General features: G+C 50.5%; 45 protein-coding genes and 3 pseudogenes. 7 read left to right on the top strand and 41 right to left on the bottom strand.

Annotated elements, in window-relative coordinates:
- The 16 genes and pseudogenes from ACTVDO_RS14320 to ACTVDO_RS14245 all read right to left on the bottom strand — a co-directional run.
- Positions 1-150: pseudogene (locus ACTVDO_RS14320) on the bottom strand (DUF6431 domain-containing protein); the annotation flags it as partial.
- 152 nt (positions 151-302) lie between these two features.
- A pseudogene (locus ACTVDO_RS14315) lies at positions 303-596 on the bottom strand (substrate-binding domain-containing protein); the annotation flags it as partial.
- Positions 593-1,486 (bottom strand): ribokinase, encoded by an 894-nt coding sequence (gene rbsK / locus ACTVDO_RS14310; protein ID WP_442901749.1) that lies wholly within the window; start codon positions 1,484-1,486, stop codon positions 593-595. The gene rbsK and the pseudogene ACTVDO_RS14315, both read right to left, overlap by 4 nt.
- A complete protein-coding gene (locus ACTVDO_RS14305; RefSeq protein ID WP_442901748.1) occupies positions 1,483-2,472 on the bottom strand; it encodes a LacI family DNA-binding transcriptional regulator in 990 nt (329 codons plus the stop codon). Before ACTVDO_RS14305 ends, rbsK begins: the two co-directional genes overlap by 4 nt.
- Positions 2,473-2,769: 297 nt before the next feature.
- The gene (locus tag ACTVDO_RS14300; protein WP_245629374.1) at positions 2,770-2,826 is read right to left on the bottom strand and encodes a hypothetical protein; all 57 of its coding nucleotides are present in this window, start codon (positions 2,824-2,826) and stop codon (positions 2,770-2,772) included.
- Between the two features lie 181 nt (positions 2,827-3,007).
- Positions 3,008-3,124, bottom strand: a complete 117-nt coding sequence (locus ACTVDO_RS14295; protein ID WP_020961378.1) for a DUF3789 domain-containing protein — start codon at positions 3,122-3,124, stop codon at positions 3,008-3,010.
- Between the two features lie 85 nt (positions 3,125-3,209).
- Positions 3,210-3,662 (bottom strand): VanZ family protein, encoded by a 453-nt coding sequence (locus tag ACTVDO_RS14290; protein WP_442901747.1) that lies wholly within the window; start codon positions 3,660-3,662, stop codon positions 3,210-3,212.
- 398 nt (positions 3,663-4,060) lie between these two features.
- Complete coding sequence (locus ACTVDO_RS14285; RefSeq protein WP_442901746.1) at positions 4,061-5,533, bottom strand: sodium:solute symporter family protein; 1,473 nt, start codon at positions 5,531-5,533, stop codon at positions 4,061-4,063.
- Positions 5,530-5,730, bottom strand: a complete 201-nt coding sequence (locus tag ACTVDO_RS14280) for a DUF3311 domain-containing protein (protein WP_020961381.1) — start codon at positions 5,728-5,730, stop codon at positions 5,530-5,532. Before ACTVDO_RS14280 ends, ACTVDO_RS14285 begins: the two co-directional genes overlap by 4 nt.
- A 53-nt stretch (positions 5,731-5,783) precedes the next feature.
- Positions 5,784-6,968 carry a M20 family metallopeptidase gene (locus ACTVDO_RS14275; RefSeq protein WP_020961382.1) on the bottom strand — a complete coding sequence of 395 codons (1,185 nt, stop codon included), beginning with the start codon at positions 6,966-6,968 and terminating at the stop codon, positions 5,784-5,786.
- A gap of 26 nt (positions 6,969-6,994) precedes the next feature.
- Positions 6,995-8,224: a hydantoinase/carbamoylase family amidase gene (locus tag ACTVDO_RS14270; RefSeq protein ID WP_442901745.1), complete on the bottom strand. Its 1,230-nt coding sequence runs from the start codon at positions 8,222-8,224 to the stop codon at positions 6,995-6,997.
- Between the two features lie 274 nt (positions 8,225-8,498).
- Positions 8,499-9,806 carry an ArsR family transcriptional regulator gene (locus ACTVDO_RS14265; RefSeq protein WP_442901751.1) on the bottom strand — a complete coding sequence of 436 codons (1,308 nt, stop codon included), beginning with the start codon at positions 9,804-9,806 and terminating at the stop codon, positions 8,499-8,501.
- A 214-nt stretch (positions 9,807-10,020) separates the two neighbouring features.
- On the bottom strand, positions 10,021-11,376 hold the full coding sequence (locus tag ACTVDO_RS14260) for a UDP-glucose dehydrogenase family protein (protein WP_442901744.1): 1,356 nt from the start codon (positions 11,374-11,376) through the stop codon (positions 10,021-10,023).
- 237 nt (positions 11,377-11,613) lie between these two features.
- Positions 11,614-12,924: a branched-chain amino acid transport system II carrier protein gene (gene brnQ, locus ACTVDO_RS14255; RefSeq protein ID WP_442901750.1), complete on the bottom strand. Its 1,311-nt coding sequence runs from the start codon at positions 12,922-12,924 to the stop codon at positions 11,614-11,616.
- A 230-nt stretch (positions 12,925-13,154) separates the two neighbouring features.
- Positions 13,155-14,504 (bottom strand): N-acetylmuramoyl-L-alanine amidase, encoded by a 1,350-nt coding sequence (locus tag ACTVDO_RS14250; protein WP_442901743.1) that lies wholly within the window; start codon positions 14,502-14,504, stop codon positions 13,155-13,157.
- A gap of 335 nt (positions 14,505-14,839) precedes the next feature.
- Positions 14,840-16,960 carry a YecA family protein gene (locus ACTVDO_RS14245; RefSeq protein ID WP_442901742.1) on the bottom strand — a complete coding sequence of 707 codons (2,121 nt, stop codon included), beginning with the start codon at positions 16,958-16,960 and terminating at the stop codon, positions 14,840-14,842.
- 122 nt (positions 16,961-17,082) lie between these two features.
- Here ACTVDO_RS14245 and ACTVDO_RS14240 point away from each other — a divergent pair, with 122 nt between their 5' ends.
- Positions 17,083-17,799 carry a plasmid pRiA4b ORF-3 family protein gene (locus ACTVDO_RS14240; protein ID WP_020961392.1) on the top strand — a complete coding sequence of 239 codons (717 nt, stop codon included), beginning with the start codon at positions 17,083-17,085 and terminating at the stop codon, positions 17,797-17,799.
- Positions 17,800-17,866: 67 nt separating this feature from the next.
- On the opposite strand, the gene ACTVDO_RS14235 is transcribed toward ACTVDO_RS14240, so the two are convergent.
- Positions 17,867-19,183 (bottom strand): SEC-C domain-containing protein, encoded by a 1,317-nt coding sequence (locus ACTVDO_RS14235; RefSeq protein WP_020961393.1) that lies wholly within the window; start codon positions 19,181-19,183, stop codon positions 17,867-17,869.
- A gap of 207 nt (positions 19,184-19,390) precedes the next feature.
- Between ACTVDO_RS14235 and ACTVDO_RS14230 the strand changes: the two genes are divergently transcribed.
- Both ACTVDO_RS14230 and ACTVDO_RS14225 read left to right on the top strand, forming a co-directional pair.
- Positions 19,391-21,010, top strand: coding sequence for a hypothetical protein (locus ACTVDO_RS14230; protein ID WP_020961394.1), 1,620 nt, complete (start codon positions 19,391-19,393; stop codon positions 21,008-21,010).
- Entirely contained in the window at positions 21,007-23,787 is a 2,781-nt protein-coding gene (locus ACTVDO_RS14225; protein ID WP_442901741.1) for a DEAD/DEAH box helicase, read from the top strand. Before ACTVDO_RS14230 ends, ACTVDO_RS14225 begins: the two co-directional genes overlap by 4 nt.
- Before the next feature lie 604 nt (positions 23,788-24,391).
- Here the strand turns inward: ACTVDO_RS14225 and ACTVDO_RS14220 are convergent.
- The 12 genes from ACTVDO_RS14220 to ACTVDO_RS14165 all read right to left on the bottom strand — a co-directional run bounded on the left by ACTVDO_RS14220 (position 24,392) and on the right by ACTVDO_RS14165 (position 36,363).
- A complete protein-coding gene (locus tag ACTVDO_RS14220) occupies positions 24,392-25,363 on the bottom strand; it encodes an MTP-1 family protein (protein WP_020961398.1) in 972 nt (323 codons plus the stop codon).
- Between the two features lie 277 nt (positions 25,364-25,640).
- On the bottom strand, positions 25,641-26,129 hold the full coding sequence (locus ACTVDO_RS14215) for a macro domain-containing protein (protein WP_020961399.1): 489 nt from the start codon (positions 26,127-26,129) through the stop codon (positions 25,641-25,643).
- On the bottom strand, positions 26,126-26,491 hold the full coding sequence (locus ACTVDO_RS14210; RefSeq protein WP_442901740.1) for a DUF488 domain-containing protein: 366 nt from the start codon (positions 26,489-26,491) through the stop codon (positions 26,126-26,128). The genes ACTVDO_RS14215 and ACTVDO_RS14210 overlap by 4 nt, the downstream gene beginning before the upstream one ends.
- Before the next feature lie 22 nt (positions 26,492-26,513).
- A complete protein-coding gene (locus tag ACTVDO_RS14205; RefSeq protein WP_442901739.1) occupies positions 26,514-26,945 on the bottom strand; it encodes a hypothetical protein in 432 nt (143 codons plus the stop codon).
- A 2-nt stretch (positions 26,946-26,947) separates the two neighbouring features.
- Entirely contained in the window at positions 26,948-28,261 is a 1,314-nt protein-coding gene (locus ACTVDO_RS14200; RefSeq protein WP_033009135.1) for an AAA family ATPase, read from the bottom strand.
- 539 nt (positions 28,262-28,800) lie between these two features.
- Positions 28,801-29,676 (bottom strand): UTP--glucose-1-phosphate uridylyltransferase GalU, encoded by an 876-nt coding sequence (gene galU, locus ACTVDO_RS14195; protein ID WP_044744104.1) that lies wholly within the window; start codon positions 29,674-29,676, stop codon positions 28,801-28,803.
- A 17-nt stretch (positions 29,677-29,693) separates the two neighbouring features.
- The gene (locus tag ACTVDO_RS14190; RefSeq protein WP_442901738.1) at positions 29,694-31,046 is read right to left on the bottom strand and encodes a TrkH family potassium uptake protein; all 1,353 of its coding nucleotides are present in this window, start codon (positions 31,044-31,046) and stop codon (positions 29,694-29,696) included.
- Between the two features lie 246 nt (positions 31,047-31,292).
- Complete coding sequence (locus ACTVDO_RS14185; RefSeq protein ID WP_322310607.1) at positions 31,293-32,351, bottom strand: BtaManbiosPhlase; 1,059 nt, start codon at positions 32,349-32,351, stop codon at positions 31,293-31,295.
- A 2-nt stretch (positions 32,352-32,353) separates the two neighbouring features.
- On the bottom strand, positions 32,354-33,301 hold the full coding sequence (locus ACTVDO_RS14180) for an MTP-1 family protein (RefSeq protein ID WP_442901737.1): 948 nt from the start codon (positions 33,299-33,301) through the stop codon (positions 32,354-32,356).
- Positions 33,302-33,340: 39 nt separating this feature from the next.
- Positions 33,341-34,171 (bottom strand): carbohydrate ABC transporter permease, encoded by an 831-nt coding sequence (locus tag ACTVDO_RS14175; RefSeq protein ID WP_442901736.1) that lies wholly within the window; start codon positions 34,169-34,171, stop codon positions 33,341-33,343.
- The gene (locus tag ACTVDO_RS14170) at positions 34,158-35,036 is read right to left on the bottom strand and encodes a carbohydrate ABC transporter permease (RefSeq protein ID WP_442901735.1); all 879 of its coding nucleotides are present in this window, start codon (positions 35,034-35,036) and stop codon (positions 34,158-34,160) included. Before ACTVDO_RS14170 ends, ACTVDO_RS14175 begins: the two co-directional genes overlap by 14 nt.
- Position 35,037: 1 nt before the next feature.
- Positions 35,038-36,363 (bottom strand): extracellular solute-binding protein, encoded by a 1,326-nt coding sequence (locus tag ACTVDO_RS14165; RefSeq protein ID WP_442901734.1) that lies wholly within the window; start codon positions 36,361-36,363, stop codon positions 35,038-35,040.
- A gap of 461 nt (positions 36,364-36,824) precedes the next feature.
- Here ACTVDO_RS14165 and ACTVDO_RS14160 point away from each other — a divergent pair, with 461 nt between their 5' ends.
- Positions 36,825-37,838 (top strand): LacI family DNA-binding transcriptional regulator, encoded by a 1,014-nt coding sequence (locus tag ACTVDO_RS14160; protein ID WP_442901733.1) that lies wholly within the window; start codon positions 36,825-36,827, stop codon positions 37,836-37,838.
- Positions 37,839-37,898: 60 nt separating this feature from the next.
- Here ACTVDO_RS14160 and ACTVDO_RS14155 read toward each other — a convergent pair whose 3' ends face one another.
- The gene (locus ACTVDO_RS14155; RefSeq protein WP_442901732.1) at positions 37,899-38,792 is read right to left on the bottom strand and encodes an Rpn family recombination-promoting nuclease/putative transposase; all 894 of its coding nucleotides are present in this window, start codon (positions 38,790-38,792) and stop codon (positions 37,899-37,901) included.
- 185 nt (positions 38,793-38,977) lie between these two features.
- Entirely contained in the window at positions 38,978-39,913 is a 936-nt protein-coding gene (locus ACTVDO_RS14150) for a DMT family transporter (protein WP_168368987.1), read from the bottom strand.
- A 258-nt stretch (positions 39,914-40,171) separates the two neighbouring features.
- On the opposite strand from ACTVDO_RS14150, the gene ACTVDO_RS14145 reads away from it, so the two are divergent.
- On the top strand, positions 40,172-40,648 hold the full coding sequence (locus ACTVDO_RS14145) for a hypothetical protein (protein WP_168367896.1): 477 nt from the start codon (positions 40,172-40,174) through the stop codon (positions 40,646-40,648).
- Between the two features lie 352 nt (positions 40,649-41,000).
- Entirely contained in the window at positions 41,001-41,498 is a 498-nt protein-coding gene (locus ACTVDO_RS14140) for a L,D-transpeptidase family protein (protein ID WP_168367897.1), read from the top strand.
- 884 nt (positions 41,499-42,382) lie between these two features.
- Here the strand turns inward: ACTVDO_RS14140 and ACTVDO_RS14135 are convergent.
- Positions 42,383-43,720, bottom strand: a complete 1,338-nt coding sequence (locus tag ACTVDO_RS14135; protein ID WP_442901731.1) for a radical SAM protein — start codon at positions 43,718-43,720, stop codon at positions 42,383-42,385.
- 167 nt (positions 43,721-43,887) lie between these two features.
- Here ACTVDO_RS14135 and ACTVDO_RS14130 point away from each other — a divergent pair.
- Positions 43,888-44,076, top strand: a pseudogene (locus ACTVDO_RS14130) (GntT/GntP/DsdX family permease); the annotation flags it as partial.
- Positions 44,077-44,212: 136 nt separating this feature from the next.
- On the opposite strand, the gene ACTVDO_RS14125 reads toward ACTVDO_RS14130, so the two are convergent.
- The 9 genes from ACTVDO_RS14125 to ACTVDO_RS14085 form a co-directional block, all read right to left on the bottom strand.
- Entirely contained in the window at positions 44,213-45,286 is a 1,074-nt protein-coding gene (locus ACTVDO_RS14125; RefSeq protein WP_015375977.1) for an NAD(P)/FAD-dependent oxidoreductase, read from the bottom strand.
- Between the two features lie 5 nt (positions 45,287-45,291).
- A complete protein-coding gene (locus ACTVDO_RS14120; protein ID WP_223812943.1) occupies positions 45,292-45,624 on the bottom strand; it encodes a (2Fe-2S)-binding protein in 333 nt (110 codons plus the stop codon).
- An 18-nt stretch (positions 45,625-45,642) separates the two neighbouring features.
- On the bottom strand, positions 45,643-46,731 hold the full coding sequence (locus ACTVDO_RS14115) for an NAD(P)/FAD-dependent oxidoreductase (protein ID WP_442901730.1): 1,089 nt from the start codon (positions 46,729-46,731) through the stop codon (positions 45,643-45,645).
- A 1-nt stretch (position 46,732) separates the two neighbouring features.
- Positions 46,733-47,044 carry a (2Fe-2S)-binding protein gene (locus ACTVDO_RS14110; RefSeq protein ID WP_015375979.1) on the bottom strand — a complete coding sequence of 104 codons (312 nt, stop codon included), beginning with the start codon at positions 47,042-47,044 and terminating at the stop codon, positions 46,733-46,735.
- Between the two features lie 15 nt (positions 47,045-47,059).
- Positions 47,060-47,860: an ABC transporter permease gene (locus ACTVDO_RS14105; RefSeq protein ID WP_015375980.1), complete on the bottom strand. Its 801-nt coding sequence runs from the start codon at positions 47,858-47,860 to the stop codon at positions 47,060-47,062.
- Positions 47,857-48,777, bottom strand: a complete 921-nt coding sequence (locus tag ACTVDO_RS14100; RefSeq protein ID WP_015375981.1) for an ABC transporter permease — start codon at positions 48,775-48,777, stop codon at positions 47,857-47,859. The genes ACTVDO_RS14105 and ACTVDO_RS14100 overlap by 4 nt, the downstream gene beginning before the upstream one ends.
- Positions 48,778-48,791: 14 nt before the next feature.
- Positions 48,792-49,865, bottom strand: a complete 1,074-nt coding sequence (locus tag ACTVDO_RS14095) for an ABC transporter ATP-binding protein (RefSeq protein ID WP_015375982.1) — start codon at positions 49,863-49,865, stop codon at positions 48,792-48,794.
- 17 nt (positions 49,866-49,882) lie between these two features.
- Positions 49,883-50,974 carry an ABC transporter substrate-binding protein gene (locus tag ACTVDO_RS14090; protein WP_442901729.1) on the bottom strand — a complete coding sequence of 364 codons (1,092 nt, stop codon included), beginning with the start codon at positions 50,972-50,974 and terminating at the stop codon, positions 49,883-49,885.
- A gap of 390 nt (positions 50,975-51,364) precedes the next feature.
- Entirely contained in the window at positions 51,365-52,081 is a 717-nt protein-coding gene (locus ACTVDO_RS14085) for a GntR family transcriptional regulator (protein ID WP_442901728.1), read from the bottom strand.
- Between the last annotated feature and the right edge of the window lie 506 nt (positions 52,082-52,587).

The following is a 52,587-nucleotide window of genomic DNA, read 5'->3' as shown; positions in this document are numbered from 1 at the left end:
GGTCAATGCGTTTCGCTCATAGTAACCGTGGCGGTGCAACGGGCGCTTGGCCCGGCAATGCGGACACTGTGTCAGAAGAGGGAAGTCGTTTTCTTTTCCACGCTCTGCATACGTTTGGACGTCAATGTCAAAGTCATGAAATTGAATCACGTCCTCCTCCCCCTCCTCTGAATCGATGGATTTTCTCTTCCGAAATAATTCACAAAAAATTTAGCACATTCTTTCAGAAAAGGGGAGAGGGCTTTCTGAAGGAATGTGCAAAAAAATGGCTCTTTTGTTCCGAAATAAAGTGATAATTTACATTTGTCGATCACTTGGTGGAATCCTTCTCCCCGTTCACGTGCGGCCGAGGAGCCCGGAATCCCTTCCAATTCCACAATGTTTCCGCCGTTTTTCAAGTGGTCGACGATCAATTGCGCCGCCATTTTTCCTCCTGCCACATTGTCAGAAGCGATATGGGTGACCACTTTCCCGCCGTCCGCGCTGCGGTCGACGGGAATGACCGGGATGTTGGCGCTGTTGGCGGATTCAATCGCAGACGTGACAGCGCTTGAGTCCGTCGGGTTGACCAGCAGCACATCAACTTTTTGCCTCATTGACTTCGTTCCTGTTCGGCCAAAAATGATTCCACCTCCTCTCGTCTCGGCATCCCAGCCTGCGCCCCGAGTTTTGTCACGGATAGAGCCGCAGCCGCATTGGCAAATCGGCACGTTTCATGAAGCGGCTTCCCTTCCGCGAGCGCCACGGCAAGCGCCCCGTTAAACGTATCGCCCGCGCCCGTCGTATCCACGACGGGAACGTGGAAACTTGGAATGAGCCGTTCTTGTCCATCTTGCCAAATGCGCACCCCTTTGGCCCCTTCGGTGACAATGAGCTGATCGACAAACGATTCTTCATCCATCTTGTCAAACAAAATGCCCCGTTCATGTTCATTCGGCGTCAAGAAACTCGCCTGCTCGAGCACCACGAGCGGCAGCGGCTCGGCTGGAGCTGGGTTCACGATGACGCGCACGCCGTGGCGATGCGCGATCGAAACGGCCCGCTCCACAACGGGAAGCGGGATTTCCAGCTGCAGTAAGCACACATCGCTTTCGGCGATCACGGATTCATATGGATCCAGATCCTCCGGCGTCAGCGCGTGATTCGCCCCCGGGACGACAATGATCCGGTTGTCCCGCTCAGAAATCGTAATGGAAGCAATGCCGGTATGTTCATGTGTAACCGGTTTCACACTATTGACGGAAACGCCTTCATTTTGCAACGAACGGATGAGCTCTTGACCAAACGCATCATCCCCCACCGCGCCAATCATCCGTACATCGGCGCCGAGGCGGGCGGCGGCCACCGCCTGGTTCGCCCCTTTGCCGCCGGGAGTGGTGAGAAACCGTTCGCCTAAAATCGTCTCTCCTTGGTTTGGAAACCGCGCCGCCACGGTGACCAAGTCCATGTTGATGCTGCCGATCACGGTAATGGTTGGTTTGTTCATGTCAATCCCCTCCTTGATGTCGACTGTCGCACGACCAGTTGAACCGGAAGTTGATAATGGAGTTTCTCAAGCGGCTTTCTCTCAATTTGTTTAATTAAAATTCTAGCCGCCATGGCGCCCATTTCGTAAATGGGCTGGGATACAGTCGATAGTTCCGGTGTCGTCATTTCCGTCAGCGGGATGCCGTCATAACCGATAATCGCAATATCTTCAGGAACGCGCAGGCCAGACTGCTGAACCGCTTTCAAAGCACCGACCGCCATCGCATCGTTGCCGGCAAAAATGCCGTCGATCTCCTGCTTGGCCAACGCATCCATCACCGCTTCTTTCGCCTGCTTCAGCTGGTAATTCCCTTGGATGACGAACTGCCGGTCCCCTAGCCCTAATGCCATCATTTCATCATGATAACCACGAAAACGCTCTATGGCGTTAATGACGTGGGTCGGCCCTTGAATATGGGCAATCCGCCGGCAGCCTATTTCATACAAATGACGCGTCGCTAAACGAGCTCCCCCGTAATTATCCGCAACCACCGATGGGTAACGTTCATGGAGCGGACGGTCGAGCACGACAATCGGAACATCCCATTCCTCGACTTCTTCCGGCGCGAACTGGTTCGTGGTCAAAATGATGCCATCTACGTATTTTTGCTTCAACACCTCGATATATTCCCGTTCTTTTTCTGCTTTCTCATCAGAATTGCATAGAATGACCGTATAGTCATAAATATTCATCACATCTTCCACCGCGCGAACGAGCTCGGGAAAGAACGGGTTCGTAATATCCGGGACAATCAATCCGACCGTTTTGGACGTTTTTTTGAACAACGCCCGCGCTACTTCATTCGGCTTATAATTGAGCTCTTTCATCGCCTGTCTGACCCGTCTTTCCGTTTCCTCATTCACGTATCCATTTTGATTCAACACCCGCGAAACGGTGGCGACGGATACACCTGCTCGCTTTGCTACATCACGAATCGTTGCCATGTTCGATTCCTTCTTTTCTATCTATGTGTAACCGGTTACACATAGTATATCTTATTTTTTGCACGCCATCAAGTTTTTTTGCCTCGATCTTCCACCATGTATCCGCTCTTTTCCATAGGGGCCATGTTGTGATTTCCCTAGATCACGGTTATAATAAGATATAGGAAAGCATAGGATAAAAAACAGGACATTGACAACTGTCAATGCCCTAACCAACACGCACGGCTGCTGCAAGAAGTGCAGTGGCCCGGAAGCAGGCAGAAGTAACCCACCCTCACCTAGGCCGAGCAGGGTGGGTTACTTTTCTTTTGATACCGCAATGACTGCTACGATCAGCGACGCAAACGAAATCATTAACGACAACGCCTCCGCAACAGTCATCATCCAGCAGCACCCCCTTTCATCAAGGGAGTTGCCACTGCCCACCCTGCATGAAACCGTGCATCTTTATTCTATCATTTCTGTTCCTAGCAACCAATACATCTTGGAAAATTTAGGACGACCGGTCATGGCCCAACGTCCCTCTGCAAACTTCTTACTTTTCCCTCCACCGTTCGCCCGCTTCATCCGCCCGTTTCGCCGCCACCATCATGCTCATGATGACAAGCATGACGAACGAGCCGACAAACATCCCGGCGATAAACGCGACTATGGCCTTCTCTCCCTTTTCTCGTAAACTCATTTTCTATTCTTTCCTTCTGCCCCTCGGCCTATACGTCGGGAGAGCTTGTGTTTTATTATACGCCGCGTTTCACCGCCTGATGCTTTGTCCTGAGCCAACGGCGGCAGCCCCATATTATCAAAAGCGCGATCAGCGCCCCGCACGAGTCAATGGCCACATCTTTCGGCGTCGCCGTCCGCCCCGGTTCAAACGATTGGTGCCACTCGTCGGTTGCCGCATAAGCGGTCGCAAACAGCCAAGCGCCCGCATACGCCAACCGCTTGGGCGAGAGCGCCCGCCATACGAGCGCGGCCAAAATGCCAAACTCGGTCAAATGCGCCGCTTTGCGGATCAAAACGTTCAGCCATGACGGCCCCTCTTCATCCCCGCCGCCAAACGGCCAATACGAGAGAATCACCTGCAACACGTGAGCCGTATTCGCTCCGGTGAACAAGGAAGACTCGCTAAACGTGTAAATGACGAGACACCAAAGAATGACGGGGAGCCAGCGGGAAAGGAACTCTCTCATCGTTTCACCTGCCAACAACCGTTTTGCCGACCAAACAAAGCACCTAAACAACAAACGAAAGCGGGCGCCTTGTTCGTTCAACCCTTTACCATCATAACAGGGATGGCCGGTGGTTTCCATTCCCTTTGACGAACATTTTCTACAGTTTACACTCGTCCCCATCAAGGGAAGTTCGTTGGGAGAAAAGTCTGTACTCTTCCCTATCGATCGTGCTTGATTTTTTGTGCACGCCTTTATGGCCTGACTGTATCTCATCCCTAGCAACCACGGTCAAATGCCTGGCAGTCTTTCACTATATACGAAAAAGGAGGCCGCCTTCACTCGCGCCTCCTTTTTTGTTATACCTAATCCATTCCACTTCGCCAGCATCTTAATGAGTGGCGGAAAGCGAAACCTTCCTACACGGCTTTTCTCTCGGCGCTCGCACGAGCCGTACGCATTGGAATTGAGCTGACTACGAGCGTCACAACCGTGTTGACAATCAACGCGACAATGCCGACATTCAAATCTTGCACCACTTGCGGCAATGACGGGAATAACGTGCCGACGCTGCTGCCGGACAGCGTGATGTACGCCACTGTAGCCACGCCTGCTACAATTCCGGCAAATGCCCCTTGCTTCGTGACAACATTTTGCTTCGTTAAACTTAGCACGAAAGAAGGGAACAACTGGGTTACAAGACTATATCCCATCAAAAGCAACGCCACGATCGTATCGCCGCCCCGGAACGTAAAGTACAAGGAAATGAGGGCAATAACGGGAACAAGATATTTCGCCAACTTGGCGACTTGCTCATCGGTAGCGGATGGTACAAACACTTGATACACATTCTTCACAAGTAACGTCGATGCGCTCATCAAAATCATCGACCCTGGAACCATGGCGGTGAGCAGCCCGGCGGCGCCAATCAACCCGACGACCCACGGGTCAAACGTTTGAATGGACAATTTTAATAAAGCCAAATCCGCATCCGACCCTTCGAGCCCCGGCACTTGCAAAATCGCAGCAAAACCAACGAAAAAGACAAACAATAAAACCAACTGATAAATCGGCAAAACAATGGCATTTTTCCGAAAAACATTGGCGCTTTTCGCCGAATAAATGGATCCAAACGTATGAGGCCACATATAGAATCCAAGTGCCGTCAGCAACACCGTTGAAATGAACCACGAAGCACTCATGCCTTTGTCTGGCAACGCTAAAAACCCGGGCTTCACTTGTTCAACCGTCTCAAACATCGGCTGGATTCCCCCATAATAGTGGAACGGGAGATAAATCCCTAAAAAGACGGCCACGACTAAAATCATAATGTCTTTCACCACTGCTGTCCATGCCGAACCGTGAATACCCGAAATCATTACGTAGACGGTTACGGCCAACACTCCAATCCAAATAGCGGCAGTCGGAGAAATCGTGCCGTAGGAAGCTTGGGAAACGATAATGCCAAGCCCTTTCAATTGCAGCACCAAATACGGAATGAGCGCCACAACCCCTACAAGCGCCACGAGAACACCGAGCATCGGGCTGTCGTACTTTCGGGCGAAGAAGTCGGATTGGGACATCAACCGATGTTCTTTCGCGTACTTCCATACTTTCGGCAACATCCAATACGATAACACATAGGCTAGGCAGCCGTAGGCGATAATGTAAAATGTCGGTCCGCCTTTTCCATAGGCCCAACCGCTTCCGCCAAGGAATGTAAACGTCGTATAAATCTCACCGGCCATCAAGAGAAATACAAAGATCGTGCCAAATCCGCGCCCGCCGACCGTCCATTGCTCCAAGTTCATGTCTTTCCCTTTGCGCGCTTGCAGCCCTAAATAAAGAGAAAACAACAAGAAAGCAAAAATAATGACTAACGCTGCATTCATGTTTGCTCGTCCTCCTTCACCGCGGGGTCAAAGCGATAAACAATCGCCATAATGATCGAGGTGATGATCACCCAAGCCACTAGCCAAAACAGAAGCAACGGCATGCCAAACACATACGGAGTCACTTGATTCACAAATGGAACGCCGCCAAGCATGCCGATAAACGGCAACACCATCAGCCAACGAATGTTTTTCAATTTCCTTTCTCCCCTTTCCCTTTTCTCTAGCATAGGTGGAAAGCGGAAGCGCCTTACTCCGCTTCCGCCAACAGTTTCAACGTCGCGCCGACAAACATTTGCACACCCATCTCGAGCGCGTCTTCGTCAATCGTAAAGCGCGGGTGGTGGTGCGGGTAAATAATGCCCTTTTCTTCGTTTCTAGCGCCGACGTAGAAAAAGCTGCCCGGCGCTTTTTGCAGGAACGCCGAGAAGTCCTCGCCGCCCATGTTTGGCTTGAGACGGGCGACGGCTTCCTCGCCGAACAGTTCGCGCGTCGTTTCTTCGATGACGCGGGTCACTTCGTCGTAGTTGATGACCGGGCGATAGCCGTAGTCAAATCGGAACTCGTACGAGGCGCCGTGCGCTTCGGTAATGCCTTTGACAATGCGCTCCATCCATTGTGGCACTGTCTGGCGCAGCTTGGCATCGAACGTGCGCACAGTTCCTTGGATTTCGACTTCCCCTGGCAAGACGTTATGCGCCGTCCCCGCGACAAACTGTGTGACGGATACGACGAGCGGCTCAATCGGGTCAACATAGCGTGAGACGATATGTTGCAAGTTTGTCACGACTTGGGCGCCGATGGCGATCGCATCGATCGTTTGGTGCGGCATCGCCCCGTGGCCGCCTTTGCCGATGATGCGGATGAAAAAGCGGTCGGGTGCGGCCATCATCGGTCCGTACACAATGCCGACTTTGCCGCGCTCAAGCGGCGACCAAAGGTGGGTGCCGATGACGACGTCCACTCCGTCCATGACGCCGGCTTGCACCATCTCTTCCGCCCCGCCGGGGAACAGTTCTTCCGCATGTTGGAACAAAAAGCGGATTTCGCCGCGGAGTTGATCACGCAACTGGGCAAAAATTTTCGCCGTCCCCAAAAGCATCGCCGTATGGCCGTCATGGCCGCACGCATGCATGACGCCCGGAGTTTTCGAAGCAAATTCAAACGTGTTTTCCTCTTGAATCGGCAATGCGTCCATATCCGCGCGAATGGCAACGACCCGGCCTGGCTGTCGGCCGACAAGGCGCGCCATCACGCTCGTTTTCGTCGGGCGGGTTATCTCGAGACCGCCGAACGATTGCAGCGTCTCGTACACAAACTGCGCCGTTTTCTCCTCTTGGAACGACAATTCGGGATGGGCGTGCAAGTAGCGGCGCCAAGCGATGACGTCCGCTTTCACTTCATCGACGAGCCGTTTGATTTCTTCCTTTGTCATCACGTTTCCCCCTGTTCATGTTTTCGTTATTCCCCTCGAGCCAGCTGCTGCACCGTATGGTAAAGGACGGACGCTCCAGCAGCGCAATCTTCCTTCGTGCTCCACTCCGCCGGATTATGACTCACCCCATCTTGGGAGCGGACAAAGATCATGCCGATCGGACAAAGGGGGGCGAGCTGCACCCCATCATGAGCCGCACCGCTCGGCAGCCAAAACGGCGGATAGCCAAGCTTTCGGCACGCCGCTTCGGCGGCATGCTTCACTTCATCTGAACATAGCACTGGCGGCATGTCTTGCAGCAGCTCGGTTGTGACACGGACATTCCGTTCCTTCGCGATCGCTTGCGCCCGCTCGGCTATCACTCCCCATACCCGATCGCGAACTTCCGCCTGCAAGTCGCGCAAATCGAGCACAAATTCGACCCGCTCGGGAATGACGTTAATGCCGCCTGGAAACACATGAAGCTGTCCGACCGTTCCGACCGTTGTCCCCGTCCGCCTTGCTTCCTCTTCAATGACCGCCATGATTTGCGCGGCGGCGGCCATCGGGTCGCGCCGCAACGACATCGGCGTCGCACCGGCATGTTCCGCCTTTCCTTCAACGGTGAATTTCACCCAAACGAGCCCGGCGATGCCGGTGACAATGCCGACGGGAAGACCGGCCTCCTCGAGCACCCGGCCTTGTTCGATATGCAGTTCGACATACGCTTTGATCGTTCCAGGTTTTCGCGCTGCCTGCGGCAAGCGGTCGGGATCAAACCCCGCCCGCTTCAGCGCTTCGGCAACGGAGACCCCTTCCACGTCGCGATAGTCGAGCGCTTCTGGCGGCAGCGTCCCGGCCATCGCGCGGCTGCCGATCATGCCGAAACGAAAGCGCGCCCCTTCTTCATCGGTAAACGCCACGACTTCAATCGGGTGATGCGTCCTGACTCCTTGCTCATTCATCGTCTGCACCACTTCGATGCCAGCCAGCACCCCGAGCGGGCCGTCAAAGCGGCCGCCATTGTAGACCGAATCAATATGTGAACCAATGAGCATAACTGGCGCGTCGGGATTCACGCCTTCTTTCCGTCCGATCAAGTTGCCTGCCGCGTCTTCATATACAGCGAGCCCCGCTTCGCGCATGTAGGAAGCGACCAACTCTTTCGCTTGCCGTTCTTCAGCGGTGAACGAAAGCCGCGTCACACCGCCGCCCGGTTGCTTCCCAATTTCCCCTAATTCCATGATCCGTTGCCAAAGACGTTCTCCTTGAACCAATCCGCTCCCCTCTTTCTCTCGGACAATTTACGGATGAATTTCGGCTATGTCCTTAATTATAACGCACTCTACTAAATTTTCAAATAGTAAAAATCATATTGAATAGTCCAAATGATGCGCCACTGAACCTCCGTTTCCTCCGGCTTAGGCAAGGCATTCTTCTGTTTCTGCGCGCGATGTTCTCCCCCTTCGTTTTTGTTTTGCTGCGCGTGTTTTTTGCCCACCATATCAAAAATCGGCTTCTACGAACAGCAGAAGCCGATTGACCATCGAGTTATAAAAAAATGCGATACACTTTCCGTGGGCGTCCCCGGGGGTAAGGGCTTGTTTCCCCGATCGCCTCGGCGAGGCCGGCAGCCTCTAGTTCTTTTAAAATTCGCCGGGCGCTGCGCGGCAAAATTTGCAGATCACTCGCCAGTTCATGTGCTTCCATTTCGTTCGTCCCGCGCCGGCGCAAAATGGCTTGCAGTTTACCGAGCGTGACGGTGCTTAAATTTGTGTGCTCGGCCAGTTGCCGCAGCTCTTCATTGCCAATGGAATAGTGAATTTGCTCCTCTTTTCCGAGCGGGCCCGCGATCGTCCCGTCATCAAACGCAACCATCCAGGCGCCTCTGCCATAGTGCTTCGCATGCAAAAACGCCCTTCCCGCCTGAATTTCCGCCTCGTACGCTGTTCGTCCAATGCCGATGCCACACGCCACGACTTCCTCGTAAAGATGTGTCATCTCCCTGGACGTGGGAATCGTTTTATAGCCGGCGGTCATCTCTTTTAACGCGCCTCTTGTTGTAAAGATGACATAGCGGCCCGGCCCGACGCTTTTCAGCGACCCTTGCACTTTTTTTGTATACTGCAGCAGTTTTTCCGTCGTCTTCAGTTCCATCTTATAAATTTCATCCGATGAAAATGTCTCCGGGGATGTGGCCGTCATGGAATCGACTTCGATCATCTGCACCGCGATTTGCGCATCTTGTACCCGGAGCATTTCCCCTGTGCGAATGATGGTTTGCACGACCGCTTCCACCGACGAACGGGCGGGCAGCACGCGATAGACGGGCATTCCCATTTTTTCCATTTCCAAATGCGCCGTCCGCAGACAAGTAACCGCCGCCTTCGTTTTCCCTTGCTTCCATAGATCGTAATGATAACGGGCAAGTTCCTGAGCGGAAATGCCCCCTTCGTAATGTTTGATATACAAAACCGGCTCATGGATGCCGGCTTCCTCGAGAAGCCGTTCCACCTCGCCGTGCTCATACGTATCAAAGCTCAGCTCGCAGACCGGGATTTGTTTTGTATAATGCGCTTGCAGCAGCGTGCGGTATAAGCTCGCCCCCGTATGCGGCACATAAAACAGCGGCACCCCGGCCTCGCCGGACTGCTTGGCGATCGAGTACGGCACTTGTCCGGAAAACAGCCACATATCGACTTGAGCGGCAAGCGGGCGCATCAAATCGAGAATGTCACGTTCATCCCAATACACAACCGGAAAGCAAACTAACTCCTTATACTCCTCCACGACCGCCTGAATGATCGGCAGCGAATCGTCTGCCCCTAAGAGGCCTAACCGAATGCGAATGCCGCACACCCCCTTCCGCCATGTTCTCTCCCCGTCCTCCCAACGCCCTTGCCTGCGCCGCTTGCTTCTCTGGCTTCCTGTTTCGAGTTCCAAAATTCACCAAATGTATTACCAACAGGCACTTGATTGGACGTCCGCAGCACCGCCATGCGGCTCTACCCCTTCTGCCTTTCGATGGCTTGACTTTGCATCGACCACCACGAAAAGAAGGGTTGAGCGTTGTCTATCCTTCTTTTTCCCCATGTATAGAGACCGGCCGTGATGAGAGAACGCCCATCGTCCTCCCCGCCGCCGGCCGCCCGATTGATTCGTAGATCAGGCCGGCGGCTTCGGCTGCCCTCAAGCCGTAACAGTTGCGCCCGTCCACCACGATTGGCGTCTTCATCAGCGCCTTATAGCGGTGAAGGTCAAACTGCAAGACGGCGGGCCACTCGGTGAAAATGAAACAAACGTCCGCATCACGAATGGCGTCTTCGATCGTCTCACAACAAGCGACCGCCTCGCCGAAGCGGCGGGCGACATGATGGAGGGCGGCCGGGTCCCAAACGCGCACGTTCGCCCCTTCGGCGACCAAACGCTCGATGTTGGCGAACGCCGGCGATTCCCGCACATCATCCGTCCCTGGCTTGAACGAAGCGCCCAACACCGCCACCGTCCGTCCGTAAAGCGAGCCGAGATGGGCGCGCGCTTTTTCAAGCAGCCGCCATGTTTGCGCCTCATTGACTGCAATCGCCGCCTCGACCGTTTTGAGCGAATAGCCGTGCGCCGCAGCCAGCTGGCGAAGCGCCTTCGCATCCTTCGGCAAACACGAGCCGCCGTAACCGACGCCGGCGCGCAAAAAGCGGCGGCCGATGCGCGGGTCCATGCCGATCCCTTCGGCGACCGCCTCGATGTCGGCGCCTACCAACTCGCATACGTTGGCGATGTCATTGATATAGGAAATTTTTAGCGCCAAAAACACATTGGCGGCGTATTTGATCATCTCCGCGCTTTTCCGGTCGGTGACGACATACGGAAGAGCAAACGGGGCGTAAACGGTTTTCATCACCCGCTCGGCGCGCTCCGATTCAACGCCCAACACAATGCGCGGCGCCTGCAATGTGTCGCGCACCGCTGTTCCTTGCGACAAAAACTCCGGGTTGGATGCGACGTCGAGCTTCACCCCCGGCCGTCCGTTTTCCGCCAAAAAGCGGGCGGCTTCATCGGCGGTGCCGACGGGCACGGTCGACTTGATGACGACAAGGCCATCCCGCTCCGCCGCCCGGGCGATGCGGCGCAATGCGTCCCATACGTCGTCAAGCCTTACAGACCCGTCCGGCTGCGGCGGCGTGCCGACGGCGATCATGATGACATCCGCCTTGCGATACGCTTCGCCGTCATCCGTTGTGAAGCGGAGGCGGGGGCGGTTTCGCCTGAGGAGCGGCTCCAGCCCGGGTTCATAAATCGGAACGGTTCCTTCGTTTAACAAGCCGATTTTTTCTTCATTCACATCAACGCATGTCACATCGTGTCCTTTGTCCGCCAAGCAGGCGGCGGTGACGAGTCCTACGTATCCCGCCCCTACAATCGTTACGTTCACCGGTTATCACACCTTTTTCTCCATTGCGGCCATTGTCGCTTGTTCCCATTATATCGAATCCGCCGTCCATTTTCACCGTTGGCGCCCGGTCAAAAAAATGTTCATGAGCAAGCGTTGTCCGCCACCGTGGCATGAACATGACCGATCAAGGCTACATGCTTTCGCCAAAAAAGAAAACCGGGGGAACTGCCTTGTCCCCCGGTGGCACCGCATTGTTTCGCAACGACCGTCATGTTTTTACGCCGCCTTTTTCCGTTTAGGTAGAGACGGACGGTCGACCGCCAACCCGAGCGCCGCCCCGATCAAGGCCGGGACGACCCAGCCGAGCCCGATCGAGAACAACGGCGCCCATGAGAGCAACGGCTCAAGCCATGCCGTCTCCACCCCGGTCGCTTTTAGTCCATCATACAAGCTGAACACGGCCGTCAACAGCACGGCGAAACCGTACACCTTCCGCGACCCGCCGTGCCAACGATGGAAAAATGACAACACAACGAGTACGATCGCGAGCGGATACAACATCGTCAAAACCGGAACAGAAATGGCGATCAGCGCATTTAAGCCTAGATTTGACATCAAAAAACTGAAGACGGTAAGCACGGTCACGTACGTCCGGTACGAAACGGATGGCGTGAGCGTTTGAAAGTACTGCGCACAAGCAGCGACCAACCCGACGGCTGTCGTCAAGCAGGCGAGCGCAACGATGACGCCTAACAGCACCTTCCCGCCGCCGCCGAACAACAGCGCCGATACATGCGACAACAGCTCAGCCCCGTTGGCAAAAGAGCCGACACCAGCCATTCGCGATCCAATGATGGCGATGCCCGTATATACAAGCGCAAGCCCGACCCCGGCGATCAGCCCGGCTTGAATCGTCGCCTTCGCCTGCAAGGACGGACGGTTCACCCCGCGGTCGCGAAGCGCATGGATGACAACAATGCCAAAGGCGAGCGCGGCGATCGTATCCATCGTCAAATACCCTTCCAACATCCCTTTCGCCAACGGAGCGGACGCATATTTCTCGGCAGGCGCAGCCTGCGGGTCATCGAGCCGGATCAATCCCGTCATGCAAAGCACGGCAATCGAAAGCAACAACGCCGGCGTCAACAACTGCCCGATTCGATCGACGAGCTTGGACGGGTTTAAGCTTAACCAATACACGAGCGCAAAAAAGATGCCGGTAAACAGCCACATCGCGAAGGCGCCACCATCAACAAAAAATGGCTTCGCTCCGATTTCATAGGCGACGCTCGCCGCCCTTGGAATGCCAAAAAACGGGCCGATCGCCAAATACACCGCCAGTGAAAAACAAAGGCTAAACAGCGGATGAACGGCGTTGCCGAGCGAATGGACGCCGTCTTTCGCAAACGCCACCGCCGCCACCGACAACAGCGGCAGCCCGACCCCTGTGATAATAAAGCCGAACACCGCGGGCCACACGGCCGTTCCCGCTTCCATTCCTAAGTAAGGAGGAAAGATTAAATTCCCCGCTCCAAAAAAGAGAGAAAAGAGCATGAGTCCGGTCCATACCACATCTTTCATTTTCATCATGTACATCCCCCGTTCTTCTTTGTATAAAAATATTTAAAATATTTTAATATATATAAAAATAGTTAGATAATTAGAATATAACAGAAAAAATATTATCGTTTCTCGTTATAAATATTATATTTTTTAAACTATTTTGTCAACGATCCATGCCTACATTCCGCTCATGGAAAAAGGCACCTGCCTAGGCAGGTGCCTTTCCATAATCCGTCGGCCGCGTATGCGGTGCCTCATTCAAAATAGCGGCGAACCGCGCTTGCGATCGCTGTTGTTACCGCTTCTTGATACCCATCGGTCGCCACTGTTCCGGCATCGGACGGATTGCTCAAATAGCCGAGTTCAAGCAATACGGACGGCCGCTCGTTTTCCCGCAACACGTAATAGTCGCCAAAAGCAATGCCGCGAAACGGCAACGTGGAGAGCTGCGTGAACGGCCCTTGGAACGATTGCGCCAAGCCATAGTCGGCGAACCGGTCGTAATAGTAAACGGTGATGCCGGAAGCGTCCCGGTCAGCCGCGCTGTCGTAATGCAAGCTAATAAACGCGTCCGCCTGATACAAGCGGGCGGCGGCGACGCGCGCCGACAGCGGCACGTAATCATCACCGGCGCGGGTCAACACCACGCGCGCTCCGTACATTTCCAACTTTTCTTTCAGCCGTTCCGCCGTTTCCATGGTCAATGCTTTCTCGACGACGCCATTGACGCTTTGCGCCCCTCCGTCTTTGCCGCCATGGCCTGCATCCAGCACGACCGTTTTCCCGGCCAGCGCCTGAATAGGCCCTCGTGTCCAGCGGCTCACATATCGGCGCGGGCCATTTCCTTGAATGGCGGCGAGGCTAACGCCGACAGGTGAAACCGAGGCGACCACTGCGTCTTCCTCGCTTTCAACTGCCTGTCCACTTTTCATTTCAACGTAATCCGCCGCCACCCAACCGCCTGAACCAGACCGGGCAACGATCTTGTACCAGTCCTGTTTTGTTTCGACAATTTCAACGTGCTCGCCGCGCACCAACCGCCCGACTCGCTCCGCGTCCAGCGACGGTGCAATCCGCACGTTCAGTGAATCGGCCGTCACGACTCCCGTCCGCTGCGAGTTCCGCAACGGTTCAGCGGCTGCCAAATACGACGCCGCCGCCCAGCCGACGGCCTCATTCGTGACAATTTGTTTCCATTCTCCCTCTTCTTGAATGACCGCGACCCGATCCCCTTGAGCAAGATGGCCGATAATGCGCCCATCGAGACTTGGCTCTTGACGGAGACGAAGACGGTCTTCTTGCACGATTTCCATTCTTTGGACAGGGGCGGCGTACGGTGTGGCGATCCAACCGGTTCGGTTCGGCTTCCACTCGATTTTCACCCAGCCGTCTTTCACATCGAGCAGCCGATACGTCTCACCACGGTGAACGTTTGCCAACGGACGGTACGGCACCCCTGGCCCTTGGCGGACGTTCACCCGGTCAGCTGTCACGACAGCCAACTCGTCTGTGTTCTCGTTTTCCCCTTTCGCCCCTGCCGGCCAGGCAGCGACCATCAACCAACATAAACAAAACAATACGGCGAGCCATCTTCCCCGCCTCATGCGCTTTCCCTCCCAGCCGTCTCTATTTCTACTATATGGTTCGCGCACAAAGGTCGATTTCCTGTCTGTCAGTAGGGAAAACTGCTCGACAGAACGGATGACGCCAACGCCCACGAATCGACAATGAATGCGTCACGTCCACATCAAATCCGTTAACGTGACAGCCGTCAACAGAAAAATGCATAAGTCCGGAAACACGGAGCCGTCACAAACGACGTTTGCCCGCATTCCCCGCCCATATCCGATGCCCCAATCAGCGCCATCACCCGGCTGCTTCCTGCTTTCATTCACATAAAATTAAGAGGATGTCTCGCGATGAGACATCCTCCTCGCCCCTACACTTTAACGGATGACCGATCAAACTGAACGAACGCTTCTATATAAGGGGCGGCTTGCGGCGGGTATACACGTTGGGCGGCCGCCAATGCGCCGTCTTGGGTGAATGCAGCTTCTAAGCACATACCGGGCTCGACATACGATTTCACCGACGGCGTCAAGCGCCAACGAAACTGTTCGCCCGTCTCCAACGAGTGAATGATGGCCTCTTCCCGGCCAACGTTCCCTACCCGAAATGTCCCCGTCCGGTACTCTTCTTTGCTTTCCACCATATGTTTCCAAGCAATATCGGCAATCTCCATGGGCAAATCAGGCCGATGATACAGCCGAAGAAGGCGAACCGCTTTCAACAACGGCTCCTGCAATTCCGTCACGAGTTGGCGCACGACCCGGGCATGGCTTGTCCGATAGCGGCCGTCCAACCATTTCGCAAGCGCCTGAACGGCGCTTAACACTTGTTTCGCCTGATTGACGCTTATGTCAGGAGAAAACATGACGTAGTGAAAGGCCAAACATTGCTGCCAATGGCGCGATTCCAACTCATTCCACGATGACAGTGGCGTCGTCTGCAAATAATGGCCGACCGCTGTCACACCGAGACGGTATTTCGCTTTCGTCGCCTCCGATTTTCCTTCCGTTTTTTCTTGGTAAAAACGGACGAGATCGGCGCCGAAAAAGCGCGCTTTCCATTCCGCCGGCATGGCAAAATATCCGCCCTCATCGAGCCGTTGCAACACTTGAACAGACGTTGTCCGCTTGACCTTAGGCGTCACAAATGGCGAGAGCGGCAAACCGTAGCGGGAACGGAGGCTGTTCGTATCGACCATCACCGGACTGCCTTCTTGGCGAAGGCGCTCGAACGTATGATACTCATACGTGCGCAGCCATTGCTCCACTGTTTCCTGCTCGCCGTTCATGGCCAATTCGTGGACGGATCGTCCTCCCCATTCCTCACGCGGCACATGCAGCGTCTGCTCTAACATCACCGCACTGTTGGCAACGAGCGCCATATATGACGGCTCACCCGGCGGCAACTCGACATGGTAGGACAGCAGCTTCACCCCTTTGGGAACAAGGTGCGTCTTTACAGAGCGCGACACCACGTTGGCCCGCATCCCCATAGCTTTAAGCGCCTCTGTCAGCACTCGTTCGGCGTCCGCATCAAAGGTGGAGAGCGTCATCGTCCGCCCCTGCCCGTCTACAAAGCCAGCTAGTTCGTTCAGATAAATCGGGCCGGAGGCAAGATCATCGCAATATTCATACGTCACACCGCGCAGTGAACCTTTGACGGCTTCGTCCGTTTCCTCATCCACGATCACGATTCCATGTCGTTCCAGCTGACGGAGGACGTTGCGCGCATCAGGCATGTCGTAGACGACCGTCCATTGTTCAACTGCTTCCGTCCCGCGCTCCTGTAATGAAGAAGCACTGTGACACGCGTCGACAATATCAAGAAAACGGGAAAATGCCAACTCTTCGTACGGCATGTTCGTCTCTTGAAGGAGAGAACGCATTCGTTCCTCGGCCTTCTTCACTCCGTCCGGCCCAACGATGGAGGCAGCCCCTTGGATATAATGACCGCCGTCAAACGGCTCGAGAAACGCAAACATGCCGCCCCAAGGCACTACATCCGGCATCGTCTCGCTAAATGGCAGAAACAACGTTTCCCCCGTCAATCGGTCGACCGCTGTCCCCCCGTCTTCACCGCGGTCCACAAACTGAACGAGGCGCGGAACAAGCTGAACCCACCGGTCAAGCATGTTTTGCAATTCCGAAGATAAACGGCGTCCTTTCTCGCGCCGAAACCATTCAACGCCGCGCATCCCGTTTGGGAAACGGTGAACGAACAAGTACCAAAGCGTTTCAAGCGGCTCAAGCATCTCACTGTGTTTCATTTCCCGAATGGCCTGACGGAACGCGTGCTTTATCGCCCGTTGTTCGGCGTAGGAGAGCGCCTCGTCTAAGAAACAGTGCACTTGTTGCGACAGCTCATACTTCTGTTCAAAAAACCGACGTTGCCGCGCCCTTTTCGCCTCTTCCTCCATCGCTTTGTTCATGCAGCATTTTTTATACTTTTTTCCGCTCCCACACGGACACGGGTCGTTTCGGCCGACCGACATACGGTTCCCTCCTTGAATCAATTTCGTTTTCTAATTTCTATCACCATTATTATTTTGATTCTTTTAGAAACAGGTTAAACTATAAGTATACAAAAACAATCCTAAAAAAGGGGACGATATTCATGGAAGAGAAAAGACTCATCGACTTGATCGACGAATTGATGACGAGGCTTAATTCAACGAAAACTTCCCATCCGCACGGTCGATGGACGGAAACACCAAAAAGCAAAAGCACGACATCAAAGAAACCGCGCCGCTCCAAAACCGCCTATCAGTTAAAAATATCCTTAAACGGCATCCGTCCGCCGATTTGGCGGCGCGTCCTTGTTCCCGGACATGCAACATTTCACGATCTTCATCTCATCATCCAAGAAGCGATGGGTTGGGAACAAGCTCATTTATACGAGTTCGATCTCAGAAACGTGCTTGTAAGCATCCCGGACGATTGGGACTCGTTCCACTTTGGGAAAGAGCGGTTGGACGCCCGCCGCATTCAATTGCAGCAATGGCTGACGGAAGAAAAACAAAAGTTTCTGTACATTTACGATTTTGGCGACTACTGGCGCCATACCATCACCGTCGAAAAGATTGAAACACTCCCCAAACCGCTGGAACGCGCCACTTGCCTGAAAGGGAAACGGGCATGCCCTCCCGAGGATTGCGGCGGCGTCTATGGTTATTTGGAGCTGCTCGAATCAGCGGCAAACCAAGACTCCCTTACGGATCCGGAACTGCTTGAACGACTTGACTGGATGTATGACATGAAAGGCGAAGATTTTGATCCCGATGCGTTTAACATCGAGGAGGTGAACAAGCGGTTATCCTACATCCATCTGTAGCAAAGGGGGGGAGAAGACGCCCAAAACAACGGCTGGGCACCTTCTCCCATGGATGCGCTGTATGTTCTTAACAAAACCCCCACCCCGCAAATGTTTGCCAGACGAGCTCCTCGAGTTCTTCACGAAGTTCGGCTTCGTCAACCCCTTCAAGCAAACCGTCCTTTTTCCATGTTCGCATCGCCTTGTCAATCAAGCGGCGGACTTGATCGGTGTCCCAGCCTTCGTCATCAAACAGCTCTTCGACTTCGTCAAGCCACTCGTCAATCGCGGCATCCAACTCATCGCCGTCTATCATGTCCTCTTCGAAATCCCACTCATCATCAAGCCATTCCTCATCATCTTCATCCCACTCGCCATCCTCATCGTGATCAAGCATCTCCATCGCGAACAAGACAAATTCCACGGAAGTGGATTCGACTTCCTCGACAGACACTCCGTAGCGTGCGGCCGCTTTCTCTACATCCATGAACTCCTCTTCCGCCATCTGGCCGGCAACATGGCGAAGCGCGGCTGCATACACGATTGGGTCATCGATGACCGGTTCATCTTGTTCGCAATACATGCGCCAAAAGAACGCCGCATGGCTAAGCACCCGGGGCGATGTCTTTTCTTCTCTCCGCTTCAGCTCGTGAAGGACTGCCTCTTCGTCAGGATGATTCCATTCCAGTTCGGCCGACAGCTGCCATAGCCATTCGTTAAGGGCTAGATCGAGCGCTTCTGGAAACGATGTTCGCCAAAACGCGTCTGCCGCTTTCCCGCTTCGTTTTCTCTCCGCCTCGATCGCATGGGCGAGCCGTGCTCTTCCGCTCTTTGGAAACGGCAGAGCGGCTATAAAGTACGTAAACTCTTCCCCGTATGGAAGGAGGAAGCCAAGCAAAACGTCCCCTTCTTCAGCCGGCGGCACGGCCTCCGACGTTAAAAAATGGACGCGTTGTTCTTCCCTGCTCACAAGATCGCGCACCATGAGACGCCGCTCTTCCTCGAAACGGATGATCTCGCCAAACGACGGAACCCCCTCCGTCCACCGCTCCAAATGCGCTTGCACCGCCGGCCGCCAACGATTGCGGCGCCGGTCTTGCATGTACGCCGAAAAGATCGTGGTCCCTTTCTCATCCACCGGCCGGCAAAAAACAGCCCAATCCGTCAACAATAAATGAGCGCCCGCCTCTAACTCTTCCGGAAACCACTGCAACGGGCATTCCGCCATCGCTTCCACCAACACGTCCTCGTATCGCTCCGACGCAAACAAGACCACATCCTGCATGCATTCGACCAGCTCGCGCTCAATGATGGATGCAATCGATACCGCCTCTTGCTTTCCGCAACAATGCTTGTACTTTTTGCCGCTGCCGCACGGACAAAGGGCATTCCGCGACACCGTCATATCGCCACCCACTTTCCTTTGATTCGGCCTTGCCGTTATTTTCATTGTATCATAGCAGAGAGAAAAGCAGGAATAAATCCCACACCAAACAGACATAGCAACGATACAATCCGCCATGCTATAATAGGTAGATATAAAGAGTGAACGGAAAACGGGGGCTTTCTTCGGGAACCCATGATGCACAATGGACGGAAAGGACGGACCGGTATGTTGCAGACCGCAATCTCAAAACCTCTATTGCAAAAAGCCGCTGCCGACTTGCAGCGGGAATGGCCGTTTTCTCTCTTCCAACATGTCATCCAAAAAGGGCGAGAGTTGTCGCGGCAAGGGTTTGTGTACAACGTCATGGTCATGGACAGCGATTTTATCGAAGGAAAAGTCATCGGCGACACCGCGATTCATGACGTGACGCTTGATTTATCGGACATCTCCCTCCACAGCTGCCCATGCGAGGCGGAAGATCTTTGCCCGCACGTATTGGCGCTGTTCTTTTACGTGTACGGCAACGTATTTGACAATGGCGAGTTGTTGCGGCAATGGAAACAAGGCGGACAAACCCCAACCCGGAAAGCGGCTTCGCGCAAAAAGCCGCCTGAAACACGCACAGCGGAACCGGCGGAATCGGTCGCCCAATGGCGGAAGCAGTTCGCCGACCTATTGGACGAATGGAGCGCCCGCCACCGCCGCCGCAATGATTGGCCGTACCGCTTGTCCCATCAACTGTTTCCAAAACTCGTCAAAAACAGCCCGAAACACGGCGCTGTTCGTTCGTTGCACCGCTTTCATGCGGCCTTGTTTCTGCTTGACCATCTGTTTGAATACGGACGCGAACGCGGTTGGGGCCAAGGGCTGTTGTTTGGATCATACGACGAGTTTTCGTGGCAGCAGGACGTCGACTATATCGCCGACGAATGGTTCGAAGCGTTGGAGCAGTTTCCGTCCGAACCGCCGCCCCCGTCTGTTGAAGCGCTCATTGAACAGACGATCCCGTATGTACGGGAGTTGTTGCTGCGGTGGGGAAAGGCGTCCCCTTCACTCGTCTATAGCCTATACACAACCGCTTGGGAGCTGCTGTTCACGAAAGAAGCGCAGCGCCGGCAAGAGAAAGAAACGCTGATCCGCCTGGCAACGGAAAAACAGTCAACCACTCTGTTGCTAGCTGCCGCCCATCTCGCCTTTTTACTCGGCGAAGATGACGAAGCGCTCGCCATCTACCGCCAACATCCCAAGGAAGCGGCTCCGTTTTTTATCGATTGGATGGAACGTTTCGCGTCCTCGCACCTGCCGGAACGTTTCGCATCGTTTTGGGCGAAAGGGAAGCAAGAGCTTGCCTTCTACATATCCGCTCTTCCAGAGATGGAGCGGTCGCCGTTTGTCAACGAAATCGGTCGGCTGTACGAATCATACGCTCGCCAACACAACAAATGGGACGACTATGAGAAGCTGTTGTCCGCATGCTTCCCATACAGCGCGAACCGCTACGTTCATTGGCTGCTCGGCCAAAGGCGCTACCATGATGTAGTCGACTTATACTTATGGGTGGACGCCACCGCCCATGACATTGATCCAACATTTCTCGCCATGCTGCAAAAACAAAACCCGGCGCTCGTCTTGCCATTGTATCACCGAGCGGTCATGCGTTTTGTCGAGGCGAAAAACCGCGCAAGCTATCGCGTCGCCGTGCAATATTTAAAAAAATTGCGTGCGTGCTACCGATCGTTGAAACGAATGAACGAATGGCAGATGTATCTTGAACAGCTGCTGGCCAAAACAGCGCGCATGCGGGCGTTTCATGAAGAACTGGAGAAAGGAAAATTGCTTCCATGATGGAACAAGCGTTGCAGACGATCACCCTTTCATGTGAGTGGAGCGAAGAAGGACGATGCTTCTGGCTCAGCGGCCCGGACCGTGTTTCGAGCTGGGCGCCGCTCGTGTTCGCCTGGCATGAAGAAACGTTTTACGGCGCCTTGCTTGACGTCGCGACCGTCCACGGACGCGAAGCGGTGCGGCTATCCCCGTGGCAGGCGCTCACGTTTTTCGCCTGGCGCCCGTCCAACCGTTTTCTTTCCATCAAGTGGGGAGATGAGTTCACCGCCCAGCTTGAAACATGGGCGAAGCAAATCATCGACGATGTGCGCGCGCGCCGCTTCCGCCCCGATTTCTCAGCGTGGAAACAAGGACAGCCGTCTGAATGGGCCGAAGCCGAACGGACGCGTTGGCGCGGGCTCAAAGACGATCCGCACCCGCTTGTTGCGGCATGGCGGTCGCTCGCAATCGCCGACTGGCTGTCGCGCGATCCGGAACTGCGCGGCATTTGGCAAGAAATCGTCGACGCCCATCCGGCCATCTTAGCCCGCGGCGGCCAATGGGCCGGAGCGGAAGACGACTGGCTCGAACAAATCGGTTGGCTCGGCGAACGTCCGCCGTTTATGGTCGGGCTGCGCCTCACGGAACCGCCCGAGGACGGCGGCCCATGGACGCTGGAAGCGGTGTTCATCGCCATCGACGACAGCGTCATCGCCTCTGCCCGTGATATTCCGCGCGCCTGGCGCCCATATGAATCATCGATCCAGCGCGCCATTCGCCGCATTTGCGCGATCGTGCCGTGGCTTGACGCCGGGGAGGGTCTGCGGACGGAACTGTCTAATGAAGAAGCGTGGCGTTTTTTGTCCGAAGACAGCTTAAAGCTCACCGAAGCGGGCGTGCGTCTCTTATTGCCTGATTGGTGGCACGACATCCGCCAGGCGCAGCTGTCGGTCAAAGCGAAGCTGTCCCCGTCTGTCACGGCCGAATCGCTGTTTGGCCTTGAACGGCTCGCTGATTTCGATTGGCGCGTCGCGACCAACGGCGTTGAGCTGACGGAAGAGGAATTTGCCGCTTTGGCGGAACAAAAACGGCGCCTCATCCGCCTGCGCGGCCAATGGCTCATCCTTGACCCCGCCCTTGTCCGCCGCGCGCAGGCGCTCATGGAAAAGGCGAAAAAAGAAGGCGTGCCGATCCACGATATCGTGGCGCAAACGCTGCTTTCAGAAGCAGAGGAGCGCGAAGAGGCAACGGACGAATCGATCCCGATCCACATTGACGTCCATGATCAGTTCCGCGCGTTCATCCGCCAGCTCCAGCAGCTGGATGGATTGCCGAAAGCGAATGTGCCGCCGTCGTTTCGCGGCACACTCCGCCCGTACCAGCAGCGCGGCGTCGACTGGCTCGCCTTTTTGCGCCGCTTTGGCTTTGGCGCCTGTCTGGCCGATGACATGGGGCTTGGCAAAACGGTGCAGCTGCTCGCTTATTTGGCGCACGTCAAAGAAACCGAGCGCTCGGACACGCCGGCGTTGCTCATTTGCCCGACCAGCGTGATCGGCAACTGGCAAAAAGAATGCGCCCGCTTCACCCCAGACTTGCGCATCTACGTGCACCATGGGCCAAACCGGGCGAAACACGACGAGTTCATCAAAACAGCGGGCGAAGCCGACTTGGTCATTACCTCTTACAGCTTGGCCCATTTGGACTACGACGATTTAAAACAGCTTGACTGGCATGCGATTTGTCTTGATGAAGCGCAAAACATCAAAAATGCGCAAACGAAACAGGCGCGCGCCATCCGCCGCCTGCGCGGAACGCATAAAATCGCCTTATCCGGCACGCCTGTCGAAAACCGGCTCAACGAACTTTGGAGCATCTTCCACTTTCTCAACCCCGGCTATCTCGGCAGCGCGGCCGAGTTCGAGCGCCGCTTCGCCGGCCCGATCGAAAAAGAAGGCGATGCCCGCAAAAAAGCGGCCTTGCAAGCGCTCATCCGCCCGTTCTTGTTGCGGCGGACGAAAACGGACGAAGCAGTCGCCCTCAACTTGCCGGATAAGCTCGAACAAAAAGAATATTGTCCGCTCACAGCCGAACAGGCGGCATTGTATGAGCAGCTTGTCAACGATACGCTCGAGCGCGCCAAAGAAGCGAGCCCGTTTGCGCGGCGCGGGTTGATTTTGCAAATGATCAACGGCATCAAGCAAATTTGCGACCATCCGGCGCTTTATTTAAAAGAACGCCATCCGCGCCAGCTCGTCGAGCGGTCGCATAAACTTGAAAAACTCGTCGAACTCATCGAGCAAATTCGCGCCAACGACGAGTCATGCCTCATTTTCACCCAGTATGTGCGGATGGGCGAGATGATCCAACAGCTGCTTTCCGACTTGTTTGACGAGCCGGTGCTGTTTTTAAACGGCAGCGTCCCGAAACAAGCACGCGATCGAATGGTCGAGGAGTTTCAAGCGCGAAAAGCGCCGATTTTCCTTTTATCGCTCAAGGCGGGCGGCACCGGTCTCAACTTGACGGCCGCCAACCACGTCATCCATTTCGACCGCTGGTGGAACCCGGCTGTGGAAAACCAGGCGACCGACCGCGCCTACCGCATCGGACAGACGAAATTCGTCCACGTCCATAAATTGATCACCGTCGGGACAATCGAAGAAAAAATCGACGAGATGCTCGAACAAAAGCAAGCGCTCGCTGATGTGATCACCGAAGGCGAAACGTGGATCACCGAGCTGTCGGACGATGAACTGCGCGACCTGCTCGCCTTATCGGCCGCGGCGAAAGGAGGCGCTTGATCATGCCCGAAGCAAAACCAAAGCGGAAGAAAACGAAACCGGAAAATCCGTGGGAAAAGCTGCTGAAACGGATGGAAGAGAAAATGAAGGAGCGGGAAAAGCGGCAAAAACAACCGTAAAGGACATCACGCAGGCGATGAACATCCTGTTGGACACAGAAAAAACTTCATCAACAAGTGTTGTTCTTTGTCCAGCCATGAAAAGGATCATCCAGGCACGTGTGTTCATCGAAACATCTCATGGGCAACGTTTTGCCCTTCACCCGGGCATGAACATGAATCATCAAGGCACGCGCATTTTCACGGAAAGATCCATGGGCAGCACGCTTTGCCCTCCACCCGGGGATGAAAATCACGCGCCAGTCCTGCATTTTCAAGAAAACAGCGTGGGATTCGTCCCACGCTGTTCGCTTTCAAGCCGTCCTCTTGTCAACGAAACCATTCCGTCATGTCGATTTCAAGCCCCGGAAAATGAACAGAGCGGACCGTTCCCGTTTTCATCTGAACATCCGCTCGGGAACCACCGCACATTACCGGCCAAAACGAAAAAAGGCCAGCCGCCCCCTTCTCATCAAGAGAAGGTGGGACCGTGCCGGTCCTTTTCCCTAAACGGAAGCATACATCCGATCAAGTTCTTGAGCCTCGTATTTCGCAAACGGATCGATGAGCGAAATTTTTTGCGCTTCTGCATCGCTCACGCCGGCGTACAGCTCAGCCGTGCCGTCGCCTTTGCGGATGAGCCCACCGCTGAAGACGACATTCGCCAAGTCCGGGCGTTTCGCCGGGCCGTCCAAAAAGTGGGAGCGAAGCGCAAGCAATTCCAACTCCGAACGCTCCATCGTCTCCGGGTTCAACACGAACACCATCGGATAGTAGTGGCGATTGCCGTGCTCGTCAAAGCAGGCGATATGGCCGAGCGCGCCGACCAACCCGTTGGAAAGCAAATGGGCCTCATTCACGCCGCCCCATTCCTCATCCGTAAATTGGGCGTCAAGAAGCGGAGCGGCTTCGATGACGTCCGGCGTCAACTCATCGAGCGAGAAAATGCGGGTAAACCCGATTTTGCCGCGGCCCCCTTTTTCCCCTTGCGGCCGGGTGAACACGCCGATCGAGCCATCTTTCAGCTCAACGAGGCGGATGTCTTTCATCCCGTCCGGCCCTTCGGCGAACTTTTTCAAACTGCGGATATTGCGGCCGCGGTAAAAGACGGTCCGCCAGCTCAGCTCGCCGTCAAACACCGGATGCGGAAACGTTTCCACCCCGCCGAACACCAACTGGCCGTGAATGCGCGCCACAAACGGGTCCTGCAAGGCAAACACCGGCGCCCCTTCGCGCGGCACCCAGACGCCATCGCGCTCGACGAAAAAGTACACTTCCGACTGCTCGCTGTCGCGCGACTCGACGCGGCCCGCGATGACAAATTCACCTTCATCTTCAAACGGTGCAGAAATATTGTAAACGTCCCGGTCCCCGACACCCGCAAAGCGGAGCTTTTCCGGCTCAAACGGCTGCGGAGCCGAGCGAAATTCGTCCACTAACACTTGGCATGTCTTTAATGTTGGCAATGAGAATAACATGATCCATCCCTCCGGATGCCGCCAAAAACGCCCGCATCGGCATTTTTGGCCGTTTTTCCTGGTCGCGGTTCGAACAGGAAACCCTCACTTCCTTTTCACACCGGCTTCGTCATTTGGACACCAAAGGCGATGCCACCTCCCGTCGGCCGGATCAGGAAGTCAATGAAACTCATTCTTTCGTGTGCTCCTATTATAATATGATATGAGAAAGAAGGAAACACGTTATTCGTTGCCAAAAAAAGAAGGGCCAAGCGAAGTCAAGGCCCTTTTTCTTCCTTTATTGGCGCTGTTGGACAAAATCGATGAAAGCTTGGTCAACATCCACGACCACAAACTCCACATCCTCAACCGGCCCAAGCACCTCGAGGAACAGCCGCGCCACTTTTTCCTTGTCAAGCCCCCCGACGCCTGTCCCTAACGCTGGAAGCGCCACCTTCTTGATTCCGTGTTCCCGGCAGTACGCCACAAGCCGTTCAAGACACATGCGGACAATCTCATACGATGTCGCCCCGGCCGGCCGCTTCATCGTCACTAAGTGAATCACCCCGCGAAACGGGAGCGAGCCTGCCCCCGTCACATACAAGTCACCAGGCTTTGGATCTTGCGCCTGGCAGACGCGGATCGCCTCCTCTTCAATCACACGTCCCCCAGCTCGGCGAATCGCCGCTGCCACGCCGCCGCCCATCGGTCCGATGCCGTTGGCGGCATTGCAAATGTACTCGACTCCTTCGACCTTCGTCAAATCGCCTACCATGGCCCGAATCATCCGAACCCCTCCTTAGCGGTTTTGCGCAACAACTCCAACAGGACGACGGCATGGTTATGCCGCTCGTCTTTTGCCGCGTACAGCAGCGTCACCGTTCCCGAAAGCGAAAGCAGCTCTGTCACGAGCGCTTGCTTCGTGGCATCCGTCGTCAGCTCCTGTTCATACATTCGTGCAAACTCGGCAAACCGCTCGGGCTGATGGCCAAACCATTTCCGCAATTCAGGGCTTGGCGCGATATCCTTCATCCAGCGGTCAATGCGCGCCTCCGCCTTCAACACCCCGCGCGGCCAAAGGCGGTCGACGAGAATGCGGATGCCGTCATCCCGTTCCGCTGGAATATCAATTTGCTTTGTTTGGAACACAGGTCCGTTTCCCTACTTTCCTTTACACCTCTACCTCGTCCCAGTTCACTTTCACCGCTAACGAACCGCCCGTTCTCCTCAACATTTTTTCCAGCTTGATCCTATCGGTCGATTTTACATTAGGTGTTCTCACTCGCGTCATGATAATTCGTCCTTCAAACCGGTATCCAGACAACTTCTTGCCTAATTGTTCAACTGTCTGCATGATTTGCCGCACCGCTTCCACGAGATCAGACCCTTTTAATTCGATGAAAAATGCCTGCTCCCCTTCGATCACCAAAAATAAAAAGTCGCATTTTACCCCCTCTTGAATCAAACAACCGTCTACACGGTATAAAGCCACCCTCTTTTCCCCTTTGTTGACAAAACGAATCTCTCTCCCTTTTTCCTTAACAACCGCTAATTTTCGACGGTCGCAATAGTGTAAACAACTTTCCCAACCTACAACCGCCATGTTTATTCCCCCTCTTCCTCCGCCTCCATAAGCTCATCCAGAACACGGTTGATGGCAGACGATGCTTCATCGATCGCTTCGGCCTGGATTAACCGTAATTCATCATCGATAATGCTTCGGTAGCGGAATCTCCCTCCCTCGCTCTCTAGCATGTAGGCCTTTAACCGCTCCGGAGAAAGGCGCAGCTTTCGGTCCACAATCGGCTCGGCGCGTCGATCCAGCTTTTCTCCAATCTTGGCCGCGTACAAATAAATATTGAAAGCGGATAAAATATATGGGCTATGAGTCGTAATCACTAGCGTATTATCCGTCGCATTTAGCAATAATGCAAACAAGGCGACCATTTCTTTTTGCGCGCTCGGGTACAAGTGAGCCTCAGGCTCCTCAATCACCATAAACACTCGTCGCCGTTCCAAAATAACCGTGAATATAAGCAACAAAATCCACACTACTTCTTGTTGCCCTGAGGATGAAAATTTTAGCTTTGTATACTCTCTTTCATTAAAAAAGATTTTTTCTCCCTGGTCAGAGAACATGTACTTTCCTTTCATCACCCGCTCAATAATATCAATGGCAAACCGAATCGCCTCAAAGTCAATTTTCTCTGTCGAAAATTTTTTCCGATCCTCGACAATTTCCTCAAACGATTGCGAAAACGCCTTCTTTAGCAAGTTAATTCGTTCGATAAACTGTTCTGTCAAGACATCGAGTTGCCGTGGGTTAATATCTTGCAGCTGATCGGACAACGTCGCGACTAAACTTCTGCCTGCCGGAATGAAGATCGATGTTTTCGAATCGCCAAATACTTCATCAATAGACGTTTTAATTGTTTCTACAACACTTTGTTGCCGCGCTTTCCAAGATGAGACATTCCAAAAATCAGTCAACAGCCGCTCTTGATATTGCGTCTCTTTTTTCAACTGAATAACGTGCTTGAACGTCTCTAAAATCCCCTTTTTCAAGGAATCGCTAAAGTGGATTTGCACATAACCATCTTTTAAGTCAAGACGCACAAATTTTCCGTCACTATATTCATAACGAATGTGAAACGGTCTCATATGTTTTGTCGTTCCAAAGTAGCCGACAAATTTTCTCCTAAGATATTTATTGAACTCAAAAAACGGGCTGTGCTCATCCGTTTGTCGGGACGAAAGCAAATAATTTACCCATTCATCCGGAATAGAGCGGAAGAAAAAAATCAGTTTGCTAATCGTACTTTTTCCGCTCGCTTGAGGACCAATCAAAATCGTTACATCGGTAATCTCCTCATCAAACAGCCCCACTGGCCCAAAATGCTCAATGCGAATGCGAGCCATACCTACCCTCCTCTTGCGGCCATTTTCAGTCTATATGATCACCCCGCGTGTTAATGATCTTGAGAAAAAATACACCCAGAACTTGAAATCGTCGTTTTCCGAACATTGTTTTTCCCACTAAACAAATTGATGCTCTTTAGCTCGTCCAATTGAATGCACCAAATGTTTTCGAAATGTTCAACCTCAAACGCTTGAATCATACCGAGTTCACCTGCCCTCCCCTTTTATATGGAAACGAATCCAACAAAGAACATTTGTTCTAATTTCATTGTAACCGTCCCATTTTCACGGAACAACACGAACATTTCGACAAAAATTTCACAAAACGAACACATGCCGGGCAATCGTTTTTTCCGTGCTGCTCCGACTTGTAAGGCCGCCATGCGTCAGAGCACACGGTTCACCGTACAAGCAGATGTTGCGGTCCAGCCTAGATGATCACCAACATCCCGCCACCAAACGGTTCGCCATTCATGCAGATCGCGCGCCTATTTTTGGCAAGCCGCGTTTGGCATGCACCCCCAGTTCGCCGCTTGTCCTCACCGCTTCTCCTTCGCCACAATCTGCTCCAAAAACGCAAGCAAATCGGCGCGCAACTCCTCGTTTTGCAAGGCAAACTCAATCGTCGTTTCGATAAAGCCGAGCTTCTCCCCGACATCGTACCGTTTTCCTTCAAACTCGTAGGCAAAGACACGCTGAATTTCATTCAGCCGCCCGATCGCATCGGTCAGCTGAATCTCCCCGCCCGCACCGACTTCCTGCTTCTCCAAAAACAAGAAAATTTCCGGCGTCAACACGTAGCGGCCGACGATCGCGAGGTTCGACGGCGCTGTGCCCGGAGCGGGTTTTTCGACAAAGCGGCGCACTTGGTAGCGGCGGCCTTGCTGCTCGAGCGGGTCGATGATCCCGTAACGGTGCGTCTCTTCCTCCGGCACGCGCTTGACGCCGATCACCGAGCTGAACGTTTGTTCATACTGTTCAATGAGCTGTTTTAAACAAGGTTTTTCCGCTTGGACGATATCATCGCCCAACAACACCGCAAACGGCTCGTCCCCGATGAAATTGCGCGCGCACCAGACCGCATGCCCTAACCCTTTCGGCTCTTTTTGGCGAATGTAGTGGATGTCCACTTTGGATGGCTCTTTTACTTTCTCAAGCAAGTCCAATTTTCCTTTTTGCTTGAGCAGCTGCTCGAGCTCAAATGCATAATCAAAATGGTCTTCAATCGCCCGCTTCCCTTTCCCGGTGACGATGATAATGTCCTCAATGCCGGATGCCATCGCCTCTTCCACAATATATTGAATCGTCGGCTTATCGACAATCGGAAGCATCTCCTTTGGCATCGCCTTTGTCGCCGGCAAAAACCGCGTCCCGAGCCCGGCCGCGGGAATGATCGCTTTGCGCACTTTTTTCATGATTCCTTCCTCCTCTTCTAACCGATAATGACTCGTTCTTTCGGGTAATGGTAACTATCTTTCACCGCCCGGCCGCGGATGAGCCATAAAAACGAAATGATGCCGACCCGGCCGATGAACATAACGACCACCAACACCATCTTGCCAAACGGGCTGAGCTCAGAGGTAATGCCGAGCGACAGCCCGGTCGTCCCAAACGCTGAACATACTTCAAACAAAAGCATGACGACAGGAAGGGACGATTCCGAGACGGAAAGCGCAAGAACCGCCGCAAAACAAAGGAACAGCGCGCCGATAAAGACGACAAACGATTTTAAAATATCTTCCTCATGAATTTCACGCCCGAACACTTTGACCGCTGAGCGCCCTTTCGCATAATGCCAAACCGTTAACAAAATCACCGCCAGCGTCGTCGTCCGGATGCCGCCGCCGACGCTGCTCGGGGAAGCACCGATAAACATCATCGCGCTCAAAAGCAATAACGTCGGATTAGAGAACTCGTTCATATCCATCGTCGACAGCCCGCCGCTGCGCGATGACACCGACTGAAACAGCGCATAAAAGAGCGACCGGTGCCACGGCTTTCCAGCGAAAAAATGGCTCCACTCAAGCGCATAAATGGCCACCGTGCCAAAGACGACAAGGGCAAAAAACGTCACCGTCGTCAACTTCGTAAACAGCGAAAACCGGTAGCGCCCTCGGTCGCGCGCAACCAAAAACTCCTTCACCTCAATGAGCACCGGAAAGCCGATCGCCCCTAGAATGATCAGAATGATGTGGATGATTTGCACGAAATAATCGCCGGCAAACGGGATGAGCGACTGGCCGGTAATGTCAAACCCGGCGTTTGTCGTGGCACTGACCGACGCAAACACCGCCTGCAAAAACGCCTCCGGCCACGTCGGAAAATACCGCAAAAAATACACGCCCAAAATCAGCGCACCGACCGCTTCAATAGCCAGAATCAAGAAAAAGATGTCCCGCGTGAGCTTCACGAGCCCTGAGAGCGCAAGCCGGTTTTGGTCCGTCATGATCAGCTGCCGCTCACGAAACCCGATTTTTTTGCCAACTAACAGCCAAATGAACGTACTAAGCATCATTAACCCTACGCCGCCCACTTGCATCATCACAATCAAAACGACAATGCCGAGCGTATTAAACGTCTCCGGAATCGACACAACCGTCAACCCGGTCACGCTAATGGCGCTTGCCGCCGTAAACAGCGCATCAATCCAGTGAAGCTCCACCCCCGGCCGGTGCACAATCGGCAGCCATAACAGCACCGTCGACACCGCGACCGCCACTAAATAAAACAGAATGATCAACTGAATCGTTGACAGCTTCAACCATAATGAACGTTTTATTGCCATGCCGTCACCACCATTGCCCCGACCAGCGCGCGCGGCTTCCGCACGCCAAGCCTGCATCAGTATGGATACGTACGATACATCGACGTTGTTTTCCATTATATCAAATCTTCCTAGCCAAGAAGAAATGTATCCCGATCCTTGTCGGCGAAAAAAACGTTCAACCCGCTATATGATAACGACAAAAAAAAGAAACGCCTGATCTGTTTAGGCGTTTCCGTCCATGCCCTAATGCGCAGGCGCTCTTTTTCATCCCTTGCCGAGCGAAGCGAAAATATCGCTAAGCCGCAGTTCCACACACGCCATCGACGTATCGGCGGCACCGTAATACATTTTCACGATATCACCCTCAACGAGCGCGCCACATGAAAAAACAACGCGCCCGAAAAAGCCGTTCACTTCGTAATCCGCCTCCGGCTCGACGAGCGGCCGCTCCGAGCGGGCGAGAACGTTCGACGGATCATTCAGATCGAGGAGCACCGCCCCCATGCAGTAGCGGTGGTCTTCCGACGCCCCGTGGTACAGCTCAAGCCAGCCGTGCTCCGTTTTGATTGGCACCGCTCCGCCGCCGATGCGGGCGCTGTCCCATTTCCCTTCCCGCAAGCCGAACAAAAAACGGTGGTTCCCCCAGTAGCGCAAATTGTCCGACTCCGCGATCCACACCTCAGGCCGCCCGTTGCTTCTTGGCACCGGGCGGTGAAGGGCGTAATATTTGCCGTTGATCTTCTCCGGAAAAATGAGCACATCTTTGTTTTCCGGCGCAAAAATCATCCCGTGATGTACAACCGTCCGAAAATCAGTCGTCGACACCATCGCCTCGCCGACCCCTTTGGGCGACACGGCGCTAAAATAAATGTAATACGTCCCGTCAATGCACGTAATGCGCGGGTCTTCCACCCCGAATGTCTCTAATTCATTCGAAGGATAAATAAACGGCCGCTCGTCAATCGTAAACCGCCGCCCATCCTGACTGCGGGCGAGGCGCAAATAGGAGAGCGATGTCAAATACAAAAACCGCTCCGTCCCTGCCTCTTTAATGACTCTCGGGTCGGAAAAGTCATAGCGCGGGTCGTCTTTGCGAAACGCGTACACATCGACCTTCCCCGTCCGCGGATTCCACACCGGCGCCTTCACGACGTTCGGGTCATTTGACACGGGCCGCTCCGCCACCCGCAGCAGCAGCAACACCTCCCCTTGAAATTTCGCCACCCCGGCGTTAAACGCCCCGATCACTTCAAATCCGTCATGATACGGCGGCACATCGTTCGGTGTAATCAGCGGGTTTTCTTCATAACGGTAAAGATGCATGATCATCCCTGCCTTTCGTATTTCGAAAATGGATCAACAATCGTTAGTTTTTGCGCTTCCGCATCACTGGTTCCAGCATAAAAATCGGCCGTGCCATCCTCTTTGCGAATCAGTCCACCGCTAAACACCACATCCGCCAAATCAGGGCGTTTCGCCGGCCCATCAAGGAAATGCGACCTTGCGGCGATCAACTCCATTTCCGACGCTTCCCCAGTATCTGGATTGAACGAAAACACCATCGGGTAATAATGGCGGTTCCGTTCCTGATCGAAACAAGCAATATGACCAAGGACACCGACAAGTCCATTGGCAAGCAAATGTGCTTCATTCACGCCTCCCCATTCTTCATCGGTAAACTGACCGTGAATCAAAGGAGCGTCTTGAATCGCTTCGACCGTCAGTTCATCGAGCGAGCCGACGCGGGTGAACCCAATTTTTCCGCGACCGCCTTTTTTCCCTTGCGGACGGGTGAAAACCCCGACCGATCCATCCCGCAATTCAACAAGCCGAATATCCTTCATTCCATCAGGCCCAGTAAGAAAATGCATCAATTGATTAATCGTTTCCCCGCGGTAAAACACGGTCCGCCAATATAACTTCCCGTGAAGCACAGGATGAGGAAACGTCTCCACGCCGCCAAACACGAGATGCCCGTGCACACGCGAAATAAACGGATCTTGCAGCGCAAACACCGGCGCTCCTTCCCGCGGCACCCATGTTCCCTCTCGTTCGACAAAAAAGTAGACTTCCGATTGCTCGCTGTCCCTCTCTTCCACCCGTCCGGCGATCACCCACTCGCCCTGATCTTCAAACGGCGCGGAAATGTTGTATACATCGCGCCCTCCAACACCGGCAAATGCCAGCTTCTCCGCTCGAAACGGTCGTGGAGCGCGCCCAAGCTCCTCAAGCAACATTTGACATGTTTTCATGGTCGGCATCCCTGTCCGCATAACGTCTCTCCCTGCTCCCTTTTCCATCATCATGTTCTATTATTTTAATATGAACTGCATGCCTTCCTTAAAATTCTTGCTAAACAAAATGAACAAAATCAAAATCGGCAGCGTGAGCAACACCGAGGCGGCATACATCGGCCCCGGGTACCCCCCATACGGTCCAAACATTTGCGCCAACAATACATTTAATGTCAACATCTTTTCGTTATTCACGACCAGCATATCCCAAAGCAGTTCCACCCACCGTTCCATGAAAAGGAACAAGAAAATAATCGTTGTGATCGAGCGTGACATCGGCCAGACAATGCGGCGAATGATGGTGAAATGACCCGCTCCATCCATTTTGGCCGCTTCGATCAATTCATCGGGGATGCTGCGGAAAAAGTTCGTATACATAAAGATCGCCCACAAGTTGACGGCCTTCGGCAAGATCATCGCCCAATACGTGTTGTACCAACCGAAATACCGGATAATCAAAAACAGCGGAATCAATAAAATGATCGACGGATAAAACATTTGAAACAAAATCGCGTTATTGACCCATCGTCTCCCCTTAAAGGTTACTTTCGATAGCGCATATCCGACCATCACCGCTGTCACCAGCATAAGCAGCGTTGATGCCGATGTGACGAGCACACTGTTGAAAAACGCGCGAAGCCACGGTCGCGGTACGACATCTTCACCGCCTTGAAACAGCCATTCATACGAGCGGAGCGTCAATGACGATGGAATCCATTTTCGGTCGACTTCATCCCATGGTGCAAGCGAACCTAACACCATATACAAATACGGAAAAACCATGACGAATAAAACGACAAACGCCAACACATAAAGCAAGCCAACCTTCCATCGTTTACTCCCAACCATGTTTGCCCCCCCATTTTTCCAACAGCTTGCGAAAGACAAAAATCGACGCAAAGGTGACGATGGAATTGATGATCGCGACCGCCGTACCATAACCTGCGTTTAATTTTTCAAAGGCCTGGTTGTAAATCTCCAGCTGCCACGTATGGGTCGCATACTCCGGCCCGCCGCCCGTCAACACATACGGCTCGGTGAAAATGCCAAACATCAGGCCGACTGCTAAAATCGTCACTGTATAAAACGAAGGGTACAGCATCGGAATGGTTACGTGCCAAACCCGCTTCCAGCCGACCGCGCCGTCGATTTCAGCCGCCTCATACACTTCTTTCGGAATGCTTTCTAAGCCAGACAAAAACAATAACGCATAGTAACCGACAAACTTCCACGCCATCATCAGCACAATCACCAGCGCCGCCAATGTTGGCGACCCGAGCCAGTCAATATCGAGACCAAACACATCCCGCAAAAATTGATTGAACGGGCTGTTGTAAGAAATAACCCCTTTGACGACAATCGCCGACGCCACTCCTGACGCTAAGTACGGCAAAAAGTACCCAACGGCAAACAGCCCTTTCCACCGCGGCAGATGATGAATGATCAGCGCCAAACAAAGGGAACCTATGATAACGATCGGCACAAACATCAGCATAAATTTGTACGTCACCCAAAACGCGGCCCGCACACTCGGACTAAATAGCGCATCAATAAAATTTTGAACCCCTACTGCCTCATATTCTGGAGAAATCAAGTTCCAGTTCGTAAAAGCGAGATATAGCGCCCAAAATAAAGGGATTAAAAAGAAAACAGCGGAATAGATAAGGTATGGGCTGGCGAGCAGCCAACCCACTTTTGCCGTGTGTTTATTCATGTTATTTTAACACCCCATCGATCGCCTTCTCCATATCCTTCCAGGCTTCTTCAGGGGCTTTCTCGCCTTTGATGACCGGGTTCAACGCTTCTTTGCCGATCAATTCTTGAATTTCAACCATTTCGGCATTATCCATCGGCGGCAACGCGTTCGGGATATTTTCCGCATACAGTTTCAACTGCGGATTTTGCTCCAAATAGGAGACAAACGCCTCGTTCGTTGACAAGTCATCCCGCGCTGGCGGCAAATTTGTTTCTTTCAGCCATTCCAAATCGTTTTGCGGATCAGAGTACACCCATTTGACAAAATCGAACGCTGCTTGTTGCTGCTCTTTCGTCGCTGAAGCGTAAATGACTAACCCTTTTGTATCGGCAAACGTTTTTGCTTGCTTCGGATCCATTCCATCCGGCACAGGCGGCATAGACAACGCGTATGTTTCGTTAAATTTCATTTCCGGAAACTTCTCAGCCCAATATGGGAACGTCCACGGCCCTAAATCGACCATCACCGACGTGCCGCTTTCAAACGGATCTTTCGTCTCCCTCGTTAGTACTAGTTGATGTTTACTTAAATCCGCAAAGAATTGGAGCGTTTTTACGCCCGCATCACGATCTGCGCTCAGTTTATTCCCATCAATAAAATGAGTGCCATTCGACGCGGCGTTATATAGCATAAAGAAGTCAAACCATCTTGCCCACCATGTCGGTTTGGCCAAATCAGCTCTCGCCCACAAAAACTTGTCTGGATATTTTTCTTTCAGCTTTTTGCCGACCTCAAGAACTTCGCTATATGTTTTCGGCGGCTCGTTATATCCTAACTCTTTCAAAATATCCATCCGCCAGCCAAACAGCATGGCGTTCGAGTAAATAGGCAGCACATACTGATGTCCATCAGCGAATTTCCAAGTAGAAATCGTCGTTTCCATTTTCCGCTTGCTAAGTAAATCGTTAAACCCGTCAAATTGATCGAGCGGTACAATCGCCTTGCTGTCCGCCAACTGCGCAGCAAAACCACGCGAGATGTTTTCCGAAATGACCGGGGCGTTTCCCGCCGCAATGGCCGACTGAATGCCTGCCTCTGAAGAAGGGCTTTCCGGCATCGGCGATACTTTGATTTTCACATGTTTATGCTCTTCCATGTAGCGATCGGCCATCTTCTTCCAGAACGCCTGCTGCGTCGGGTTCGGTGCCGCCCAAAAATCAATCTGCACGGTTGAACTTTGTTTCCCCTCTCCTTGCTCATTTCCCGTTTGCCCTTGGCAGCCCGTTCCGATCACCGCGGCGGCGAGCAACACCGAAACGAGCTTAAACCATTTGCGCTTTTTCATCGTTGATTCCCCCCTTATGATGATTAAAACGCTTACACAAACAACCGATTCAGACAACGCCTCTCCTTACCATGACAGGACATTAGATTGGACAACATTGTCACTTTAAAATCAAGCATTGTAATGATGATTAAAACCATTACAATCACATTATTTCACGGAAAAAGCGAATAGTCAACTTAATTTTTCAGAAAAAACGGTGAACAAAAAAGCTTTTTTCAATGTCGATCAACTTGACAACAGATAAATGTAACGTTACAATAACATTCCGTATATCTTTCCCCGATATTTTGCATACCGTTTGGTTTCACAAGAGGATATACTTAAACTAAGCATGGAGAAAACACAAAAACAGAAATCGCTTTGAACATGTCAACCTATACTCAAGGAGACAATCATCATCCTAATCGGCGCTTCACATAGCCGAAAAGGCAAAAAGAACGAACAGGTGGAGATCGTGAATGAAAAAACGTGTCACCATGCAAGACATCGCTGATCGGCTCAACATTTCCAAAAACTCCGTCTCTCAAGCGTTGCGAGGCAAAGAGGGGGTGAGCGAGGAAACAAGGCAGCTTGTGAAGCGCGTTGCGAAAGAAATGGGGTATGAGTATCCTTCTTCTCGCTCGAAACATCGCGAGGAGCCGCCAAAGCAAATCGCCCTCATCGCCTCGGACCGCACGTTTTCGCTGAAGTTTTTCGGCGACATTTACTTGAGCATCGAACAGGAAGCGCTATCATGCGGCATGAAGCTGCATATTCAGTCCATCAACGAGCAGCAAAAACAGCAGCTGTTGCTGCCTTCGTTCATCGAGGAAAAGGTCGTCGACGGCGTCGTCATTCTTTCTCACATCAGTACCGAATACATCCAAAAAGTGGTCTCAACCGGCATCCCGACCGTCCTTGTCGACCACCATCATCCGAACATTTCTGCCGACGCGGTGCTGACCAACAATCGGTTCGGGGCGTATGTAGCCGTCCAGCATTTGTTGGAACTGAATCATACCGATATTGCATTTGTCGGTGACATTGACTATTCGCCAAGTTATCAAGAGCGGTATGAAGGGTATTTATTGGCGCTGAAAGATTACGGGGTGAAACCAAACGAGGAATGGATCTTTTGCCATGCCCAAGAGGACGAAACCGTTATTGCCAACTACATACGAGCGCTGAAGCACCAGCCAACCGCCTGGTTTTGCGTCAATGACGGACTGGGCTTTTTCGTCAGCACCAGCCTCCAGCACCAAGGGCTGAACGTGCCTGATGACGTCTCCGTCTGCAGCTTTGACAACGGACAATTGTCGCAAATCGCCACGCCGAAAATCACGACCGTCGACATCGATCTGAAACGCTACGGAAAACGAGCGGTGGAATTGTTGCGGTGGCGCTGGGACAATCCGAACGAACCGTTTCAGGAAGTGTTATTAGCGACGAAACTGATCAAACGGGAATCCACAGCAGCGAAACCAACGCGCTAGGGCGGGGCCGGCCTTTTACCCCGCCTGTTTGTCAAGCAGCGTGCGGCGATTCCTTTCCATTTACTTGGAGCCGCCTTGTTTCATTTCCTCAATCTCCGCCACAGACAATCCGGTCAGTTCGTGAATCGTTTGCGCATCAAACCCTTTCCGCAACATTCGTCGCGCGATGTGCCGTTTTTCTTGTTCTGCTCCCTCTTTGCGTCCTTCCTCCCGTCCTTCCTCTCGACCTTGAATTTTTCCCTTTTGCTCATATGAGATGATCAATTCCAGCACGCGTTCTTTTTCTTTCGTCTCCATTTGTTCCACCTCGCTTCGGAGCCGTTGTTCTTCTTCATCAGACAGCTTCACATACGTTTCAAAAAAGCCCATCAACAGACGCTGTTTGGCCTCGTCTAGCTCGAGACGCACCAGCATGCGCAAAAATTGCTTTTTCAGTTCCACTCGTTCACTTTCAGTATAACCCATTTTACTAAGCAGCGCAGCCGCCACCGGGTTGTCGGTGCGGATGAATTGGCGCCAGTTTTGCTTGCGCAACTCCACATGGAAAAAGCGAAAGTCAAGCACATCACCAAACGGAAAGGAGAGCGTGAACGAAGAGGGTTCGTCTCGGATGGCATCATAGCTGAAGACGGCAATCGGAATGATCGGAGCGCGGTATTTTTCAAACAAGCGGCTGAAATAAAGAAACATTCGCTCGGGAAACGACGATTGGATGTACGCCTGGGTTTCCACATGAACAATGATCCATCCGTCTTCCCCTTTGAACTTCGTTTCCACCAGCAAGTCTACCCGATACTTCTCCCCGGCCGTTACGTCCGTAAACAGCTCTTCGGACAAAAACGACAAATGGTTGAAATCGATATGTTCGTGCATATCCGGGAAGAAGAGAAGCACAAATTCCTCAAAAAACGTCTGCAACAGCTCTTTGAACAACCGGTCGTGATCGATCGCCATACATTCACCTCACAAGAATACGTTTCGTATTCTCTTTTTCGACAACATTAGGTAACATCCTGCCCAAGGTAAAAAAAATGGCCGTCCCTTTTCGAGAAGAGACAGCCAAAACACCGAGCCCCTATCTGCTCTTGGCAACACGAACGTTTCCTCCTTGCACGCATGGCGTCAAAGCAGGGAACGTGCTACCACATCCCCACCTTCCTTCCCCCAGCCGCAACTTTCGCCCGGCGGAAGCGGGCGATGACGTCATCCATCCCCCCGCTGCCGAGAACGACACCCGCCACAATGAACAAAAATCCAAGCCATTGCGCCCACGAAACGGGCTCGCCAAGCAGCCAATGCGCCCCCAGCAGCGAAAAGAGCGGATTGAGGTTGATGAACACCGCCGACTCAGCGGGGCCAAGGTGTTGCACAGCCTGGTTATAAAACATATGCCCCAGCGCCGTCGCCACGACCGCCGAAGCGAGGAAAATCGTCCAAAGCGACGGTGTGCCTGTTTTCAGGCTCGACAAGCCATGCGGTTCAAGCGCGAAACTTAAGACAAACAGCCAAAGCGACCCAAAGACAAGCATCCACCCTGTCATGACGCGCGCGTCGACCGTCGCCTTTTTGATCAGAATAAAGCTAATCCCTTGCGCCAAGACGGCCAAAAACACGTATACATCACCGATCGACAAATGGCCGAGGCCGCCGTTGCCGCTCGCAACGACAAACACGACACCAAAAAACCCGAACACGATGCCAAGGAGCCGAAACCATGTCGGCCGCTGGCCTAAACACACGATCGCCAGCAGCGCCGTGACAAGCGGCACCATTCCTAACACAAGACCCGCATTTACCGCCGTTGTGTTCGTCAGCCCCACCGCGAGGAAAAAGTGATGAGCAACAACACTAAACATGGCGGCCAAACCGATCTGTTTTGCCTCTTTCCAGCCGACTTTGCCGAGCCGCCCGATCCCCCATAAAAACAAAAGCACGACAGCACCAGCCGTGAAAATCCTAAGCGCCGTCAAGGTCACCGGCGAAAAGTGCTCGACGAGAATCTTCAGCGCCGTCACGTTCAATCCCCAAGTGACCATGATCCCAACCAGCAGCGCATAAACGAATGATTTCCGCATCACTCTCTACCTCTCCTGCCTACTCTATTCTCAACGGAATGCCAAAGGAAAAACGGAGCCGATTCACGCTCCGCCGTTCCACCCTCATGCTTGCGAACGCCCCCTTCTATAAGGGAGCGCGGACGCTTTTTGTTTCACCATTCCTTTTTTATTTTACTACATCTATGTTCATTTTTTGACGAAAAACATCCCCCCGCTTGAAAAACCCATATCTGCCGCTGACTTCGCATATGGTAATACAGAGAGGAGAGATGCCCGATGATCCCACGCTACCGCCAAAAAACGATCTCCCCGCGGACGGGGGTGGCCATCCTCACCGCCGTTACCTTGCTGGCTGTGGTGCTGTCGCTGTTTCTGTCCGATGAACGCCAAGAAGCTAAGCAAGCCGTTGATGCCTTTTACCGCCACGAACAGGCGGGAGACTTCGGCAGCTCCTGGGAATTGTTTCACCCACAAATGAAAGAGAAATTTCCGAAAGACGTCTACATCCAACGCCGCGCCCATGTCTTTATGCAAGACTTCGGCGTCGAGACGTTCGAATACCGCCTTGGCGAGGTGAAACACTTGTCTTCTTGGTCGATGTCAGACAAACAAAAACCGTTCCGAGACGTCTACCGCGTCCGCGTCATCCAGACGTTTCATAGCGCCTTTGGCGTGTTTGAAATTCACCAAGACGTATTTGTCGCGAAGAAGAACGGGAAATGGAGCGTTTTATTCCCTTACGACTCACCATGAACGATTCAATCCATACGGTCATGAAGGGAAGCCCCTTCGTTATGACCCAAACCTTCAATACGAGCGAAACGCATCGCCGACTGGCGATCGTTATCGCTCTCTCCGTTCTTCCATGATCCCCATCGTCCGACCCCGATGTGGAAAATCCATCACTCACACCGGTTTTCCCGCTCTTCTTGCGAAAAAAAGATCGCTATCGGATCTCAAAAGGAAAAAGCTCGTTTTCGCCAGCATTCTAGCGAAGGGAACGGTTCGCTCACTCGTTTGGCAACCTTTCTGGGATTTTCTCATACAGTAATGTATCATCCACCCGAACGGGTTTCTCCGTCGAGCGAAAAAGGAGTGAAATCGGATGTATAAACATATCGTCAAACGCGGGGAAACGATCGCATCCATCGCCAGAGACTACCGCACGTCTGTCGAGGCACTGCTTCGCGCCAACGGCCTCACCGCCTCGTCCGTCATCTTTCCCGGCCAAGCGATCATCATCCCCCACCTCCCGGCCAAAGGCTCGATTCCGTATACGATCCATGTATCGATCAGCCGCCGGCAGCTCACCTTAAAATATCGGGGAAGAACGATCCGCACCTACCCCGTCGGCGTCGGCAAAATGGTCACCGCCACGCCTGTCGGCGATTTTGTCATCGTCAACCGCCAGCCCAACCCGGGCGGTCCGTTCGGCGCCATGTGGCTCAGCTTATCCAAAATCCATTATGGCATTCACGGCACGAACGACCCGTCCTCGATCGGCAAATACGTATCCAGAGGATGCATCCGCATGCACAACAAAGACGTGCTCGAACTCGCCTCCATCGTCCCGAACGGAACAGAAGTGTTCATCCGGCCGTGAGGACAACCGAAAGCACCTGATCGCCTACACGGGAAGTCCCCTTTGAATGAACGGGCAGATGACATACGATATTGCTAAAGTCATCATAGGTTATGAACCTGTTGACGATGAAAATACTATGTTAATCGGACGGGATGATCATTTCCCTCATTTGGAAGAGATTCTCGAGGCTCTATTAGAAACATCGAAACAGTAGCGATCACGAACAACGCCGACAGCACACTGGCCAAGCTTGTGCGAAAACATATCAGCGCCTACGTGCAACGCGTCCAGTTTGCGGGTTATGACCTATCTGCCCGTTCGACCCTCGTTGTTCTCATTGACATTTTAGTTGAATTTTTCATGAAAAACCATAAAGCATAACCAACGGCATCGAAACTGCCTTTAAGCCTCGTTCACTTCATTCGCTGCAACAATTGATTAACCGCCTTTCCATCATGAATGGAGACTCGTAAAGGAAGGGAAACAACTGTTTCTTGTCACACAATGTTCTCAAGAGCCAGCGAGAGGAACATCAAATCGTTTTTCCAACTACATCACCATCCTTTTCATGCCATGAAGCACATAAATTGGCCCTTGTCTACTCGACAAGGGCCATTGTCATAATCAAATACTTTTTCGTTCACTTCATTAGGCGCATGGTTGATCGTGTATCTCCTTGAAAAAACGAAATCTTTTCGCACCGCGAGAAAAGGAATGCTTGATACATAGTGACGTCAGCCGGGAAAGAATCTTAAACCATTTCACAGCTTTTTCTCGGATCGCCTACCAAACTGTGGTTCTCTCCCATTCATCATTTCAAATGACCAGGCACTGATTTCGTCAGCCGCCCGGAATGGGACGACGCAACAGGCGATGCGGCGGGACGCAAAATACGCATGCTCTCACCTCCCTTTCCCTTCATCTCGCACTGATGACTGCGCATCAATCAGCCGGAGCACTTCTTTGATTTTTCGCTTTTCATGAGGGCACGGTCGCTTTCCGGTTCGCAGGCGGTACAGCGGGCAATGATTCCCTTGGCACGCCGGCCGGAAAAAGCAGGCCTGGCATTGTTCATCCGTTTCCTCTCCCGACGTCACCCACAGGGCGAGCTTATCCATATCAACATCCATCGTCCCATCGGCATGCAGACGGCCGATACGGTTATATTCCTCGTCAAAGGCGCATGTGCATTTGTACACTTGGCCGTCGGCCCCAATGACGAAGGAATGTGGCTTCGCCGCATAACAAACCGCCCCAGAAGGCATCAACATCGACTCCACCATCGAGCTCATCGAAAGTCCTTTCTTGATTCCGTATTCCGTCAACTCCCATATTTTCACCTCTGCCGTCCGATGGTCACAAACCGGCAACCGCTCATCATTCGCCCCGCCCCATCTCCCGACCGGACGGCAAAACAGCTGAAAACGCCGGTCTCCGGCAAAGTAACAAGCCAACTCGTCTAAAAACGACGGAATCCGCTCAAGGTTATCTTCATCAAAATTGACCCGAATATCCACTTCAAATGAATCGTCGAGCGTCTGAATATCACGCAAATGGCCAAGAATCGTCTCGTACGTCGGCCCCTGATTCGCCAGCACCCGCCGCGCATCATGCACGTCTTTGCTTCCATCAAGCGTCACCATCAAGCGGGTCACTTCACACCGCAACAACCGCCGCATCGTCTCTTTCGACAAACCGTAGCCGTTCGTTGACATGTCCGCTTGATACGTCACGCCATATCGTTTCGTTTGTTCGATGATCACCGTGCTAATCTCTTCAATCACATCGATCGCCAACAGCGGTTCCCCGCCAAACCAGCTGACCGTCAAATGAGTCAGCCGCGGAATCGTCTCCGTCAAAAAACGTTTCAACCCGTCAATGACCTCACGTTTCATCTGCCCGCGCGAAAAGTCTTGATAACAATACACACACCTGAAATTGCACGCCTCCGTCGGCAAGATCACGAGATGCATCACATCCGTCCGGTGCAGCGATTGATGCAAAAACTGCGCCCGTCGCTTCTCATCGACGTTCTCAGCGACAAGAAACCCGCACTCCACGAGCGTTTGTTCCACCGGTGACAGTTCGCGGTCAATCCCGGTTCTCTTGAGCGCCTTAAGCACGGCGGCCTTTTCATCTTCCGCCACCGCGCCAATCGCCCCTGTATAGCTATTGTAGAGAATCAGTTCACCTTGCTTCGTTTGCGCCATCGCGTTAAATCGGGACGGAATCCACTTCATGTCTCCAACACCTTTTTGTTTACCATCCTATCAATCCCTGCCATTTTCCGCTGTTAAATCGGTCACATTGGCGCTCCTAGACAACCTCATTCATCAAGCTGCGGCACAGGCTAGACCGGCCATCGCCAAAGCGGCAAAGGCAATGGACAAATAGGCAACACTAAAGAGCCGCACAGTCAGCCGCCCTAGGAGCTATGATCTTCTCGTATTTTAACGATAGCCTATTCTGGGTCATTAACCGTATGCTTGGAATAAAAGAAGTGAAAGAACAAATTTTAACATGGTCAATTCCAACAACTCTTGCATGGGCTGCATCCTTAATCACGCTACTAATCGTTAATGCATTTTTTGGATAATATATAAATAGTCTCTTGCTTTGTTTCTCTAAAAATTCATCCTAAAATCACCTGCAAAATCATGGCCTTTTCCCATTACTTATTAGGGAAAAGGCCGATTGGTTTGCATTTAGGAACAGATAATGAACTCCCCTTTTCAAGAAAATCTTGTAATTGAATATCGGTCAATCGGAATAGATGTTTCTCCGTCTACAATTAACTCGGTCATGATCGTCCCTATTAAAGGGGAAAGTGTTATACCACTATGTGTAGCCGCTACGTAAAGATTCTCAACATCCGGAACTCTTCCAATAATTGGTAAACCATCCTTCGGCATAGCGCGAATTCCTGAAAAAGTACGCACAATTTTCGCTTTTCTCAACGAAGGAACGTAATGGACAGCCATATTGGCAGTTTCTTGAATAACGTCAAGTGTAGTGGATCGGTCAAAACCCGCCTGCTCCATAGAATAACCTATCAATACTTCACCATTATTGGTTTGCCTTAATCCACTTATCGTATAGTTTAAAAAAGGCTTTAATGGTTCTGAAACAAGAATTTGTCCTCTCACTTGATTAACAGGTATATCGACACCTACCATTCTCCCCAGTTCCCGTGACCAAGGGCCACCTGCGAGAATAAGGTTTTTTGTAGCATACGTTGTTTTTTCAGAAATAACAACGAACTGACCGTTCTGTTTTTGAATGTCTATTACTCGATTATAAGTGGAATAGTGAACACCATTTTTTTTAGCCGCCCTCATATACATGTCAATTAACCGGAATGGATTAACGTTCCCGTCAATTCGACTAAAGGTTGCCCCCACAACTTTAGGATTAATAAAAGGTTCCTTTTCTAATACCTCTTCCCGTGATAAAACTTTAATTTTTATTCCAATTTTTTCATAAGAATCAGCAAGCCGCTTAGCCTTTTCCAAATCTCTCACAGTGAAAAAAGGAGATAATCCTCCTGTTCGTCTATACTCAACATCCCCAATTTTTTTTGATAGATATGAATAAAGCTCTGCACTATACATACTAAATTCTGCATACCAAGCAGGAGTTTTATTATGCACCCATACCCAGGCTTGTGTAGCTCCTGAAGTCCCTGACATTGGGAACTTCTTATCAATTACTAATATTCCCCCTTTATACCGCTCCGAGAGATGATAAGCAATACTATTACCAATAACCCCGCCACCAATAATTATCGTTTCGTAGTTCGTTTCCATTTATTCTATCTCCTCTCCTCTAACTCCAACTCATCCAAAACGGATTTTACTGCATAAAACGAAGTGCTATTAGTGGCTAACGTTTCAAGCTTTATAGGAGACAACGGCATTCTCAATCGGGGTAAAGGAATATCTTGAAATGGGAGACCTGTTAACTCATGAATAACTTTGTTAACTAAATGCATGCAAATCTTTGTTTGACAAGGACCCATTCCGCAACGCGTCAACCTTTTAATATCGTCAAATGTCCTTGCACCATGAGAAATTACCTCTTCAATTTCCTCGTACGTGATTTCTTCACATCGACAAATAATTGTTGACTTTTCCAAATGAACCACCAACCTTTTCCAAAAAAATCACAGAATAAACTGATTTTTTAGCAGAGGATACTTAAAACTTTTAATATGATTGATTCTAGCCTGCCATACATCAGGATAGAGAGACGACTCTATATTTTCCAACTCTCTCCACAGAGAAATTCTTATTTTTTCAGCTTCCCTATTGTCTATAATCCTCAATGACTCGCAAACACTAACACCTGCTATCATCCCTGTTACAATCACCGCTCCTTGAGAACTAACCCCCGCCGCGTTTCCGGCTAAAAAAACATCCTCACGATCCGTTTGGAAAAACTCATTATATTGTGGAATCCATCCCCCAAGTTCACCCTGATACCCAAAAGAACACCCCAACTGATAAAAGGCATCTAAGATAGGACTTCTTCCCCCATCTACACACACTAAATCAACCTTTTCTGTAATCCTCTTATTCGGCAGTTGAATGTCGATCTCACTAACTTCATCTTTCCCTCTTGCTTCCACTATAGAGGAGTTTAAGTAGAAAGAAATCCCGCTTTTCTTTACTCGCTTTACCTTTTCCTTGTCCCTTGCTAAAACATCCGATTGGGCCTCGATAATAGCCTTAACATTAACACCGACGTCTAAAAGCTGCAAAGCAACGTCCATTGCAAAATCACTAGAACCAACTATTACACTATTCTTGCCGGGAATTACAAAATCTCGGTTGATTAGTGTTTGGGCTGCGCCAATCGTTATAATCCCAGGAAGCGTCCACTTTGGAAAAAGGATCGCATTTTCGGCCGCTCCCGTGGCAATAACTAGTTTTTTAAACTTGATAGGAAAAACGTCTACTTCATTGGTGATGCCAACACTTCCATCTCGGTATAAACCGATCAACCGATGTTTGAGCAAATACCTAACAGAGAAGTCTTCCAATTGGTTCGTTAACAGCTTTGCCAACTCAAATCCACGCATAGGTTGGAAAATAGAGGGCAATGCTCTGATAATTTGAGTTTGTTGGTACAGTTGCCCCCCTTTGACAGTCGATTCATCTACAATAGTCACATCTAATCCCCTAGAGGCAGTCTCAAATGCAGCTGCAAGCCCAGCTGGTCCAGCTCCAATAACAAGCACTTCAGTTTCCAACTCAATCCCCCCTTATCTCCGGATCTTCTAGATTTGGATATACCCTCATTCCCTCTTCAACTTTTATCATGCAAGTACGCACATGATCTTCCCCGTTAACAGTCATATAGCAACTGCAGCATCTCCCTCGCGCACAAAACATCCCCCTTGGCTGAACTAATTTCCGACTCAGCCCGAACATTCTAATACCGTTTGCTATCAGAGCGGCTGCAACGGTTTGTTGTTTATAAGCCGTATAAGGCTGATCATTAAAATAAAATGTCACAGGCTCCTGAAGACAGCTGCCCAATATAGGATGATTTTTAATATGCATGAAAACAACTCCTTATTAATTTTTCGACATAAAAACTTTTCCAACACCTAACACCTTTTCGATGATCACCATTAGTACAACGGTAAATAAAATTATGATGCTTGATACTGATGTAATAATTGGATCGTACTGGTATTGCATATAGGTAAAGATTCGTACTGGAAGAGTGACAACATCGGTGCTTACAATAAACAATGCTACGGTTAGATCATCAAATGAGGTAATGAATGAAAAGATGGCTCCAGCAATCACACCGGATTTGATTATCGGAAGAGTAATCTGGAAGAATACTTTAAAAGCCCCTGCCCCTAAACTCCTCGCGGCCTGTTCTATAGATCGATCAAAACCGACTAAACTAGCAACGACTAATCGTACAACAAATGGTACCGTCAAAATAATATGGCCAATAATTAAAGCCATAGGGCTTGTAGCTAAACCTATCCAAGAGTAAAACTGTAGCAACGCTACGCCAAATACGACGGACGGAATTAAAAGAGGGGAGCCAACTAACTGCACAATAGTTGCTTTTCCTTTAAACTGATATCTAACAATGGCAATAGAAGCAAGTGTTCCAATAAAGGTAGAAAAAAGTGACGTGCCTAGAGCGACAATGACACTTAACACAAAAGACTGTGTAAACTCAGGGTGGTTGACTAGTTCAATATACCATCTCAATGTAATCCCCTTTGGCGGAAAAACAATATATTCAGTCGTTGTCAATGAAGATAGTAAAACAACAATAATTGGTGCTAACAAAAAAACATATACGACAAAGCAAAACGAATGAAATATAAAATTATATAGTCTTTTCTTCATTGAATCGCCACTCCTTTTTCGGAACGGGCAAGAATTCTGCTATATACGATAATCGTAACAGTTGCCATAAAAATTAATACAAACCCAATGGCAGACCCATAAGGCCAATTTAATATCACTGCAACTTGTTCGTAAGTTAGATAGGACATAACTTTTACCTGTGGACCGCCGAGAATAGCAGGAGTCACAAATGAGCTTACACTTAAACTAAACACCATAACTGAACCGGCAAATACCCCAGGTAATGTCAGAGGTAATATTATGGAAAAGAAGGTTCTAATCAAACCTGCTCCTAGACTTTGTGAAGCCCTGATAATAGAAGGATCGATCCTTTCTAAGGATCCCATGATGCTTAATACCATATACGGAAATAGTACATGCACCATTCCAATCACAACGCTTAATTCTGTATACAATAATGTAAGCGGTTTATCAATCCATCCGAGATTGATCAAAGTGCGATTAACAACACCATTATTCGATAACAAAATAACCCATCCATAGCATCTGATGACCATACTTATCAATAATGGTGATAACACTATCAATGTTAAATAATTTTTAACCTTCCCACTGGCTCTAGAAATATGAAAAGCGACTGGATAAGAAATGATAACTGTTAATAATGTAGTTAATAATCCAATCTTTATCGTTCTCCAAATAACTCCTAGGTAAAAGGGGTCTGAAAGAAACTTCACGTAATTTTCCAATGTCCATTTATCCCCAATTCCACTGTTTGGATCAAATGTCTTAAAACTCGTGATAAATAAAGAAAGTAAAGGAAATAAGAAGAAAAAGATAAAAATCATAAGAGTAGGAAACAATAGTAGCCAAGACTCCAACTGCTTTTTATCTAATTTCCTTTTCTTTTGTTTTTGTATCTCCTGATTTTGGTATGTTTTTATTTCGGCCTGCATCTAGTTAACTCACCTCACTTTTTAGAGAGGAATAAATCTTTTGGATCCCAAAAAATCGATACTTTTTCCCCTTCCTGAATTTGGTCAGGGCTTAAAACTGTATTGGGGACATCTGCTATGATCTGTTTATTATTAGATATTTTTAAGATATATCTCGTTTTAGCACCAAGGAATATTTTCCTTTCAACTTTTGTTTGGCAATCGCCATTTGCTTGGGTATACCGATCTAAAGAGATCTGTACTTTTTCGGGTCTAATGTAAAAATCAACTTCAGCACCTTTAGTTGATTGGATCTCAACTATTTGTTCATTCCCGTAAAAAGATAACTTACATTTCTTACTTCCATACACCTCAACAACTCTACCGCGAATATGATTCACTTCGCCGATAAACTTAGAAACAAAATCTGTCTTCGGTTGGTTATAAATCATAACCGGGCTATCTACCTGTTCAATTTGCCCCTCGTTCATCACTGCTATTCGGTCGGAGATCGCAAGTGCCTCCTCTTGATCATGTGTGACAAATATAGTTGTAATTCCAAGCGTTTTTTGTATTCCTACTATTTCCTCCCGCATTTCTTGACGGAGTTTGGCATCAAGGTTACTTAGTGGTTCATCAAGAAGAAGAACTTTCGGTTTAATAACCAAGGCTCTCGCTAACGAAACGCGCTGCTGCTGACCACCGGAAAGTTCCCGAGGATAGTAGTTTTCATAACCTGATAACTTTACCATTTCCAATGCCTCTGACACTCGCTTTTTTATCTCATTCCTACTAATCTTACGTAGCTTCAATCCATACGCCACATTTTCAAATACAGTCATGTGGGGAAACAAAGCATAGTTTTGGAACACCATCCCCATATCTCTTTTATTGGGAGGGAGGTGGTGAATAGGCTTCCCACCAACAATGATTTCCCCACTATCCACCTTCAAAAAACCAGCAATCATATTTAATGTTGTTGTTTTCCCACATCCGGATGGCCCAAGAAAGGACATAAGCTCCCCTTGATGAATTTCTAGATTCAAATTTTTTACCACTTCTGTTTTATCAAATCGCTTAGCAACATTCTCGAGACACAAATAACCCATTTACCTTCCCTCCCTCTTTAGCGGGTTACTTCAATTTCCTTGTTTGCTCTTTCCGTCCATTCAGCTCTTTTTTGATTTACGTATTCCCAATCCACTTTGATTAACTTTTTAACCTGCTCTTCCCCATAAACAACTTTTTTAGCAATATCTCCATCTAGTTTTACATTTTTATTAACAGGACCATCAAACAAAGAATGGGCGAATTCCGTTTGTACTTCCTCACTCAAAATAAAATTGACAAATTTCTGTGCAAGTTCCGCATTTGGTGCATTTTTCACCACATTTGCTGTTGTCATTAAAGCAGGAGCACCTTCTCTTGGAATGACAAATTCAATTGGAAATCCTGAATCTTGCAGTGTATATACTCTGCTGCTTCCCCATGCACTGGCTACTGTTTGACCTTGCAAAAAGTAATTGGACACGTCAGCAGTTTTATCAAATGTTACAGCGTTTTCAGCAATCTTCTTTAGCTTTTCAAATCCAGGTTCAATATTTTTCTCGTTCCCACCATTCGCAAAAGCAGCCATTAGAAGTAGATGAACTCCATAAGTGTTTGAGATAGATGGTAATACGAGTTTTCCTTTAAACTTAGGATCCTCCAGATCATTCCAAGATGTTAACGGTTTCCAACCATTCTGCACAAAATAATCTTTGTTATAGGCTAATCCTGTCACAACAATACCAAAGCCAACTCCAATATTCTCCTTATCTTTTGCAATGTCGTATACATTATTTAGGTTGGTGACTATTTTTTCATCTAACGGGGCAAGTAATCCAAAAGCTTTTGCCTGTGCTTGAGGTCCGTCGTCTAAAAAGGCTACATCAATTTGAGGATTATCTTTTTGGGCCTGAAGTTTTGATAATGTGTCGATGGAGCTCCCAGTTATATACTTGACCTTAACCCCAAACTCTTTCTCAAACTTAGGAATGATCGTTTCCTTCATCTTTTTTTCATAACTTCCACCATAGGCAGCCAAAACTAACGTCTTTTCTCCCCCACTTTTCGAACTTTGATTCGGTGAGCTAGCAGTTTGGTTACCACATCCCACGATCATAGTAAATAGCAAACAGATCAACACAGTTAAAACTGTTTTACTTTTCAACATCATTTTCTCCCCACCCCGATATCATTTTTTCAGATAGCCTTAACACCGCCGATTAATTCACTAATTTTAGGAAGATTTTTTAATCACCTCCCTATAGGAATCTTGATGTATCAGAGCCTCTCATATTTTTAATAAACACTAAAATTTTATAATTTTCAGACCTTAATTGCTAAAAAATATAATATTATAACTTTTAGTTTCGAAATAGATACTACTATAATGTATGAAAAGGTAATAATCACTATAGGAATAAGCGAACAATTATGCTGACTAACTTTTGCAGCATTCCTCACTCCCTTAATAAATGTATACCCCTTGATCAGGGGTTAACCTTTTAGGGGATACATCTATAACTCATTGGTAAAAACTCCAATATATAGAATAGTAAAAGATTTAAAAATAAACCTCTGTATAATATGCTTCTTTATCTTGGCGTACGTAAAACTTTGAATACTCGATAACCTCTTCTTGTTTTGTATAGGTAAACCTCTCCCATTCAAAAACTGGACTCCCAGGTTCGACTTGTAGTAATGTTGCTTTTTCGTCTGTAGCAATGTAAGGCTTTATAAATAGTTTGGCTCTTCCTAAGGCGATACGAAACTTCTTCTTCAGGATATTGTAAATAAGCTCGTTATTTATATCATCTGGTGTAAGACCGCAACATTTGTCATAAGGAAGATAGGTATATTCCAGCGCCATTGGCTCATTGCCTTCGATTTTTAAACGTTTAATCTTGATCACCTTCATATCATTCTCAATACCCAACTTATTGGTAATCTCTCTGTCAGCCCTGCCAACAGAAAAACTGACCAACCTATGCGGATGTTTCTCATCTTCAGTGGTTAAAGAAAAGAAAACATTTAAATTTTGTTCTTTTATTGGCCTAGATACAAAAGTTCCTTTTCCCCTTTGCCTATATAAATAACCCTTGTTTACAAGTTCTAGAATAGCTCTTTTTACTGTAATCGTACTAACATCAAAAAGATCGGCTAACTCCTGCTCAGTTGGCAATTGATGTCCAATTGGCCATTCATCTGATTTTATTTTTTCTTCTAATACTCGCTCTACTTGTCGATAAAGGGGAATATGTAGTTTCTTATCTATGTACATTGATATCCTCCTCGATTGCAATGCAAAATTATAAGTTTATAAAATTATAATTTTTCGACTCACTCCATCTTTTGTGTTCCAAAAGATAAACAATTGTGTATGAATAAGAGGATACGCAGTGAAGGGATAAAATAAAAAATTCGTCAATCATAGAGTTTAGCCAAAGCTTATATACCTCGAATTAATTATACTGAATATCATCAAAAAGACCGATCTGATTTAATTATTATACTAGCTATAGCTGTTTGTCAATAATATTTTGAATTTTATATAAAGTTATATGAAATAGAGGGAATCGCTCTTTGTCATGTGTAAAATCGAAAGCTGCGGGAAAGAACCATCCTTGTCTTCGTAACCACTGACACCAAAGACCTTTGAACTCACATTTCGCACCCTAGCAGGGTAGAAAGAAAGGATTTTTTATTTCGTTTTTCAGAATAACGTTTCGACCAACACGACTAGCGATGGCAATCCTTTTTTTACCATCGCTAGTCGTTCCATATGAC

This window comes from Geobacillus sp. BK01 (assembly GCF_052220245.1).
Classification (GTDB): domain Bacteria; phylum Bacillota; class Bacilli; order Bacillales; family Anoxybacillaceae; genus Geobacillus.
This window is presented reverse-complemented; position numbering and strand designations above follow the sequence as displayed.

Excerpts from the sequence above, each read along its gene's own strand:
- rbsK (WP_442901749.1), bottom strand. The coding sequence starts at position 1,486 with ATGAACAAACCAACCATTACCGTGATCGGCAGCATCAACATGGACTTG.
- ACTVDO_RS14305 (WP_442901748.1), bottom strand. The coding sequence starts at position 2,472 with ATGGCAACGATTCGTGATGTAGCAAAGCGAGCAGGTGTATCCGTCGCC.
- ACTVDO_RS14290 (WP_442901747.1), bottom strand. The coding sequence starts at position 3,662 with ATGAGAGAGTTCCTTTCCCGCTGGCTCCCCGTCATTCTTTGGTGTCTC.
- ACTVDO_RS14285 (WP_442901746.1), bottom strand. The coding sequence starts at position 5,533 with ATGAATGCAGCGTTAGTCATTATTTTTGCTTTCTTGTTGTTTTCTCTT.
- ACTVDO_RS14275 (WP_020961382.1), bottom strand. The coding sequence starts at position 6,968 with ATGACAAAGGAAGAAATCAAACGGCTCGTCGATGAAGTGAAAGCGGAC.
- brnQ (WP_442901750.1), bottom strand. The coding sequence starts at position 12,924 with ATGAAAATGAAAGATGTGGTATGGACCGGACTCATGCTCTTTTCTCTC.
- ACTVDO_RS14250 (WP_442901743.1), bottom strand. The coding sequence starts at position 14,504 with ATGAGGCGGGGAAGATGGCTCGCCGTATTGTTTTGTTTATGTTGGTTG.
- ACTVDO_RS14245 (WP_442901742.1), bottom strand. The coding sequence starts at position 16,960 with ATGTCGGTCGGCCGAAACGACCCGTGTCCGTGTGGGAGCGGAAAAAAG.
- ACTVDO_RS14240 (WP_020961392.1), top strand. The coding sequence starts at position 17,083 with ATGGAAGAGAAAAGACTCATCGACTTGATCGACGAATTGATGACGAGG.
- ACTVDO_RS14235 (WP_020961393.1), bottom strand. The coding sequence starts at position 19,183 with ATGACGGTGTCGCGGAATGCCCTTTGTCCGTGCGGCAGCGGCAAAAAG.
- ACTVDO_RS14230 (WP_020961394.1), top strand. The coding sequence starts at position 19,391 with ATGTTGCAGACCGCAATCTCAAAACCTCTATTGCAAAAAGCCGCTGCC.
- ACTVDO_RS14225 (WP_442901741.1), top strand. The coding sequence starts at position 21,007 with ATGATGGAACAAGCGTTGCAGACGATCACCCTTTCATGTGAGTGGAGC.
- ACTVDO_RS14220 (WP_020961398.1), bottom strand. The coding sequence starts at position 25,363 with ATGTTATTCTCATTGCCAACATTAAAGACATGCCAAGTGTTAGTGGAC.
- ACTVDO_RS14215 (WP_020961399.1), bottom strand. The coding sequence starts at position 26,129 with ATGATTCGGGCCATGGTAGGCGATTTGACGAAGGTCGAAGGAGTCGAG.
- ACTVDO_RS14205 (WP_442901739.1), bottom strand. The coding sequence starts at position 26,945 with ATGGCGGTTGTAGGTTGGGAAAGTTGTTTACACTATTGCGACCGTCGA.
- ACTVDO_RS14200 (WP_033009135.1), bottom strand. The coding sequence starts at position 28,261 with ATGGCTCGCATTCGCATTGAGCATTTTGGGCCAGTGGGGCTGTTTGAT.
- galU (WP_044744104.1), bottom strand. The coding sequence starts at position 29,676 with ATGAAAAAAGTGCGCAAAGCGATCATTCCCGCGGCCGGGCTCGGGACG.
- ACTVDO_RS14190 (WP_442901738.1), bottom strand. The coding sequence starts at position 31,046 with ATGGCAATAAAACGTTCATTATGGTTGAAGCTGTCAACGATTCAGTTG.
- ACTVDO_RS14185 (WP_322310607.1), bottom strand. The coding sequence starts at position 32,351 with ATGCATCTTTACCGTTATGAAGAAAACCCGCTGATTACACCGAACGAT.
- ACTVDO_RS14180 (WP_442901737.1), bottom strand. The coding sequence starts at position 33,301 with ATGCGGACAGGGATGCCGACCATGAAAACATGTCAAATGTTGCTTGAG.
- ACTVDO_RS14175 (WP_442901736.1), bottom strand. The coding sequence starts at position 34,171 with ATGGTTGGGAGTAAACGATGGAAGGTTGGCTTGCTTTATGTGTTGGCG.
- ACTVDO_RS14170 (WP_442901735.1), bottom strand. The coding sequence starts at position 35,036 with ATGAATAAACACACGGCAAAAGTGGGTTGGCTGCTCGCCAGCCCATAC.
- ACTVDO_RS14165 (WP_442901734.1), bottom strand. The coding sequence starts at position 36,363 with ATGAAAAAGCGCAAATGGTTTAAGCTCGTTTCGGTGTTGCTCGCCGCC.
- ACTVDO_RS14160 (WP_442901733.1), top strand. The coding sequence starts at position 36,825 with ATGAAAAAACGTGTCACCATGCAAGACATCGCTGATCGGCTCAACATT.
- ACTVDO_RS14155 (WP_442901732.1), bottom strand. The coding sequence starts at position 38,792 with ATGGCGATCGATCACGACCGGTTGTTCAAAGAGCTGTTGCAGACGTTT.
- ACTVDO_RS14150 (WP_168368987.1), bottom strand. The coding sequence starts at position 39,913 with ATGCGGAAATCATTCGTTTATGCGCTGCTGGTTGGGATCATGGTCACT.
- ACTVDO_RS14145 (WP_168367896.1), top strand. The coding sequence starts at position 40,172 with ATGATCCCACGCTACCGCCAAAAAACGATCTCCCCGCGGACGGGGGTG.
- ACTVDO_RS14140 (WP_168367897.1), top strand. The coding sequence starts at position 41,001 with ATGTATAAACATATCGTCAAACGCGGGGAAACGATCGCATCCATCGCC.
- ACTVDO_RS14135 (WP_442901731.1), bottom strand. The coding sequence starts at position 43,720 with ATGAAGTGGATTCCGTCCCGATTTAACGCGATGGCGCAAACGAAGCAA.
- ACTVDO_RS14125 (WP_015375977.1), bottom strand. The coding sequence starts at position 45,286 with ATGGAAACGAACTACGAAACGATAATTATTGGTGGCGGGGTTATTGGT.
- ACTVDO_RS14110 (WP_015375979.1), bottom strand. The coding sequence starts at position 47,044 with ATGCATATTAAAAATCATCCTATATTGGGCAGCTGTCTTCAGGAGCCT.
- ACTVDO_RS14105 (WP_015375980.1), bottom strand. The coding sequence starts at position 47,860 with ATGAAGAAAAGACTATATAATTTTATATTTCATTCGTTTTGCTTTGTC.
- ACTVDO_RS14100 (WP_015375981.1), bottom strand. The coding sequence starts at position 48,777 with ATGCAGGCCGAAATAAAAACATACCAAAATCAGGAGATACAAAAACAA.
- ACTVDO_RS14095 (WP_015375982.1), bottom strand. The coding sequence starts at position 49,865 with ATGGGTTATTTGTGTCTCGAGAATGTTGCTAAGCGATTTGATAAAACA.
- ACTVDO_RS14090 (WP_442901729.1), bottom strand. The coding sequence starts at position 50,974 with ATGATGTTGAAAAGTAAAACAGTTTTAACTGTGTTGATCTGTTTGCTA.
- ACTVDO_RS14085 (WP_442901728.1), bottom strand. The coding sequence starts at position 52,081 with ATGTACATAGATAAGAAACTACATATTCCCCTTTATCGACAAGTAGAG.